This window comes from Butyrivibrio sp. (assembly GCF_015056685.1).
GTDB lineage: Bacteria > Bacillota > Clostridia > Lachnospirales > Lachnospiraceae > Butyrivibrio.
Genome location: NZ_SVFW01000003.1, coordinates 57,672 through 114,522 on the forward strand (window position 1 = coordinate 57,672; position 56,851 = coordinate 114,522).

At 42.2% G+C, this 56,851-nt stretch carries 41 protein-coding genes (1 of these 41 running past the window's edge); 5 read left to right on the top strand and 36 right to left on the bottom strand.

The window, feature by feature from the left end:
• Positions 1 to 453: the beginning of an alpha-glucuronidase family glycosyl hydrolase gene (locus E7303_RS01715; protein ID WP_292143563.1), read on the bottom strand. The gene continues 1,533 nt to the left of window position 1, outside the view; the window shows 453 of its 1,986 coding nt (coding positions 1-453); it begins with the start codon at positions 451 to 453; its stop codon lies off the left edge, out of view.
• 92 nt (positions 454 to 545) lie between these two features.
• Between E7303_RS01715 and E7303_RS01720 the strand changes: the two genes are divergently transcribed.
• On the top strand, positions 546 to 1,433 hold the full coding sequence (locus E7303_RS01720; protein ID WP_292143564.1) for an AraC family transcriptional regulator: 888 nt from the start codon (positions 546 to 548) through the stop codon (positions 1,431 to 1,433).
• 4 nt (positions 1,434 to 1,437) lie between these two features.
• Here E7303_RS01720 and E7303_RS01725 read toward each other — a convergent pair whose 3' ends face one another.
• The 12 genes from E7303_RS01725 to E7303_RS01780 form a co-directional block, all read right to left on the bottom strand.
• Positions 1,438 to 3,327: a sialate O-acetylesterase gene (locus E7303_RS01725; RefSeq protein ID WP_292143565.1), complete on the bottom strand. Its 1,890-nt coding sequence runs from the start codon at positions 3,325 to 3,327 to the stop codon at positions 1,438 to 1,440.
• Positions 3,328 to 3,474: 147 nt separating this feature from the next.
• Positions 3,475 to 5,223 carry an SGNH/GDSL hydrolase family protein gene (locus E7303_RS01730; RefSeq protein ID WP_292143566.1) on the bottom strand — a complete coding sequence of 583 codons (1,749 nt, stop codon included), beginning with the start codon at positions 5,221 to 5,223 and terminating at the stop codon, positions 3,475 to 3,477.
• Positions 5,198 to 6,688 (bottom strand): extracellular solute-binding protein, encoded by a 1,491-nt coding sequence (locus tag E7303_RS01735; protein ID WP_292143567.1) that lies wholly within the window; start codon positions 6,686 to 6,688, stop codon positions 5,198 to 5,200. Before E7303_RS01735 ends, E7303_RS01730 begins: the two co-directional genes overlap by 26 nt.
• Before the next feature lie 70 nt (positions 6,689 to 6,758).
• Positions 6,759 to 7,769: a carbohydrate ABC transporter permease gene (locus E7303_RS01740; protein ID WP_292143568.1), complete on the bottom strand. Its 1,011-nt coding sequence runs from the start codon at positions 7,767 to 7,769 to the stop codon at positions 6,759 to 6,761.
• Positions 7,762 to 8,670 (bottom strand): carbohydrate ABC transporter permease, encoded by a 909-nt coding sequence (locus E7303_RS01745; RefSeq protein WP_022772457.1) that lies wholly within the window; start codon positions 8,668 to 8,670, stop codon positions 7,762 to 7,764. Before E7303_RS01745 ends, E7303_RS01740 begins: the two co-directional genes overlap by 8 nt.
• 14 nt (positions 8,671 to 8,684) lie before the next feature.
• The gene (locus tag E7303_RS01750) at positions 8,685 to 11,282 is read right to left on the bottom strand and encodes a DUF5696 domain-containing protein (RefSeq protein WP_292143569.1); all 2,598 of its coding nucleotides are present in this window, start codon (positions 11,280 to 11,282) and stop codon (positions 8,685 to 8,687) included.
• 21 nt (positions 11,283 to 11,303) lie between these two features.
• Entirely contained in the window at positions 11,304 to 11,963 is a 660-nt protein-coding gene (locus E7303_RS01755; protein WP_074885443.1) for a Yip1 family protein, read from the bottom strand.
• 4 nt (positions 11,964 to 11,967) lie between these two features.
• Positions 11,968 to 13,482: a hypothetical protein gene (locus E7303_RS01760; RefSeq protein WP_292143570.1), complete on the bottom strand. Its 1,515-nt coding sequence runs from the start codon at positions 13,480 to 13,482 to the stop codon at positions 11,968 to 11,970.
• A gap of 19 nt (positions 13,483 to 13,501) precedes the next feature.
• The gene (locus tag E7303_RS01765; RefSeq protein WP_022772462.1) at positions 13,502 to 14,365 is read right to left on the bottom strand and encodes a carbohydrate ABC transporter permease; all 864 of its coding nucleotides are present in this window, start codon (positions 14,363 to 14,365) and stop codon (positions 13,502 to 13,504) included.
• 1 nt (position 14,366) lies between these two features.
• Positions 14,367 to 15,305, bottom strand: a complete 939-nt coding sequence (locus E7303_RS01770) for a carbohydrate ABC transporter permease (protein ID WP_022772464.1) — start codon at positions 15,303 to 15,305, stop codon at positions 14,367 to 14,369.
• Positions 15,306 to 15,331: 26 nt separating this feature from the next.
• Complete coding sequence (locus E7303_RS01775) at positions 15,332 to 18,280, bottom strand: extracellular solute-binding protein (protein WP_292143571.1); 2,949 nt, start codon at positions 18,278 to 18,280, stop codon at positions 15,332 to 15,334.
• A 26-nt stretch (positions 18,281 to 18,306) separates the two neighbouring features.
• The gene (locus E7303_RS01780; protein ID WP_292143572.1) at positions 18,307 to 19,758 is read right to left on the bottom strand and encodes an endo-1,4-beta-xylanase; all 1,452 of its coding nucleotides are present in this window, start codon (positions 19,756 to 19,758) and stop codon (positions 18,307 to 18,309) included.
• A gap of 324 nt (positions 19,759 to 20,082) precedes the next feature.
• Here E7303_RS01780 and E7303_RS01785 point away from each other — a divergent pair, with 324 nt between their 5' ends.
• Positions 20,083 to 21,039, top strand: coding sequence for a helix-turn-helix transcriptional regulator (locus E7303_RS01785; protein WP_292143573.1), 957 nt, complete (start codon positions 20,083 to 20,085; stop codon positions 21,037 to 21,039).
• A 202-nt stretch (positions 21,040 to 21,241) separates the two neighbouring features.
• Here the strand turns inward: E7303_RS01785 and E7303_RS01790 are convergent, their stop codons facing one another.
• Complete coding sequence (locus E7303_RS01790) at positions 21,242 to 22,690, bottom strand: glycoside hydrolase family 43 protein (RefSeq protein ID WP_292143574.1); 1,449 nt, start codon at positions 22,688 to 22,690, stop codon at positions 21,242 to 21,244.
• A gap of 374 nt (positions 22,691 to 23,064) precedes the next feature.
• Between E7303_RS01790 and E7303_RS17975 the strand changes: the two genes are divergently transcribed.
• Positions 23,065 to 25,827 carry a carboxylesterase family protein gene (locus E7303_RS17975; protein ID WP_330601600.1) on the top strand — a complete coding sequence of 921 codons (2,763 nt, stop codon included), beginning with the start codon at positions 23,065 to 23,067 and terminating at the stop codon, positions 25,825 to 25,827.
• Between the two features lie 17 nt (positions 25,828 to 25,844).
• Positions 25,845 to 27,161 carry a glycoside hydrolase family 5 protein gene (locus E7303_RS01805; RefSeq protein WP_292143575.1) on the top strand — a complete coding sequence of 439 codons (1,317 nt, stop codon included), beginning with the start codon at positions 25,845 to 25,847 and terminating at the stop codon, positions 27,159 to 27,161.
• Between the two features lie 49 nt (positions 27,162 to 27,210).
• Here E7303_RS01805 and E7303_RS01810 read toward each other — a convergent pair whose 3' ends face one another.
• The 19 genes from E7303_RS01810 to E7303_RS01900 form a co-directional block, all read right to left on the bottom strand.
• Entirely contained in the window at positions 27,211 to 27,978 is a 768-nt protein-coding gene (locus tag E7303_RS01810; RefSeq protein ID WP_292143576.1) for a nucleoside phosphorylase, read from the bottom strand.
• The gene (locus E7303_RS01815; RefSeq protein WP_022772474.1) at positions 27,975 to 28,541 is read right to left on the bottom strand and encodes a GNAT family N-acetyltransferase; all 567 of its coding nucleotides are present in this window, start codon (positions 28,539 to 28,541) and stop codon (positions 27,975 to 27,977) included. The genes E7303_RS01810 and E7303_RS01815 overlap by 4 nt, the downstream gene beginning before the upstream one ends.
• Positions 28,542 to 28,837: 296 nt before the next feature.
• Positions 28,838 to 29,704 carry an NAD-dependent epimerase/dehydratase family protein gene (locus E7303_RS01820; RefSeq protein ID WP_292143577.1) on the bottom strand — a complete coding sequence of 289 codons (867 nt, stop codon included), beginning with the start codon at positions 29,702 to 29,704 and terminating at the stop codon, positions 28,838 to 28,840.
• A gap of 1,025 nt (positions 29,705 to 30,729) precedes the next feature.
• Entirely contained in the window at positions 30,730 to 31,152 is a 423-nt protein-coding gene (atpC, locus tag E7303_RS01825) for an ATP synthase F1 subunit epsilon (protein ID WP_074885413.1), read from the bottom strand.
• A gap of 17 nt (positions 31,153 to 31,169) precedes the next feature.
• Positions 31,170 to 32,567 (bottom strand): F0F1 ATP synthase subunit beta, encoded by a 1,398-nt coding sequence (gene atpD / locus E7303_RS01830; protein ID WP_292143578.1) that lies wholly within the window; start codon positions 32,565 to 32,567, stop codon positions 31,170 to 31,172.
• Between the two features lie 119 nt (positions 32,568 to 32,686).
• The gene (atpG, locus tag E7303_RS01835; RefSeq protein ID WP_292143579.1) at positions 32,687 to 33,544 is read right to left on the bottom strand and encodes an ATP synthase F1 subunit gamma; all 858 of its coding nucleotides are present in this window, start codon (positions 33,542 to 33,544) and stop codon (positions 32,687 to 32,689) included.
• Between the two features lie 16 nt (positions 33,545 to 33,560).
• Entirely contained in the window at positions 33,561 to 35,081 is a 1,521-nt protein-coding gene (gene atpA, locus E7303_RS01840; RefSeq protein ID WP_292143580.1) for a F0F1 ATP synthase subunit alpha, read from the bottom strand.
• A 20-nt stretch (positions 35,082 to 35,101) separates the two neighbouring features.
• Positions 35,102 to 35,641, bottom strand: coding sequence for an ATP synthase F1 subunit delta (gene atpH, locus E7303_RS01845; protein ID WP_022772484.1), 540 nt, complete (start codon positions 35,639 to 35,641; stop codon positions 35,102 to 35,104).
• Positions 35,642 to 35,822: 181 nt separating this feature from the next.
• A complete protein-coding gene (gene atpF / locus E7303_RS01850) occupies positions 35,823 to 36,353 on the bottom strand; it encodes a F0F1 ATP synthase subunit B (protein ID WP_022772486.1) in 531 nt (176 codons plus the stop codon).
• Between the two features lie 28 nt (positions 36,354 to 36,381).
• Positions 36,382 to 36,663 (bottom strand): ATP synthase F0 subunit C, encoded by a 282-nt coding sequence (gene atpE, locus E7303_RS01855; RefSeq protein ID WP_022772487.1) that lies wholly within the window; start codon positions 36,661 to 36,663, stop codon positions 36,382 to 36,384.
• Between the two features lie 67 nt (positions 36,664 to 36,730).
• A complete protein-coding gene (locus E7303_RS01860) occupies positions 36,731 to 37,501 on the bottom strand; it encodes a F0F1 ATP synthase subunit A (protein ID WP_022772488.1) in 771 nt (256 codons plus the stop codon).
• Positions 37,502 to 37,511: 10 nt separating this feature from the next.
• Complete coding sequence (locus E7303_RS01865) at positions 37,512 to 37,922, bottom strand: ATP synthase subunit I (protein WP_292143581.1); 411 nt, start codon at positions 37,920 to 37,922, stop codon at positions 37,512 to 37,514.
• Between the two features lie 30 nt (positions 37,923 to 37,952).
• Complete coding sequence (locus tag E7303_RS01870) at positions 37,953 to 38,231, bottom strand: AtpZ/AtpI family protein (RefSeq protein WP_103869719.1); 279 nt, start codon at positions 38,229 to 38,231, stop codon at positions 37,953 to 37,955.
• A gap of 233 nt (positions 38,232 to 38,464) precedes the next feature.
• A complete protein-coding gene (locus E7303_RS01875) occupies positions 38,465 to 40,495 on the bottom strand; it encodes a methyl-accepting chemotaxis protein (protein WP_292143582.1) in 2,031 nt (676 codons plus the stop codon).
• A gap of 137 nt (positions 40,496 to 40,632) precedes the next feature.
• Complete coding sequence (locus E7303_RS01880; protein ID WP_292143583.1) at positions 40,633 to 42,222, bottom strand: ArnT family glycosyltransferase; 1,590 nt, start codon at positions 42,220 to 42,222, stop codon at positions 40,633 to 40,635.
• Positions 42,223 to 42,298: 76 nt separating this feature from the next.
• Positions 42,299 to 44,107: an aspartate--tRNA ligase gene (gene aspS, locus E7303_RS01885; RefSeq protein WP_292143584.1), complete on the bottom strand. Its 1,809-nt coding sequence runs from the start codon at positions 44,105 to 44,107 to the stop codon at positions 42,299 to 42,301.
• A 112-nt stretch (positions 44,108 to 44,219) separates the two neighbouring features.
• Positions 44,220 to 44,897, bottom strand: a complete 678-nt coding sequence (locus E7303_RS01890) for a hypothetical protein (protein WP_292143585.1) — start codon at positions 44,895 to 44,897, stop codon at positions 44,220 to 44,222.
• A 263-nt stretch (positions 44,898 to 45,160) separates the two neighbouring features.
• A complete protein-coding gene (gene nagE / locus E7303_RS01895) occupies positions 45,161 to 46,600 on the bottom strand; it encodes an N-acetylglucosamine-specific PTS transporter subunit IIBC (protein ID WP_292143586.1) in 1,440 nt (479 codons plus the stop codon).
• A 43-nt stretch (positions 46,601 to 46,643) separates the two neighbouring features.
• Positions 46,644 to 47,126: a PTS sugar transporter subunit IIA gene (locus E7303_RS01900; protein ID WP_022772499.1), complete on the bottom strand. Its 483-nt coding sequence runs from the start codon at positions 47,124 to 47,126 to the stop codon at positions 46,644 to 46,646.
• 228 nt (positions 47,127 to 47,354) lie between these two features.
• Between E7303_RS01900 and mgtE the strand changes: the two genes are divergently transcribed.
• Positions 47,355 to 48,719 (top strand): magnesium transporter, encoded by a 1,365-nt coding sequence (mgtE, locus tag E7303_RS01905; RefSeq protein WP_292143587.1) that lies wholly within the window; start codon positions 47,355 to 47,357, stop codon positions 48,717 to 48,719.
• Positions 48,720 to 48,799: 80 nt separating this feature from the next.
• Here the strand turns inward: mgtE and E7303_RS01910 are convergent, their stop codons facing one another.
• The 3 genes from E7303_RS01910 to E7303_RS01920 form a co-directional block, all read right to left on the bottom strand.
• A complete protein-coding gene (locus E7303_RS01910; protein WP_292143588.1) occupies positions 48,800 to 50,347 on the bottom strand; it encodes a glutamate synthase subunit beta in 1,548 nt (515 codons plus the stop codon).
• 32 nt (positions 50,348 to 50,379) lie between these two features.
• Positions 50,380 to 54,909, bottom strand: coding sequence for a glutamate synthase large subunit (gltB, locus tag E7303_RS01915; protein ID WP_292143589.1), 4,530 nt, complete (start codon positions 54,907 to 54,909; stop codon positions 50,380 to 50,382).
• Positions 54,910 to 54,937: 28 nt separating this feature from the next.
• The coding region (locus E7303_RS01920) for a glutamine synthetase III family protein (protein WP_292143590.1) at positions 54,938 to 56,851 on the bottom strand (1,914 nt) is incomplete at its 5' end.

Genomic DNA, 56,851 nt, shown 5'->3' on the forward strand with positions numbered 1-56,851 from the left:
GAAAGACTGTCCTGAGTAGCCTCTTTCAATGCTGCCATCCATATTGTCCCAGTGGTTCATCATACGAAGCGGGTTGGATGGAGTTTTTTCCACATTGATCTCAGAAAGCTTTTTTCCACAGGAAAGCTGTCTTAAAAGTTCAAAAGCTCCATATAATGCGCCGTTATCATCTGAGGCCAAAATGCTTACAGATGAGGAATCGCTCTCAAGCCTGAAACCTTCCTTTGCGATGGCATCCACTTTTTTAATAGTAAGAGCAATGTCAAAAGAGCCTGCGTTATCCACAACCTCATCTGATACAATTCCCTTTAATCCACTTTTGAGCTCACAAAGTGCACTCTTTATCACCTGTGAATCCTTGTTAAACCCTACCACTTCACAGCTAACAGTCTTGTTATCACTGCTTACATTCTTATAACCAAGCCAAAGCTGTGTCCATTCTTTATTCCCCATTTTAGTTATAATCCTTTCTCCTAAAAAATCTTCTTTTATGATAAAATATTCCACGTAATCTTGCAGTTTCCTAGATAAGGAGCGTAATTAACATGATAAGTGACATCAATGAACAGGCTCGTGAAGACATCTTTTATGACACACTAAAGGGTGTTCTTTTATATCACAACACGCTTTCGGAATATCCTCTGCACTGGCACAATGAAGTGGAACTTATTCTCATAGTTTCCGGAACGCTAAATATCAAATTTCACAATGATACCCAGTCCATGATTTGCTGCAATCCCGGAGACATTGTGCTTATCGCACCCGGAACCCTGCATGAATATCTCTCAGATACTCCAGGCGGTGAAAAACTGATTCTTCTTTTTGATATTGGTGGATATTCTCAGGTTTCATCACTTGTTCCTCTTCTTAAAACTCTTCCGCCTTATGTTCACATCAAGCAGAATGAGTATCCTCTTGAGAACGCCCGTCTTCAGAACTACTTTTGGGAAATAGACAGGCTTTATGGTGAAAGTGATGAGTTCCTTCATATATCTGTTTATTCACTGGTGACTCTAATTCTTGCCCAGATAGGAAGCATGCATCCCAACGATGTAACATCTGCTGTCGTAAATGATGACCCTCAGCGCAAGAACATCGACAAGCTTGTTTCCGTTACCAACTATATCGATTCCCACAGATCAGATGATCTTAGCGTTGAACAGCTTGCTGAGATTGCAGGCTTTTCCAAGTTCCACTTTGAAAGGCTCTTTAAGTCTTACATGGGAATCTCATGTTATCAGTACATTACCAAGCGCCGCGTGCTCATGGCCCAGGAACTTTTAGGTGACACGGATCTATCCGTTATGGACATTGCCATGCAGTCAGGATTCTTTAGTCTTTCAACCTTTAACAGAGTGTTCAAAGACACCAACGGCTGCTCACCTACTGAGTACCGCAAGCTCTACAGAGCAGGCGCGGACTTAAAATCATAAATAATTATTCTACCGTAATCTCAAATGGTGCAAGGGGCGTGCCTGTTTCATTTTCAATAAGGCCGCCGTGGTAAGTATTTTCACAGCACCATTTGAGTTTTATTTTTTTGCTGTCCTTATCTATCTTAACTAATACCTTATCTCCCAAAAGAGCTGCCTCTGCCTTTTGGGAAGTGCCTTCCTCATTCTCAATATAAAAATCAAGAAGCTCGCATCCTTTGCCTTCATCAGCAACTTTAAGCCCCGCAGTATGAGCTAGTTTTATCTCGGCATAAGCTTCATCATCTTCTGTGATAATCTTTGCACTCTCAATTTCAGGTCCTTTGTATTCTGCGCCGCAGCCGTATTTCATATAAGCTGCCCAGAGAGCCATTCTCTCTCCAATAGGCTCTTTTACCGTAGGATGAAGGTCATTGTCCTCTCCAAGTCCCAATGTCACGATAAGCCCAGTCATTGGAATATCCAGTATCCTATTCTGAACAAGTCTGAATCTTCCCCAATCATCCGTGCATGGGAGCTGGTCTATTACAAAGTTTGGAAGCTGAACCGCAATGAATGGAAGGTTCTCATCATTCCAAAGCTTTCTGTATCCAAGGACCATTCTCTTGGTAAGATCTGCGTAGTCCTCATCTCTCTCAACATTTGATTCACCCTGATACCAGACCACACCATCTATTGGATAGTTTTTGCAGGGAGCTGTCATTCCATTGAAAAGACCTGTCGCTTTCCAGTTAACAAAGTCTGTAGGCTGGATCTGTTCGCACTCTGCGGCAATCCTATATTTATAAGTACCATTCAGATAAACGGTTGCATCCTGATTAAAGATCTTTAGCTCTTTTTCCGGAGTAAATCTTCCAAGGCCGTTCTCCACACAAAGTCTTATAACTACTTCGTTGTCCTTTTCTCTTGTAAGTCCTTCAGGAATATCGTACTTACGTGGTGGATACTGATAAGCGGTCTCACCGACTTTTTGCCCGTTTACAAAAATAGTGTCGCTGTCTACCATTGTTCCCATAAAGAGCCTTGCTGATTTTCCCGCAAGTTCTTTTGGCAGATCAAATTTCTTTCTAAACCACACAGAGCCTATAAATCCGTCAAGCTCAGTTTCCTTGAAAAAACCCGGAACTTCAAAGGTTTTCCAGTCGCTGTCATCTGTATTTTCAAGCTGCCAGTTGTTCTTTATTCCTTCATCTTTCTGATAAAGAGAGTTTCTCCATGCGTCGCCGTTTGCAATATTTCTAGCAATCTGTCCGTCATAGAACTCTTTGTCTGCATATCTATCAGCCTCTTCCAAGAGCTCATCATAACCCTCAAGCATTTCTCTGCCCATCCAGCCAAAGATTCTTGATCCACCAAGGCTTGCATTGATTATTCCTACAGTCTGACCTGTAAGTTTTTGAAGATGCTTGGCAAAAAAGTACCCAACAGCGGAAAAATCCATTATTGTCTCGTGTTTTACTTCTTTCCAGCTGCCTGTGTGATGCTCCTCCAAAGGTCCACTATAAGAAGTTTCCTCAACAATCTTGAAAGTACGTATTCTGTTATTAACATCGTTTTTTACAACTTCAGGATACTGATCCTTACATCTTGTAAGGGGAAGTTCCATATTGGACTGACCTGAACACAGCCAGACAAGACCAAGCATTACATCCTTAACAACCTTTTTCTCGCCCTTATCATCACTTACTATAAGCTCGTAAGGTCCGCCACTCTCGCGGGCCGGCAGATACAGATTGAATCTTCCATTTGCATCCGTATCCCCACTAACCTGATCCTTCTCAAGTGTAGCTGTAACCTTTGTGCCGGGTTCATCCCAGCCCCATATATGAATACTTTTTCTTCTCTGAATAACTGCTCCGTCAGATAATAAACGCGGTAATCTAAGCGTAGACATAATCATAACCTTTCCCATTTATATTTATTTTGATTATACTTTGTGCACGCATTTTTTTACCTCATTATAAGTGCGAATAACTCCCCAGTTATTGCTTACAAAAAAAGTGCGTGCAGAGCTTTTTCCTCTACACGCACTTTTCTCATATTATCTTACAACTCCGAACCCCAGGATTGTAAACTTCTTATCGTTCATGCCGTCCGCCATCTTAATCTCGACTTTGTGCTGTCTGTTTTTCTCTTCATTGAAAAGAATCACGGCATTACAATGTGTCCATCCAACCTCTAACGGATTGACATCCTTTATCTTTTTTTCATCCACAAAAACCTGCGCGGTACCAAAGGATGCGTTTCCTGAATCCTTGAACACCAACAGCAGCTTACTGCAGTTAATGCTCATTACAAATGGTTCAGGATCTGAGCTTTTCCCATTATAAGCCCAGTTATTCGGAAATTCAGGTCGTGGAATGATCTCTTCATCCATTTCTACAAGCTGAATATCCTTATCAACATCGTCAAAAGAACCGGCGTCAAGTTTTGTTATCTTGTATTTCTTTTTAAGAGCCTCTAACTCTTTTTTATCAAGCAGTTCAACCTTTTCAAAGTCCCCACCTATTACCGGATGTGGAAGTTTATCATCTTCTTCATATGAAGTATCCCTTGATTCATTGACACTGTCGATCAGATTTATAAGACAGTCGCTCATTATCTGATGACCAAGATTACTTGGGTGATATACATCATAAAAGAACTGATTCTTGGATATAACCCTTCCATCTTCCGGAAGAAGCTTAAACTGCTCTGTTACTGCATCCAGGACACTCACCATAGGAAGATCGTATCTGATTCCTACGGGCCCCAATCTGTCCTGAAGATTCCAGTCAAAAGAAAATACTGCAAAAAGTAATACTACTGCTGGCTTCCATGGAAGTGCCAAGGCCTTTCTTACAAGGCTTTCATAGCAGACTCCCTTGGTCTCATCACCTTCATCATTTACAGCAAATTCAATGACTATAAGGTCGGGCTTCTCGGCGTAGTCCCTAAGGACATCCCTTTCAAATCTTATCATTCCAAGCTCTGAAGGAGTTCCTCCTACACCTGCCTTGATAAAGTTTACTTTCCCGCCTTTGATATATCTTTTCTGGAACTCATCTGCAAAAACTTTTGCATAGCATTTCTCATTTATTGGTATAGCTCCGGCTCCCTGTGTAATAGATCCTCCAATAAAAGAAAGAGTGACATTCTCACCACTTCCGGCCTTACTTAAAACTTTTTCAAGCCTTGCCGTGTTTCCTGCATGCAATAAGCTCTGTGAAATCATCTTTTTGTATCTCGAAGACTTAAAATCAACAAGCTGCTCCATTGGCTGAACAGGAGCAATAAAGCCCTGATTAAGATAGAATCTGACATCCGCAGCTGCCTGGATTCCTGAAGTTCCAAACTCAAATCTTATCTGCCCCACTTCTTTATCTGAAGCTTCCCATTCTATATCCTCAAGATTTATGACTGTCTCCATCCCATCCATGTAAAGCTCCTTTTTTATCTGGGTAGCTTTTTCTCCCGGATGTTCAGGATACATTTCAAGTACGAATTTCACCGGTTCTTTGGCATCGCGACCTGAAACACTGACACCTATGCTATGGACAACTGTCTTAAAGCCCTGAGCTGACTTAAGCAGCTCTAACATGTAGTCATCTTCGATGTTGCCTGATAATCTTGCAGCATCTATAAGTCTTCCACAGTCCATATAAAGAAACTGAACGCCCCGGCCATCAGGCTGAGGCGCTCCAAATATTTCTTTACCCTGCATTATGAAAAAGAAAGGTCTTTTCTTTGTAGGATCTTTGGGGGCCTTAGGACCCCCAACAGTTTTACTGAGCGTTTGCCTCGTCAACATAAGCTTTCCATGTGTCACGGATTGCTTCTACCTGCTCTGAAACAACTACGCCTGGTCCAATGTTCCATACAAAGTCTGAGCCAAGACTGAGGTTAGGAATCATTCCGTGGTAAGCAATTGTTCCCTTTTCTGTCATCATAGCGATTGTCTCATCAACTGCTCTCTCATCAAAGACACCATTTCTGGCTGTTGAAAGATATCCGTTGTAATCAAGGTACTCAGCTGAAGGAGCGTTTGTATAAAGGTTCCATGCAAATGCGATCTTCCAAGCCTTGTCTGCATCGTAACATGCTGGAATAGCAATTGGGTTGTTTGTCCAAACGTTGATGTAGTCGTCCATCTTAGGTCCCTTAGGGAACATAACGAATCCAACTTCATCCTGCATATCCTCAAGGAAGTTACCAGGTGTTGCGCAATACTCATCATCAACCATGAATGCTGCCATACCATTGATGAATGCTTCCTTGTAGTAATCCCACTCAGCGCCCTCTGGATCTGGCATGTCATAGTTTGTAAACATGTTTACTGTCCACTCAAGAGCTTCAAGTGTCTCAGGAGACTCAAGGTTATATACATACTTGCCGCTTGCATCCTTGTCGATGTATGATCCACCATTTGAGAATACAGCTGCTGTTGTCATGTTACCTTCGTTAAGTGTAAGGCCCCAAACATCTACAGTACCATCATTGTCCTTATCCTGCTGAACCTTCTGCATAAGTTCTTCGAACTTATCCCATGTCCATGTTCCGTCAGCCTGCATATCGTAAAGTGACTCAGGATCGATTCCGGCATCCTTAAGAAGTCTCTTGTTGAAATATACACCTGTACGAGCTTCTGAATATCCAGCGAACATAGCATAGATGCTGTTTCCTTTAGAATACTGCTCATGGAGCTTGTTTCTCTGGAACTTAATGTCATTGAAATCAAGGCAGTCAAGTGTCGAAAGGTCATACATAAGACCATTAGCCATAGCTGATGTGATAGCCGGGTCATCACGAAGTGTGAAGAGATAGTTCTCGTCGCCACCTGTTGTAGCATAATCTACGAAATCTGTAGGTGTTGAACCCCAGTCACCAAATGCCTGAGATTTGATAGTGAAGTTGTATGTCTCCTGAATCCAATCTCTGTACTCCTGAAGTGCTTCTTCATAATCGTTAGCTGGAGCTGCAGGCTCCTCTGATGACCACCAGTCACGAATGATGATTTCCATTCCGCCAAGGTCAATTGGGTTGCCGCTTGCATCTGTGATTACCTGATATGGATCATATTCATCAGATGGTGCTTCTGTAGCTTCGGCAGCTGCCTCTGTAGTAGCTTCTGCTGTAGCTGTTTCTGTGTTTGCTTCTGGCTGAGCAGAATCAGTTGTTGCAGGTGCTGCTTCCTGTGAGCCACAAGCTGCCATGCTAAAAAGCATAGCTGCCATTGTAATAACGGCTGTTGCTTTGTTTGTTAGAGACTTTCTCATACTCTAAAAATCCTCCTTTACCCCCTAAGGTAATATTATTGTTATCCAGACTTATTGTCCGGGTGGAACCTTACATCTTGATACCTGTACTACTGATACTCTCAACAAATGCTCTCTGTGCAAAAAGATAAAGAACAATGAGCGGAACGATGATCATAAGTGTTCCTGTTGCGAGAATACAGTTTGAATAAGCTATTGAAATTGTTGTTTTTACACCGTTTATTCTCTGAATATATGCTCCGAGACTATCCACAATTCTTGAAAGACCTGTACTTATAAGCTTTGTGTTTCCAAGGAACATTCTTGAATAAAATCCATCTGTCCACTGCCAAACAAAGGCGAAGAGGAAACATGATGTAAGAATTGGCTTTGCCTGTGGAAGCATGATCCTGATAAAAGTCTTAAATGTTCCGCAGCCATCTACATAAGCGGCTTCTTCCAGATCCCCAGGGATATTTCTGAAATACTGACGGATCATGTAAATATACAAACCGTTCTTAAGTCCCATGCATCCGGCGCTCATAAGATAATATGGGAGTTTTGAACCCCTCAGGTTAATAGTCTGACCTGTTATGAGCTGTGAAAGACCAAGTACATCAAAAAATCTGAAGTGCAGATGGAGTGAGCTGGCAATGGTCTGTGGCGGAATGAGGATAACAAGTATCACACATGCAAACCAGAATTTCTTTAATGGAAATTCAAATCTTGCGAACCCGTATCCAACCAGTGTGCACATTGCAATCTGAAGCGCTGCTATCGTAAGTGATATAAGAGTTGAATTAAAAAGCGCTTCTTTAAAACTTATAAGCTCTGCTGCCAGTCTGTAGTTAGCTGTTGTAAAGTGCTCAGGAATCGAGATAACAACCGGATTATAAAGATCCTGCTCTGTCATGAAGCTGACAGATATTTTATTCAGGATCGGCTGAATGATCATGAAGCACATTCCAAAAAGAAGAATGAATCTTACAATGCTTACAGCTCTCTCTCCTATTACTTTTCTAAGCAGATATCCTCCGGACTGTTTGTTCCTCTCCCAAAAGCTCTGCTTTGCGTAGGCACTATTTGTTTTTACATTAGTCATAGTAGTAAACCCTCTTAGAAATAAAGAATGATGTTATTCCCACAAATGCAAGTACCAGGATGAAATAGATCCATGACATTGCTGAAGCATTTCCATATTGCTGCTGCTCGATCATTACCTTCTGGATCTTTTCGATTACTCCGTTATCTGATCTCATGCAGAAATCAACAACTGTGTAGATCCAGTTAACAAGGAACAATGAGCTTATCATTGGGAATGTTATCTTCCACAAACTCTCCCATTTTGTACATCCTTCTATATCAGCGGCTTCATACATACTTGATGAGATTGTCTGAAGACCTGATAAAAAGATAATGATCTGAATTCCGGAAGCAAGTGCCACATCGTAAATGTTATCTATGACTTCAAATACCTGTTCAAAAGCTCTCACGCCCACGCCTGTTGTTCTAAGTATTGATTCAAGAGCTCCTGTAATACTCACACCCTCTGTTGTCTGTTCAATACTCTGTGCCAGATTTGCCATAAGCTGGTTGTTTGATTCAAGTCCTACGATCACGCCGGATGAAAGGATAACAGGTAAAAAGAATATTGCTCTTACCAGGGCTCTTCCTTTAAATTTCTGATTCAGTACAAGTGCCACAAAGAAGCTGAATACTATGATCGCCAGTGAGTAAACCATCATTCTTGAAAGTTCCTCCCACAAAAGCCTGTTGTATTCCGGATCAACCCTGAACGCAAATATGTAATTGGTAATTCCTGAAAATGTCTTTGTAACCTTTCCTGCTGACAGATCAACGTTACAAAAACTCATGTAACAGGATTCAAAAAGCGGTTTTATCATGAACAGCAAAAAACCAAGAATAAATGGTGATATGAAACAATATCCCGATATGGCTTTTCGCTTTTGTAATCCTGCCAGTTTATTTTTCTGCTTACTCATAAAGGATGCCTTCCTTATCTCTTAACGATATAGTCTCTTGCCGGTACTTTTACGCCTTCATCTGTAGTAAAGTCGCTATAACCGTAATTGACATATACTTGTGTTCCATCTGCATATTCTGTACATGAAACATCTGAATTTAAGTTCTTATGTCCAACCATTTCCTGATTGAATGTGTGTCCAAGTTCTGCATTGTATCTGTTGTAGATACCAAGCATCTTGTCTTTCCAGGAATCATATGTTGAACCATAGTAATCTGTGTACAGAGTTTTCTGAGTGGCAAAAGAGCTCTCTTCCATAAATGAGAAGCAAAGGCCTGCTCCATACTCAGCGCTATATAGAACTTCGTTTTCAGCATTACCGCAAATGTTTATTGGATTGCCTGTATAATCAACTCTTCCGTGAACTGCTATCTGGAAGAATGGAACACATTCATCAAGGATTGTGTATTCACTTCCTCTTAAATCCATCTCTGTAACCATGGAACAGAAAGGAATTGCATAATCGTTACCCATGTTTATCATGAGCTTTGATCCGCCATCTGCGTATCCTTTAAGCTGCTCAACCTGGAGATTCTTTACAGCTTCTCTGCTGTAGGTCTTCTTTCTGGAAAAGTCAGAAGAAAGATCCATTCCCAAGTCTTCAAAGCAGGCACCTGCGCCAAGACTGTTACTGCTCTTTACAAGTACATCTGACAATTTCTTTGAAAGATCTGTGTGAAGAAGGAAGTAGTTGTTATCTGTGTTTTCCCTCTGTGCATAAGTTACATGGCTGTAATTGTAAAGTTCAGCTCTTTCCTTACTTATGAATTTTGCTGCATCTCTAAAAGAGAAGAATCCATCAAGAAGGTTGCTGTCATATGCATACTCTGTTACACCGTTGAGGTAGACTTCAGCTCCTTTTTCATCAGCAGAGGCTATCATGTTCTTTAAGTCTTTTTTGCTTCCAAGATCAGAAATTGTTTTTGCTTTCTTAAGTATCTTTTGCTGAACACCGCCGTTACACCAGCCAAGCATTTTTACTTTCATGTTTGAAACGCCGTTTGCACTAAGGTCTTCAACTATATTTGCTGCATCTTTATAACTTGTGAGCTTAAGTGGTCTTGATACAGGAACACCCACAACCTGCTTAACCTTATCGATGGCTCCTACCATTTCAATAGCAACAGGAGTGCTTTCATCACTAACAAGGTCCATATATCCTGCGTACTTGTTCTGGAGATATTTACCATAGCACTTGGCCATGTCCACATAATCTCCTGAATTTACGAAGGTGTACCTCTGAGTCAGAGTCTCATCAGGTAACTCTTTTATGTATTCATAAATATCTGAGTTGGCGATATCGCCTACATCATATTTTTCTCTCTGACAGATACTGTATTTTGCATTTACGTAGTTGTAACTGTGGTTCTTTCCTGCAATGTCTGCCTGAATAGATGCGTATGGGCTTCCTTCCTCCAGGATGCAGATAAAAGAATCATTTCCTTCAGATACACCGTACACACCGTAATATGCTCTTGTGTTGTGTACTACAGCATCTCTTGAAAGGCACATATCCCAGCCATAAACGTTTGTGTAATAGCTGCTCTGTGAAGTCTTACCGTTGTTGAAGTTAATTGTTGCTCCGCCACCTTCAGGAACAAACATAAATCCTTTATCGTTTGGACCGCCTGCTCCAAAATACGGAAGAGGAGTTATTGTATAGATAGGTGTTTCTTTGTCGTACTCAAGGTCTTTAAGTGGAACTTCTACCACCAGATCTTTTCCCTCGAGCTTGTAAACTACGCTGACATTGAACACTGGGTTTTCTGAAGTCTTAACTGAAAGATCAAGCTCTTTGTCCGCAAGGTAATTCTCATATGTGTAACCAACTGCTGCAAACTTTTCTTCGATGGTTTTTTTCACGTTTTCTTTTGTTCCGCTTCTGAGAACGTAGATAACTTCATTTTCCATGCTTGGATAATTTGCTAAGAGCTCATCCTTGTTGTCCTTTGCCGTGAGCTTGTTGATGTCGTATTTCTTGTAATACTGCTTAACAAGATCGGCTTCTTTCTTGTCCATCTTTGAAAGCCAGTCATTCATCTCTGTTTCAGTGATAACCGGCGGTACCACATATTCTTTTTCTACATTACCAAGTGAGTAGTTGACTCTGATCTCATTGTCGCCCGGAACGATCTCGTATATTCCGTTGTTTGTGCTATAGCCAAAAGTGCTGTAGGTTGTCTCAAGTCCCTGTGTTATGGAATATGACATAACAAGTGGAGACTGAAGGAATGACTTCTGATCATCAAGAGCTGCCGTATCCTCTAAAACGTCAGCAGGATTTGAGCGCCATACTTTTCCGGAATCCTTAACCTCAAGTTCAAAGGCTGTTGTCAAAGGATCCATGGTTAGTTTCAGTTCACCGTTGTCTACTACAACAGGTGTGTCATTTCCCTCAAATGTATAGGGCTGAACCAGCTCTTTTTCTTCTACTGCAGGCTTGTAGTTAATAACAAATATGGCTGCAATAACTATGATCAAAGCCAGAATAATCGAGGGCAAATGCTTTACTATAGTTGTCAGGAATGAACCTATATATATTTTTATTGGTTTCTTATTTTCTGTCTTCAAATCCGTCACCTCTTGTTATTACTACATTCGGAACATCAATTCTTTTCCCAGGGAAATGAAATATGCAATTCCCTGAGCGACCATGCTAAAGAAGATCATCAGGATGAATATCATTACCAGCATTGCAAAAAGTGTTGCTACAACGAACAATAAGTTCTTTCCTGCAGAATACTCGTGGATCTGCCCCATTGCCGCTATTATCAAAAGAGCTGAATAAACTAATGATAATAAGCTTACAACCGAGTAGAATTCTGCTTCCTGAACCGTTACAAAATTACTGAATATCATGAGCGGAAACTGTATCAGGACATATGGAGTAAATGCGTAACATGTTGCCATGTAGACCTGTCCAAGTCTTCCTTTTCCGTCGAACAGTGTTGTAAGTCCCCAGTTTCCAAGTACCCAGAGCGTAAGCGGGAAAACTATACTTGCCAGATACATGAAGATATTTAAGTCTTCCCAGTAAACTTCCATAAACAGAAAGCTCGTATAGCGAAGCTTCAGTATTCTTATAAGAAGCGCAAGGGCAAGTATTGTATTCGCTGCTGCGTATGTACCTCTTTTTTCATGAGTAAGATCCCAGAATCCATCCAGAGGATGAGTCGTGCAGTAAAGTGCAAACTTGAGGGAATCTATATATTTTTCCTTTGGAGTAAGGTTTTCTCTAACATTTGCTATCATAGCTTCACCTGTTTTCTTCTACTTTGAATATGTCAGCATTATCAATCTGCCACTTGATACTCTTTATCTTTCCTATGGTAAGAGGCACAAGGAAAAGTATGAGGATAATTGCTACTATCCATCCGATATGAGCCTCAACCCACTCTTTTCTGTACTGTTTGTATGCCTTTGAGTAATTCTCTCTGTCATACTTAAGTTCGAAGTACTTCATGGCATCTTTGTACTGTTCCTGACGAAGAAGTGCTCTTCCGATTCCGATATAAGCAAGGTCGTAGTTACCGTTCTGGTCCATGACCTGCTGCCAGTAATCACTTGAAGCTTCGTAATTTCCCTTGTCAAACTCCTCTATTGCGCTGTACACAAGGTTTCCAAATTCAGTAGGAACAAAGGATGTTATCGAGCAGTCAAGGCTGTCTACAACATAAAGCTCATGGCCGATGTGCTCAATTGCTGATGGTCTTCTAAAGTATCCATCCATGTTACCGTTTCCACCGAAAGCAAATACCATTCTGCCCTGGTCATCATATGCAAAAAGTCTTCCTCTGTTTCTGTCCAGGCACACATAGATGTCATTGTCCATAACTGTTACATCTGTGAGGATTGAAGGTCCTTCATATCCACCGCCGGATCCAAGGTAAAGATCTCCGCCTATAAACCAGTTACCATTTGCAACCAAAATGTCATCTCCCATAAGATTCAGCTTTCGTACAGCTGCTTCAGCAGCTCTTGCCTGATCTTCTGTAAGCGCTCTTGTTGCATATATGAAGCCTTCATAATCCATGTAGATGTTTTCATACTCTGTAGGAACGAATGACTCAAGTTTTGCTCTCTGTTCCTGAGAAGCGAGCTTTTTCCATATATAGTCCGTCCAGTCAAAGCTAACCGGTGTGGCTCCAACAAATCCTGAGAAAGTGCCGTCATTTTCGTACTTCACAAGACCTTTGTTTATTCCGGATGCAATACAGTAAACTCTCTCTGCCGTATCAACTACCAGTTTATTTGGCTGAAAAACAAGGGCAGGATCAAGGGTATTATCTGTAGGTTTGATAAATTCCATCAGATAGTTGAAATCCTTATCAACCTTCAGTATCCTTGCATTTCCCTGATCTGCTATGAAGATATTTCCATCTTCTGAAACTGAGATATCAGTGGGATTGTTAAAGGTCGCAGGTCCTGATCCGCCTTTTATTGAATCTACAACTCTTACAACTTCAAGCTTCTCAGGTGATACTCTGTTCAGTTCTATGATCCTGTTGTTACCTGTATCACACAGATAAAGAGAATTGCCGACAGCAAACAGTCCCTGAGGATTTTTAAGTTTGACATCAAGTCCAAGCTCAGAAGATGTGAGTACTTTGCTGACAGAATACAGATCAGGACTCTCCTGAACGTCTCCCCAATAATCGTAGTTATATGTGTAGTGTTTCTCTTCTGCGCAGGCCGTAACAGGCTGTAAAAGCACAACTGATACACCAATGAATGCTGCTAAAGTTCTTATGAATAAATTCTTTTTACGCATATCGCCTTGACCTTTCGCTTTAATCTTTAAGACCTGAGCTAGCCATTGTCTCAAGGATCTGGCTCTCAGAGAATACAAAGATAATGATTGGAACGATCATAACAACAACAAGAACAGCTGCTCCCTGTCCTGTTCTTGCAATTCCTCCGCTCTGGATCTGCTGAAGGGCATATACAAGAGTTTTTCTTTCTTCTGAATAGATATATGTTGATGCCTTGTTGTTCCAAAGAGCCTGAACTGAGAATATAATAAGTGTCATCCACGCAGGCTTAACGTTTGGCATTACTATTCCTGAAAATACTTTCCACTCATTGGCACCGTCAATCTTGGCTGCTTCTATAAGTGATGTAGGAAGACCTTCCATGAACTGCTTCATAAGGAAAAGACCCATTGGTGAAGCGAAGGCCGGGATGATAATTGACCAGTAGGTATCGATCCATCCGAGTTTATTAAGTATCAGGTAGTTAGGAATCTGTGTTACCCAACCTGTGAACATCATGGCTACTGTTACAAGTTTGAAAAATGCCTTGTTTCCCGGGAAATCATATTTCGCAAGAACGAAAGCTCCCATTGAGGCAATGATAAGGTGCCCTGCTGTTCCAACAAATGTGATGAAAACTGTGTTGAACAGGTATCTTGTAAATGTGACCCAGGATTTTCCCATTGTTACAAACAAATCTGAGAAGTTATCAAGCGTAGGATGCTGAGGAAAAATTCTCGGTGGGAATTTAAAAAGTTCATCCAGAGGCTTAAGTGCACTGCTGACTGCGTATATGATCGGAAAAGCCATGACTATGGCAACAAGTACAAGGAAAACGTAAAGCGCTATATCTCCTGCAATTGATCTGTTCGGTTTTCTTTTCTTAATTAGCTTCTTGCTCATATCAAGTTCCAACTCTCCTTAAAAGACTCTGGATTGCCTTGTTGCAAAGTATCATCATAAGGAACAATATTGTTGCTATTGCGCAGGCATAACCCATTTCAAATCTTGAAAAACCATAGTCAAACAAATGAGTAACAATTGTACGTGCAGCATAATCTGTACTTGGATATCCACAAAGGGCCATGGTTACATCTGCGACACCAAAAGATGATGTGATTGACATAACTGCACCGAACATAAGCATTGGTTTCATGTTTGGAAGTGTGATATACCAAAGCTCCTGCCATCTGTTCTTTATTCCATCCATGTAGCCTGCTTCAAACTGGGCTCTGTCTACGCCCTGAAGTCCGGCTACGAATGAAAGGAATCCTGTTCCCAAACTCATCCAGAGGATAACCAGCATACATATTGGAAGCATGTAATGTGGATCAATAAGCCAAAGCTTAGGACCATCAATGATTCCCACACTCATCAGGAAAGCGTTTACGTATCCGTAAGCATCTCCTCTAAAGAACACTGAGAAGATAACATAACAGTTACCTGCAATTGATGGCGCATAGAACACGATTACCGCTATACTTCTGATCCATCTTGGAAGCTCATTTATAAGCCATGCAAACAGGAAAGAAAGAATGTAGCCCAAAGGCCCTGTTATCAGTGCTATCATCAGTGTGTTTTTTACACCTATCAGGAAGATATCATCCTGAAGCACAAGGCTTATGTAGTTCTGAAGTCCGATAAATCTCGGCGGTTCAAGGATGTTGTAATATGTGAAGCTGTAGTAGATTGATGCAACTACAGGGAACACATAGAACATAGTGAACAATATTGCATATGGAGCAAGAAAGAGATAACACATCTTGCGGTTTTTGGCCTTTTTAAGTGCCACTGTAAAATTATGCTTTCGAAGCTTTATATACTTCTGCAGATATTCCTTCATTGTCAGTTCTCCATCGGTCCTTGTTTTTATTCAACCGGCATACCAAACTCAATACGTTTCTTCTTGATCTCTTCGTCAATGAGAATCGAGTAATCGATGATTGTCTCTCTGGAATCAACCTTTTCGTTGATTACTTTTCTTATGGCATTTGAGATGTGTCTTCCTGTGAAATATCCACCCGGAACTTCTCTGATACCAACTGTGTTGTCCCACTGCTCGCTCAAAACTTTGATATCGTCAGCGCTCCAGGAAAGATTCTCAAATGCATCTCTGTTTGCTGTTGCATATCTTGCAGATGAACCAAGGAGTGCCTCGATCTCTCTACCGAATCTTACCTGTGTATCAGCATTTGCCCACCACTTCATGAATTCCCATGAATTCTGCCTGAGCTCTTCATCCTCTGTTGCGATCATCATTGTTGCACTTCCTGTGATGAAGTCTGATCTGTCGATATATTTTTTACCATTTGCATCTACTCTCTCGGTTCCCGGGATAAGTGTGAAATCCCAGAGGCCTCTTATTTCAGGAGCAGAAACCATAAGTGTGTTGTAGGTTGAATATGGTGCTACACCTATTGGCATTTCTCCTGCACGGAATCTGCTTACAAAGTCGTAGATAGTTGGGATTCCGTAGTCGTTAAAGTATCTTACGTAGTCATCGAATGCCTTTACTCCGGCTTCGGTATTAACCGTTGTCTTTGTTCCCGCCTCGTTGTACATGTCTCCGCCATACTGGTAAAGTAGTGAGAAGTACATCGAAAGGTCAGGCACATTTGACATGATCGATGTTGACGCTGCTGCAGCTCCGCTACTTCCTGCTGCTGTCGGGATACCGATTGAAAGGTTATTTCCCTGAATGGTCGGAAGCATCTCGATCAGTTCTTTCCATGTCTGCGGAGTCTCAAGACCAAGCTCTTCAAGTACATCTTTTCTGTAGAACATTACGTTGAAGCCCTGTGTCTCAGGAATACCGTAAATATGTCCGTCAAGTCTGTACTGTTCATATGAACTCTCTGAATAGTGAGATAAAACTTCTTCCCATCCATCAAACTGTGTTATATCCTCTGCTGCACCTCTGAGGGCGTAGTTTACAGGCTGATCGGCACCAACTGATAAAACTACGTTTGGTCCTCGTCCTGCAAGTACTGCATTAAGAAGTGCTCCGGGATCTACAATCTCTACGTTTACCTTTACTCCTGAATTTGGAGTAAAATCATCATCAACCATGGACTTAAGGATTGTTCCCTGGTCTCTACCTGTGAGTACCCAAACCTTAACTACTTTGTCGCTTGAGTTTTCATCATAAACATCACCAACTGAGTTGTAGTCCACAAAGAATGATGCGATAAAAGACTTTATCTCATGACCTGCTTTAGTAAAGAAGTTAGCCTTATCTTTTTTTACCTTTGCATCAGTTCCTGAAATCACCAGGTAATCCACATCAAGCTTTGTCTCACTCATCTTAAGAGACGCGGTACCAAGAGATGTTATATTGTCCTTGAATGTAACAAACTCTGTTGTGATCTTCTGAGGCTTTTCTATAAATCTTTCAAGCTGCTGCGCGATAGTCTGCGCTGTTGCGATGTTATCTGCTTTCTGTCCGGAGTAAGCAACCATATCATCGACGATCTTGTAAAGTCTTTTTGCTTCAAGATCCATGGCCTTCATAATTTCCGGATAAGTTGTATCAATGTGATAATCTCTGTACACATCAGGTCTTGCACCTGTGTATACCAGAATTCTTCTGTATATCTGATTCAGTCTGTAAGTTGAATCTTCCATTTCCTCAAGGATCGCACCCATGCCGCCAAGAGTTGCCTCAAGTCTTATGTTGTGTGCTCCTTTTGTAAGATAAAACTTATAAGGATTTCCATCTACATCTGAGAGTGTCATTGAGTCCCAGTCATTACTGTAGGCAAAAGAGATTTCTTCAAGTTCTTTAAATGGAATCTTTCCATCTATAAGGACACTTCTGTTTGATACAGAACCTCTTGCATAATTCTGTCTTGCCTTAACCGTGATGTTGTAATAACCATCTTCGGGAACTTCAAAATTCCACTCAATCCACTGTCCGGAAGCTCTCCAGGCCTCACCGCCAACGTAGTTAAGGACTGTTGTTGTAACACTGTTTGGAACTGTTGTAGGTGATGATCTGTCATATTTTGCATAAAGTGAAGATTCTGACCTTAATGTTGAATCCTCGCCCTGAACTACTTCAAGATAAGTTTTTGCAGCTTCTGTTCCTTCACTGCCCTGATTGCTTGCGATATACTGCTCGTAGCTCGGTGTTTCTTTTACTCCGCAAAGCTCAACCCTTGAAAGGACCATAGGTTCATTGTCTGCTACAAATGTCAGAGTGTTGTCACCTTTTTCAAAGTAGAAAACATAAGGCTCAGCTACGAATCCCATGTCATCTCTAAAGAATGCACTCTGCCAATCGAAGTACTCAACCTGCCTTGGACGGATCTCATTTCCCTGGTTATCTATCTTTTTCTCTCCACCGTCCATCCACATTCTGGTAAAAGAAATGTTTCTTGCATCTTCAAATGGAATCTCGCCGTTTACCAGTACAGTTCTTTCTGCAGGAACACCTCTTGACTCCGGAATGTAGTAGTCGATATCTATCTGGTACATTCCGGCTGTTGGAACATTTACGTTCCAGGTGATCTCTGAACCGGTTCCTGTGAAAACGCCATCTCTTGATGCAACTGATTCTTTGTACACCTCACCTGTTGACTGATAATCAAAAAGGCTAACTTCCACGTTTTCCTGTGGATAAGCATCTTTTGCATGTTCATTTATATATCCGGTGTAGGCACCAACTCTTTCCATGCCTTCTATTTCTTCGGTAAGATCGGCATCTGCATATTTGGCACTGAAGTCTTCGATCTTTCTGCTTGAAAGACCAATGCATATGCATACTATAACTGCCAGGATTCCCACAACTATTAAAACTTTTTTAAGTGTTTTGTTCATGTTTTTAGTCCCTATTTTTACAGTTATTATTCTTGAGCAAATACCCAGAAAGCCGGCTTAGGCTCGTAATTTCCATCAAAAAGCAATGGACATTGTTTTTGCTCTTTATTGCTTCCACCGCCTACATTTGATCTGAACTGAAGCCATGAAAGCGTATCTATTGTTCCCCAGAAAGTCATGCCTGTTATGTTTACGCCTGAGTTCTTGGCGGATTGAAGAGCATAATACATGAGGTTGTAGATCTTTCTCTGCTTCTCATACTCTTCTTCCATCGCTTCAGGGCTTCCATCATAACCATCTGTAGCTCTTAAATCCCACTCTGTAACCTGAACTACTCCTACGACTTTTCCGTAAGCCTTTATTGATGTTTCCATCTCAGCTGCTGAAGGACCTTCCATACTGTAATGTCCCTGCATTCCCATGGCTGAAATCCTTGTTCCTTCACCGGGAGCTCCTTCATTTTCCTTTATTTTCTCAAGGAGTTTGATGATTCCTTCTCTCTTTTTTGCATCGCATTCGTTGTAGTCGTTGTAGTAAAGCTCAAGGTCTGCAGGTGCATATTTGTTGGCATATTTAAAAGCATTTATTATGAAGTCTTCATTCTGATATACATGCCACCAGCTTGAATTGCCGCCGTGTCTGTCTTCCAAAAGGTCTTCTTCAGGTCTTTCAGTATCAGTCCTGTAAGTTCCTGTCGAATCTGATACAGCTTCATTTACAACATCCCATCCGTAGAAAAGATCTTTATATGGACTGCCGTCGCCTGTGAAGTGTGTAAGGACTTCTCTTATGTACCACTCAAGTCTCTTGTCCATTTCTTCGGCTGTCACATAATCTTTTGTCTTGTCGTAGTCAACATGGAAGAACCACTCCGGTGTCTGCGAATGCCACAAAAGAACATGGCCTCTTACCTTTATCTGTCTGTCAGGATTTGCTTCATTCCATTTAAGTATCTTGTTCAGGATCTTTTCAGGATTCGTGTAATTAAGAACGGGAACTGTAATTGTTTCGCCGTTTAGTTCTGCCTCTTTTGTTCCTGGGCATTTACTTACGCTGTATCCGAAAAGTGAATCGGGTTTTAATTCATTTCCGAGGGTAACTGCATTAAAGTGAGTTGTTACCAGATCCCAAAGTTTTGAGTCCCAGGGCTCTTTTCCGGTTATCGCGCATCCGATCCTGCAGCCCATTTTTTTCTCCACTGCGTCACGAAGCGCCGGAATTTCTTTTACCACATCTTGCTGCTCTGCTGTGCTCATCGCTGTACTTCCTTCTATATTCGTATCTTCTTTTGCAGATGCTTCTGTATTTGATACTTCTTGTGCCTTTGCTTCCGCACCTGACTCTGTATTTGATTCTATGTTGGATTCTATGCCGGATTCTGCTGAAGATGCAGCTGTACTGCTCACGCTGCCGCAGGCCGATGTTGACATCATTACGGCTGCCAGAGCCATCACTGCCAGATACTTCCCCTTTACCATCAACTTTCCTCCCCGCTTTCTAGTAATCACTTTTTGCTAAAACATATTAAAGTTGACAATGTATAGCATATAGGCTACAGGCCTGACTCGCTTACCAGTTGTTGCCAGACGACATTCAGATATTGCGATTAGGTGGCAGAAATTGCCCTTTGTTTTTTGTGCATTTTTCACAATTGGCATAGGGATGTTCTAGAATGTATTATCTAATATGAGCAGAAAAGAATAGAGAATAGCAATTTTTGAGAAGTTTTACTAATCATAAGATGTTATCATAATTTATGAATTATTCGTAAAATAGTATCTGAAATAAGAGAGGTTACAGCTATGCCACCTAGGAAAGACCCGGCCGTTAAGCTTGAATATTATCAACAGAATACCGATTACAAAACACGAGTAATGGTCAACAATGTTGAAAAACAGATTTTCCCAAAAGATAGTGCGCTTCGTATTTGGTACAACGAACTTTCATGTGACTATTCATCTCATTGGCACAATGCTTTGGAAATCATCTCTCCTATTGAGAATTATTATGATGTTGAGATTGATGGCGTTTCACACCATGTAATGCCCGGCGAGATCATTATCGTTCCTCCAAGGAAATCTCACGCTCTTCATGCACCCAAGACAGGATGCAGATATGTATGCCTTTTTGACATTGACTTTTTTTCATCACTTCGAGGCTACACAAGCCTTATGCAGCTACTTCAGGAATGCATTCACATCACACCTGAAAACTATGCTCCTATATACAACGAAATATATGACAGCTTTTCAATGATCTGGCAGGAATACTTCCAGAAAACAGAGTTCTATGAGTTCTCAATCTACTCACACCTCTTCCAGATAATGACAATGCTTTCAAGATATCATCTCAGCAAGATCAATCTCTTTACTGAGAGCACTCCGGTTAAGAGGAATGAGTATTTTGAAAAGCTCAACTCTGTCATCGACTATATTGATAACAATTATGTATATGATATTACCCTTGAAGATGCTGCTGCCCTCAGCGGTTTTTCAAAGTTCCATTTTTCAAGGCTCTTCAAGGAATACATGAATTGCACTTTCTATGACTACCTGATAAATCAGAGGATCAAGGCCACAGAAGTTCTTTTAACCGATGACCGTCTCTCAATTACAGACATTGCGCTGCAGGCAGGCTTTTCAAGTATTTCTACCTTTAACAGGACCTTCAAGCAAAAGAAGGGCTGTACTCCTGGCGAATACCGTGCCCTCTATTCCGGTGGCCTCGGCCGAGAACGCGGAGATGTGCGAGCTAAATAAGTTGTAGGATTGTGTATTTTTACTCACTACTCGTTGTCGTGATTTACTAAAATTCAAAAACAGATAAATGTCTCCTTTCATGCTTATTCAAAACAGTCGACATTTATCTGTTTTTTCATTTTGTAAATCATCTCCGCCTGCGTAAGATTCGTAAAAATACACAATCCATACTATCTATCTCTGCATTATCAGATTCGCATTCTTATCTTGTAAATTCCCATGAGTAAACCTGATATCCTTCACCTTCAAAAACGAAGAAAACGTCATGCTTACCCTTTATTGTATCGTCAAATGTCATATGCATTGTCTCAGGCTCTTTTGTATTAAGATCTACACATATTGTTCCAATAGCATCAGATGCAGGAGTGTCTAATTTGACATAAATCTTACCAGTTCCGTTGCCTAGAGCTTTAATATCAAGCGCAGCAGCGCCGCCATTTCCAAACTCAACTCCTGAAAGGCTTGTCCATGATCCGTCCTGGATTCCTGTAAGGATCATCTCTCCTGAGCCATACTTTTTAGCAACATCGCCATACTGTGTAGTCTTGATATCAGCGCAGTTGCTCATGGTTACTGCAGGAATTTCTTTATATGGATCAAAGGCTTTTGTCTGGTCAACACCATGTCTTGTGCCTATGCTGGCTGTTGGCTCAAGGTCTCCGCCCAGCATCAGGCTGTCGATATTTGTGCTTCTGTATCCCTGAAGGATTCCCATTTCTTTTTCCAGAATTCTTGAATGGTATGTGATATACCAATGTCCGTCAAATTCAAACATGCAGTGATGGTTGTTTCCACCCTGACCAAAGAACACCTGAGGATTCTTAAGAACGGCGTGGGCCGGTTCAAAAGGTCCCATAGGAGAATCTGACTTCATTGTCACTATTTCTCCCTGTGAGAAGCCAAGTTCAGACTCTGCTCCCTGTGGCACATCAAAGTTAGAACAATATGAATAGTAGTAAACTCCGCCAATTTTGTTTATTCCTGAATCCTCAAACAGATATGGCACATTCTCGATTGGTTTTGGATCACCATCAATACTAATCATATCTTTTCCAAGTTTTGCTACTCTTGCTGTTCCCGGATTTGAAGCTTTTTCCTTACAAGGAACTCCACCGCCAAAATAGATATAGGCTTCTCCGTCATCGTCCATAAGTACAGCAGGATCAAAGAGCCATGTAACCTCAGCACATGTTGGAGTCTCCCTTGAAATAAGCGGGCCGCCAATTGGATCAGTAAATGGTCCAACCGGGCTGTCTGCTGTAAGTACAGCGATTCCGTTTCCATTATTTGCGAAGTATAAAAAGAACTTATCCTTGCCATCTATTGTTTTGTAAGCTGCTGCCGGTGCCCATGAATTAGCTCCCCAGGATGCTGCTCCATTTGTTCCTGCTGCATAAACTGTTCCGTGATCTGTCCAGTTTACAAGGTCGTCTGAAGACACTACATTTATAGTGTTTATGTTGCCATAAGTATTCTCTTTTACTGTTCCATCAGCATTGTAAGAGAATTTATCACCTGTCATGTAGATATAGACACGGTCTTTATATACAAGTGCATAAGGATCGGCACCAAATCTCTGAACCATAATAGGATTGTGTTCTGTAATCTTCTTGTAACTCTTCATAATCTCCACTCTATCTAAAACTTCCATTGAAATTTCCCCCGCCATCTCAGCATTCGCAAAAGATGGCCTCTCTCCCTCATAATTTCCGCAACCTCCAAGTAGCAACAGGGCTAAAGCCATGATAATTAGGTGTATAAGAGGATTCCCGGTTTTTATCGATTTAAACCAATGCATAGCCCTGCCCCATTGCTTCTTTAGAGTTTGTCAAAAGAAAATATAGCGAATTTAACATGTTCAAAACCACCAAAAAGTTGCTGATTTTGTTTCAGTAATTGCGGAAAGCCTCAATTTAGCAAGCTTTACGCAGTGTGTAGCAATATTTGATTGGAAGGCCAGGCTGAAAAAATAGAAAATTACGGTAGGGTATAAACATTATTATTATGTATTGGGGAGATTATAAAATGCTTAGAAAAACACGCGTAGAAAACGGGCTTGTTAATGGCCTTCCGGGCAATGACCCGAGGGTAACTGTTTACCGAGGCATTCCTTTTGCTGAAGCACCAATTGGTGAAAATCGTTTCAGGGCTCCACAACCTTGCAAAGACTGGGAGGAGCCACTTGATGCCTTTGAATTTGGCCCTATATCATATCAGGACACTCCAGGAACCGGAGATGGACTCTACGACAGAGAATGGCATGTAGATCCTGACATCGTCAAGTCCGAGGACTGCCTGTATTTAAATATCTGGACACCAGCAAAAAGAGCTGATGAGAAGCTTCCTGTTTTAGTATGGTACTACGGCGGCGGTTTTCAGTGGGGATACACCGCTGAAATGGAATTTAACGGAGAAGCTCTTGCAAAAAAAGGAATCGTTGTTGTCAGCATAGCCTACAGACTTGGATGCTTTGGTTTTTTGGCTCACAAGGAGATAACAAAAGAAAATCCTGATGCACCTGCAAACTTTGGTCTTCTTGACCAGAAGGCAGGCCTTCACTGGGTTAGCAGAAATATTTCTTCTTTTGGCGGAGATCCTTCAAAGATCACAATAGCAGGTCAGTCTGCCGGCGGATCAAGCGTTATGCACCAGCTCACTCACGATGGTAACCGTAACATTATTAAGGGCGCTGCCATTTTTAGCGGGATTATCAGACATGTAAATGCAGAAGATGATATATTCAGGCCCCTTAATCTTGAACAAGCCGAGGACCTTGGCGAGAAATTCTTTGAATCTCTCGGCGTAAAAGACCTTGAAGAAGCAAGGAAACTCTCTTCCAAGGAACTTCTTGATGGCTATAACAAATTTATCAAAGACCATCCCAGAATGTATCCAATTGTGGATGGCAAGTTCTGCACAGGAGATCCTGTTGAAAGATTTGTAAAAAGAGATTGCGCAGACGTTCCTGTTATCTCAGGAAACACTGCAGATGAATTTACAATAGACGGTATCAGTATGGTTGAGTCTTCTGTAAAGAGCGCATTTACTGATGCGAATAAAAATGACGAGAATCAGAAGTTCTACTACTACAGATTCAATCCTGATATCCCTGGCGATGGACACAAGGGTGATGCTTATCCCGGAACCTTCCATTCATGCGATCTGTGGTTCTTTTTCGACACACTTGGAATGTGCCACAGACCTTACAAGGGAAGACATTTTGATCTGGCAGACCAGATGAGCAGCTATTTTGCAAACTTTGTAAAGACAGGTAACCCGAATGCAGAAGGTCTTCCTGTTTGGGAGCCTTATAAGACCTCATCTCCTCACGAGATGGAGTTTCTTGGCAGAGGCGCTACGCCAAAACTTGAGGGCGGTATAAGACAGAACAGCCGCAATCAGGCAGTAAATCCTTATCTTCCTTCATGGGAATATATCCCGGACGGCGAGCCTTACGTATTTGGCGACAGAGTTTACGTATATGGATCACACGATCTGTATCAGGGCGAAACCTTCTGCCTCGGCGATTACGTATGCTGGTCAGCACCTGTAAAAGACCTTGGCAACTGGAAATACGAAGGCGTGATCTATCCAAAGACAGCTGATCCACTTAACACTGACGGACATATGTGCCTGTACGCACCTGACGTCACAGTGGGTCCTGATGGAAGATATTATCTCTACTACGTCCTTGATAAAGTTTGCGTTGTATCTGTTGCTGTAAGTGACACACCTGCAGGACCTTTTGAGTTCTACGGATACGTGCACTATGAAGATGGAACCAGACTTGGTGACAAAAAAGGCGATGAGCCGCAGTTTGATCCGGGTGTATTAACTGAAGGGGATGAGACATATCTTTTCACAGGCTTCTGCGGACAAGGCGATAAGTCAAGACATGGCGCTATGCTCACTGTTCTTGATAAGGACATGCTTACCATTAAAAAAGCTCCCGATTTTATTGCTCCCGGCAATTGCTACAGCGAAGGTACAGGCTTTGAAAAGCACGCTTTCTTCGAGGCGCCTTCTATCAGAAAGCATGATGACACCTACTATTTTGTTTACTCTTCAGAGGTAATGCACGAGCTCTGCTATGCTACTTCAAAGAGCATCTATGGACCATACACCTACGGCGGTGTTATCGTAAGTAACTGTGATCTTCATATCAACAGCTATAAAAAGGCTGACGAAGCTACAGCTTATGGTGCCAACAACCACGGAAGCATTGTGGAGATTGACGGTGATTGGTATATCTTTTACCACAGACATACAAACGGAACCTGGTTCAGCAGACAGGGCTGTGCTGAAAAGATTCATTTTGAAAGTGACGGGTCCATCAAGCAGGTTGAGATCACTTCCTGCGGACTTAACGGCGGACCGCTCTCTGATATTGGTGAATATCCATCATATATTGCTTGTAACATATTCACTAATGACCATAAAATATATGTTGAAGCAAACGCCCCAAGAGTTGTACAGGAAGGCGGCGGCAACACACCAAACAATGGCTACATCAAGGATATCGTCGATGGCACAACCATTGGATTTAAGTATTTTGAGTTAAAGGATGCAACAGGTCTTCGCATTAAGACCCGAGCATATTTTAACGGTATATTTGAAGTAATGACAGCTCTGGATAGTGAGCCTATATGCAGCATCGGCGCTCATGGTTCAAATATCTGGACAGCTTTCGAAAGCTCTTTTGCCAAGGTAAGCGGAACATACCCTATTTACCTTACTTACAAGGGCACAGGAAATTGCTCACTTGCTTCAATAGAAATTTTACATTAATTTACAAGGAGTTTGTTATGAAAAGAAAGAAATTATTGACCCTGCCTCTTATCCTGGCTCTTTTGACAGGATGCGGGGCACCTGCTGCACAGCCTGCTTCCGGAAATGCAGGTAGTGCAGCTGCCAGCAATGGTGCGGAAACTGCCACTGAGCAGGCATCAGAAGAATCCTCAGCTGCAGCGGCATCTACTACTGAAGCAAGTGCAAATGCGGCAAACGACGCTTCTGCAGAGGCAAGCAGTGAATCAACAGCCGACGATGTAACTGCAAAACCAGAACCGGCAAAGGACAAATACGATATGCGAGATATCACACCTACAGATCTTGTTGCAGAGATGAAAACCGGATGGAACCTGGGAAACACATTCGATTCCTTCGGAACATCAGGAGCTGAGGCCGAGACCTATTGGGGCAATCCAAAGACAACAAAAGAAATGATCGACGCAGTTAACGAAAAAGGCTTTGACTGCATAAGAATCCCTGTGACATGGGCTGACCATTTAGGCGCAGCACCTGACTATACCATCGATGAAGCCTGGTTTGACAGAGTTGAAGAAGTCGTAAACTACGCCCTGGATGACAATATGTACGTTATCATTAACTCTCACCACGAAGAGGAGTGGAGAATCCCTGATAATGCCCACATCGATGCCGTAGACGAAGAAGTAAAAGCTATCTGGGTTCAGATTGCAAACAGATTTGAAAAATACGGCGACCACCTTATTTTCGAAGGCCTTAACGAACCCCGAGTAAAAGGCGGCACAAATGAATGGAACGGCGGAACAGGTGAAGGCAGAAAGTGCCTGGACAGACTTAATCAGACTTTTGTAGATGCTGTTCGCTCAACAGGCGGCAACAATGAAAAGAGACTTGTACTTATTACAAGTTTTGCATCATCCCATGTTATTCCTACTATTGGAAGCATGAAGATTCCTGAAGATGATCACCTTGCTGTTTCAATCCACGCATATACACCTTATGACTTTACTTACTCTGCATCAGGCAATTCCTATGACACATGGGACGGTTCCCACAAGGGAGATATTGCTGGTGTAATGCAGGATCTTCAGAGAATCTTTGGAGCTAAAGGTATCCCGGTACTCCTTACAGAGTATGGCGCCGAAGACAAAAATGGAAACTCTAAAGAAGTTTGCAACTGGGTTACAGAATATCTTACAAGAGCCAAAAAGGCTGGCATCCCATGCTTTTGGTGGGACAATGGTCTCTTCGAATCAGGCAATGAGCACTTCGCTATCTTCAACAGAAACGACTGCTCCTGGTACAGAGAAGACGTTGCGGACGCCATAATGGCTGTATACAACGAAGAAAAATAAATGGACCATTGGAATGGACCATGGGACGGGGTTAGCGGTCCATGGTCCATTACTTATATTCTCTCAGGATATCCAGTCCCAATAGCAGTGCTTTTTCATGTGAATCCATTCCAAAATCTCTTGCATCGTACTCATGGACATTTGCAAGTGAATCGGCTGTGAACAGGAATTGCCCGAAGCTTGCGCCTCGCTTTCTGCAGCATGCTGCAAGAGCAGAGCACTCCATCTCTACTACGGAACAGCCTTCATCCAATCGGTACTTCACCATGTCTTTTGTCTCTCTGAAAAAGCCATCCGTAGTCCAGGTTGTGCATGTTTTAAAAGGAAGTCCGTGCTTCGCAAAAGCTTTCTCGATAACACCCTTTGGTTCTTCATCAAGCTCAATGTACCTTGAAGGCGGAAGATAATGATAAGATGTTCCCTCTGCCCTAAGTGCCTTGGTTGGGACAAGAAAAGCATTTTCCGGTATCTTAGCCAGTACTCCGCAGGACCCTACTGCTATTACCTTTTTACAGCCGCAGCTTACCAGAGTATCCAGGACCTGTGTTGACGACGCTGCACCTATAGGAGATTGCACAAGGCAGATATCTTCATTTTCTTCGTGAAGCACATATATCTGGATATTGTGAGATACTGTAATCAGCTCTTTTACCACTTCAGCATTATTCTCCCTGGCATACCTATGGACCACATCTCCAAGGAAAGCAAACAGACACTTTTCAGGTAATACTACTTCTTCCAAGTCATGATCTGGGGCGATGACCTCCGGTGAAAAATCGTCATATTCCAGTATTGGTATCTCGTTTTTTATAATCATGCGTTTCCTCCTGTCTCAAATATGTTCGCCATGATGATCTCATCTCTGTAGGTTCCGTCCTTTAGCTTGAAAGCTCTTGGATTCATCCCGTATTCCTTGAATCCCATCTTTTTGTACATATGCCTGGCTCTGTCATTGTCAGAGAAAACTCCCAACTCTACCTGCTCAAAGCCATTTGCTTTCGCCTGCTCAAGCGCGGTCTTCATCATGAAACTTCCAAGTCCCATTCCTGTGTACATCAGGCGAATAGACATCCCAAGATATGCACGGTGAAGATATTTTACATGTGGCCTAATGAGTGTTATTCCCAAATCTCCAATCAACTCATCGCCGAGATAAGCACTTACCATGAAGTCTCTGTCACTTTCTGCAATACTTCCAAGTATCTCTTTGATTCTCTCAAGATTGAATGGACCATCTTCAGGTTCCCTCGCCATAAAATGCGTCTCAGCTGAAACTGCCTCCCTGTGAAGTTTTACCTTCATTGCATCCTCAGGACCTGCACTCTTTATAGTTACCTCTCGTCCATCAGGTAAAAGAAATTTCTGCTCTTTTATTCTCATAGCCACCTCCATAAGGTTTTATATTTTTTGAAATAAAATAAGCCCCATCAAACTATCGCTTGATGAGGCCCTGTATACTATATCAGTTTGTAAGGCACTATCTATGCCTTACAAATAATCTTATCCTCATCACACATATCAAAAACAGACCCCTGAATCACATTCACGGATGTCAAATTGACTATATTCATTGTGACGAGATTAAGTCTTATCATATTGTCTCTCTTTCTGAAAAATTATTAGTTGTTAGTATAATTGACAGAAAACTTAATGTCAACCGTTTTGTTGTTACGAAATTATTTTAATGTTATCGTCTTACCGTCAATCAAAGGATACAACCAGTCATTAAGCTCAAGGAATCTATAACCGGCTGATTCAGCCTTTTGAGTATTAAAACTGAGTGTATCTTCAAGACCATTATATGGGGCTTCATCCCCCTGACTACTTATCACAGCGCTTTTGCCGAGACGTTTCTCTATATGCTCAATGATATCTGAAATCTTAACGGTTTCTTTTGAGCAGCCGTTTATCGGGCCTGATACAAAATGATCTGCCAGATATGCGATGAAGTCACCGGCATCTTTTTCATATATGAATGCCATCTCCTTATCAAGGTCATCAACATTCATCGGCTTTTGATCTCTTATGTGCTCTATATAGAAATCCAATCTTCCGGTGTAATCATTCTCACCCATAACAATCGGATATCTGACAAAAGAAATATTGGCCGGGTCCATATACTCAAATACTGCTCTTTCTGCCTGCCTCTTTGACTCTCCATAGTTCTGTATCCTATCAATCCAATGAAGTTCATATTCTTCAGCTTTAAATTCATCTTCCACAATCTCAGCATGATCTTTAAAATAAACAGAGCATGTAGACATCTGTATGTATCTGTCACAGCTTACGTTTTCCAAAAGCGCCTTTACATCATTGGAACTGTAGGCAATTTTATCTATTATCAAATCAAAATGTTGTCCATCCAAAGCGGCTTTGACACTTGCCCCATCCGTCCTATCCATAACAACATAGTCTACAGAACCTTCAAAAATCGGTTTTGAATTGCCTCTTGTTGCAAGCGTGATTTCATGGCCGTTTTTGAGCAATGTATTGACCATAGGTATCCCAAAATATCTCGTTCCACCAACAACAAGTATCCTCATATAATTCTCCTTCAGCATTTGCTAATATAATGTTCATTTTATCAAAAATTCTGAAGAACTCTACAATAGCAATTTTATCTTAAATAGCATAAGCTGCATAGGATTACACCTTTAAATATTGAAGATTATCATTGAATGAGTTTTACCTAAAGCATAATGCTCTCTCTTTGTATATGCGTAAGTTGTTGGATATTAGGCAGGATGATTCTATGTATAAAATTAAGAAATTAGTGATTGATTGGCAAGCACCTGCGGTGTGGCTGTAATCTAATGCCTCAGGCTCTGAATCCAGGAACAGTAGTGGTGGCTTTTTTCACTTCCTGAAAATTTGCCGATGGATGTGTTAACTTGAAAAAATAGCTATATGCCCGGAACGACATTTTTGTCTATGAAAATTCCGATACTTCTGGCAGATGTACGGATAAGAATGCTGATAAAGCGTCATCTTATCCGTAAAATCGGTCAGTATAAGCTTCATTTCCCGCGTGGCATACGGATAAGACAGCATACATCGTGCAATCTTATCCGTAAAATGAAAGATCATTGAGCAAAAAATAACCATATTGTACGGATAAAAATAAAGAATGGTGCTGGAATTATCCGTATGACGGGATGAAAAGGAGAAAATCTATAAGCAATGAGTGGACTTCAAAAAACAATATATGCCCAAAAACTTTCCAATGTGAGCACGCTTGCATTGGAAAGCTTCGGCCATACATCCTTGAAACTAGCCGTCCCTACTGTTCTCGGATTTGGAGCCTGAGGCACTTATACCCAGCCACACCGCAAGGTGCTTGCCATTGACGGGTTCTGAGGAAAACGCTACAATGCTGAATCCGACGGTGAGATAAGATCTACTGTTCCCATCATCCTCACCGTCGGCAGAGTCTGCAGGGCGTTTTCCTCAGGCTCAGTCAATGGTGGCGTACGAAGCCAATTACTTACGCTTATACAAAACGCAAGTATTTTTGCCTTAGCATATAACTTAAAAGCCGCCAGAGGCTAAGCTCTGACGGCTTTAGATATTAGTTATATTTACTTTCCTGTCCGGAGGAACCGATTCTTACGAGAGCTCTGTAGAGCTTGGCTTCTGCACGGATACGTGTTTCTTTATCAAGCTGCTGATTCTTAAGAGTTTCTTCAGCTTTTGCCTTGGCAGCTTTAGCACGATCTACATCGATGTCTTCGCTCCACTCCCACGTAGTAGGAAGAACTCTGACTTCTCCGTTCATAACCGAAAGCATTCCACCGATACAGGCAGCCTTTCTTTCCTGGCCGTCGTCCATGGTCACTTTGGCAGTTCCCATACCAATAGCAGTACAGTAGTTGGTGTGGCGGGCAAGAATCTCCACATCACCATCTATTGTACGGAGCAGTATTTTCTGAACTTCACCTTCAAATTCCAGACCATCCAGGGACACAACCTGTAAATGATAAGAAGTGGACATAGGTTACTCCTTTGCTATTACTTGTTAGCTTTTGCTTTCTCGAAGACTTCATCAATAGTTCCTACAAGAAGGAATGCACTCTCAGGAAGATCATCGCACTCGCCATCAAGGATCATCTTAAAGCCTCTGATTGTCTCTTTGAGAGGAACGTATTTTCCAGGAAGACCTGTGAACTGCTCAGCAACTGAGAAGCTCTGTGACAGGAAGTTCTGAACCTTACGAGCTCTGTAAACAGTAAGCTTATCCTCTTCTGAAAGCTCATCCATACCCATGATAGCAATGATATCCTGAAGTTCACGATATCTCTGAAGCACCTGCTGAACTCCCTTAGCTACTTCATAGTGCTCTTTTCCTACGATATCAGGAGAAAGAATACGGCTTGTTGAATCAAGAGGATCTACAGCCGGGTAAATACCCTTAGATGCAATATCTCTTGAAAGAACGGTTGTAGCATCAAGGTGTGTGAATGTTGTAGCAGGAGCAGGATCAGTAAGGTCATCGGCAGGCACGTATACGGCCTGAACTGATGTGATTGAACCCTTCTTTGTAGATGTGATACGCTCCTGAAGAGCACCCATTTCTGTAGCCAGTGTAGGCTGATAACCTACGGCTGAAGGCATACGTCCAAGAAGCGCTGAAACCTCTGAACCAGCCTGTGTGAAACGGAAGATATTATCAATGAATAAAAGCACATCCTGATTTTTTACATCACGGAAATACTCAGCCATTGTAAGTCCGGAAAGACCAACTCTCATTCTGGCTCCCGGTGGCTCATTCATCTGTCCATAAACCAGGGCAGTTTTGTCAATAACTCCACTTTCCTTCATTTCTCCATAAAGGTCATTACCTTCACGAGTACGCTCACCAACACCGGTAAATACTGAAATACCACCGTGTGCCTTAGCAACATTATTGATAAGCTCCATGATAAGTACGGTCTTACCTACTCCGGCACCACCGAACAAACCAATCTTACCACCCTTAGCATAAGGGCAAATAAGGTCAACGACCTTAATACCTGTCTCAAAGATTTCTGTAGCAGGAACCTGATCCTCATAAGCAGGAGCCGGACGATGGATTGCCCATCTCTCTACTCCTTCAGGTGCAGGCTGATTATCTACAGGTTCTCCAAGAAGGTTGAAAATTCTTCCTAAGCACTTGTCACCAACCGGTACAGTGATTGGGCTTCCTGTGTCTACAGCATCAACGCCACGAACAAGTCCGTCTGTTGAGCTCATGGCTACGCAACGAACTACGTCATCGCCGACCTGCTGCGCAACTTCTGCAACAAGTTTGCGATCTCCAATCATAATTTCTATGGCATTGTGAAGATCAGGAAGTTCACCCTCTTTGAAGCGGATGTCAAGTACAGGACCTGTAACCTGAATTACCTTTCCAACATGATTTTCACTCATTGTTAAACTCCTTAAAGTATTGTTTTGTTAATTCCAGAATCTGCGGATGTTCTGCTCTCGTGCTTTGCACTCGCCAGAACAAGCTTCACACTAAGCTCGATTATCATCTCGCTAGGTGATTAGCTTTCCGCTCCAGCAACAATCTCAGTAATTTCCTGAGTAATGCTTGCCTGACGGGCTCTGTTATAGTAGAGGCTCAAGTTATCGATCATCTCTTCTGCATTGTCTGTAGCTGCTTCCATAGCTGTTCTACGAGCAGCAAGCTCAGATGCATAAGAAATATTGATACTTGAATATAATATTCCTGCCAGATACTCTGGAACAATCTCATTGAACACTGTCTCACTGTCAGGTTCATATAGTATCAGGTCTTTTGCCTTTCCATCTTTTTCCAGGTTTTCAGATTTCAAATCTGAAAGAGGAAGAAGCGATGTGGATGTAGGTACCTGAGATAGCATGGACACGAAGTTTGTGTAGCACAGGAAGACGTGTCCGAAGCCATCGCCACCATATGATCCGCAGATAAGCTTTGCTACCTGGAAACAGTCTGAAATGTTTACCTTGGCAACTTCGGCGTATTCCTCTGTGAGGATAGGCACATTTCTATGCTTAAAGAACTCCACAGATTTTTTACCGATAGGGAGAACTGTTACATTGCTCTTGTCCTTGATCTCAGCTTCAACAAATTTAAACAGGTTGGAGTTGTAGCCGCCTGCAAGACCTCTGTCTCCGGCAATTACAACATACAGCCATCTGTCATTTCCACTCTTGGTGTAGATTGAACGGAAATCATTGTTTCCGTTGGCTATATCTGTAAGTGTTGCAAGAATTGTCTCAAGATAAGGTTTCGAATTATCAGCTCTCTCTTTAGCTTTACGAAGCTTTGAAGCTGCAACCAGCTGCATTGCTTTCGTTATCTGCATTGTGCTCTGGACGCTTTTTATTCGGAGTTTAACAGCTTTCATTGATCCAGCCATTTAGTTTTCCTCCTGATTATTTTCTCTTTAAAAAGTTTTCAGTATAAGCGTTCAGTGTCTCTTTAAGCTTTGCTTCTGTTTCACCCTCAAGCTTTCCTGTCTCACGGATCTCACGCATAGCTGCGATTCCGGTAGGATTGCTATCAAGGAATTCATAAAGTCCGGCTTCATATTCTGCAACATCAGAAGCAGCAACCTTGATAAGGATATTGTTGACAACAGCATAAAGAATAGCTACCTGCTTTTCTACAGGAACAGGCTGATTCTTGTCCTGCTTAAGAACTTCAACAATACGTTCACCTTGAGCAAGACGTGCCTTGGTATCCTCATCTAGATCTGAACCGAACTGAGCGAAACTCTGAAGTTCACGGTACTGTGAATATACAAGTTTAAGTGTACCGGCAACCTTCTTCATAGCCTTGATCTGAGCATTACCACCAACTCGGGATACTGAAATACCAGGGTTAACCGCTGGCATGATTCCTGAGTGGAAAAGCTCTGTCTCAAGGAATATCTGTCCATCTGTGATGGAGATAACATTTGTAGGAATGTATGCTGATACATCACCTGCCTGTGTCTCGATGATAGGAAGGGCTGTAAGTGAACCTCCTCCATTTTCTTCTGAGAGTTTGGCAGCTCTTTCAAGAAGTCTTGAATGCAGATAGAAAACGTCTCCAGGATAAGCTTCACGTCCCGGTGGTCTTCTGATCAGCAAGGAGAGTGCACGGTAAGCTACGGCATGCTTGGACAAGTCGTCGTAGATACAAAGCACGTGTTTTCCTTTATACATGAAGTACTCACCCATAGCACAGCCTGTGTATGGTGAAATGTACTGCAGTGGGCTTGGTTCTGAAGCTGTAGCTGCTACAACGATTGTGTAGTCCATAGCTCCGCCCTTTTTAAGGTCTTCAACAAGAGCTGTTACTGTTGAACGTTTCTGTCCGATAGCAACATAAATACAGATAACATCCTTGCCCTTCTGGTTAAGGATTGTATCGATGGCAATTGTTGTCTTACCTGTCTGTCTATCGCCAATGATAAGCTCACGCTGACCTCTACCGATAGGGATCATTGAATCGATAGCCTTAATACCAGTCTGGAGAGGCTCCTTAACCGGCTGTCTGTCAATGATACCAGGAGCTGGTGATTCAACTGGTCTGAATTCTGTTGTTTCGATTGGGCCTGCTCCGTCGATTGGCTGACCAATGGCGTTAACAACACGTCCAATCATTTTTTCTCCTACAGGAACAGATACGACTCTTCCTGTACGCTTAACGGTCTGTCCTTCGCTGATTCCTACATCCTCGCCGAACAAAACCGCAGATACTACTGTTTCCTCGAGGTTCTGAGCCATTCCGAATGTACCATTCTCAAACTCCAAAAGCTCACCGGACATACAGTTCAAAAGTCCGCTTACACGTGCGATACCATCACCAACTGTAAGAACTGTACCAGTCTCATTCTGGATAATTGCATTCTGATAATTCTTTATCTGGCTTCGAATGACCTCGGATATTTTTTCTGGTTTTAGTTCCATATCATCCTCCGATATATTTTTTAGATGACTGTCTCATCGACTCTTCTGCGAAGCTCGGATAACCTTCCCTTTACTGTTCCGTCAAAGAGCTGTCCCTCAAGATCTACTCTCACGCCGCCAAGAACGCTGCTATCAACCTTCTGTCGTAGCAATACTTTCTTGCCGCTTATGTTCTCAAGTTTGGCCTTGAGAAGTGAAAGCTGAGAATCATCTAAGGCTACTGCCGTGGTAACAAGGGCATCAGCGATGCCGTGTTCCTCGTTGTAGCATCTTCTGTATCTCTTTTGACATGCAGAAAACTCTCTTAGGATTCCCTTCTCAATGAGAATCTTGATGAAGTTTAAAAGGTACTCCTGGCAACCATCACCAAGTGCCTGGTCAACCAGCTGAAGCCTTTCCTTCTTTGGGACTGAGGGTTCCGAGAGGAGTGTTACATAATCCGGATTCTCTTTGAAGATTCCGTTTATTACCTCCATTTCGCCCAATATTTCATCCGATAGGTTTGATTCCGCTGCCAGATCATATAGGCTCTGCCCATAAAGATCTCCAGCTTTACTCATAGTTTCTCCTTCGTCGAAACTCTGATTCGCATGCCATTAAATTTGCCTTCGGCAAGGGCATGCTCACCCTTGTTTCATTTTCTTACGCCCTCAGCAGCAAGTGCTTTCGGGCTGATTCTAATTTTTCTCCTTATTACGCCCTCAGCAGCAAGTGCTTTCGGGCTGTTTCCTGTCTCTTAATTTATGCTCCAACTTGATTGATGAACTCATCAATAAGTTTCTTATGATCGGCTTCGTTGATCTCTTTTTCAACAACTTTGCCTGCAATATCCATTGCAAGTGAGCCAATCTCGTCTTTGGCCTCGTTGACCGCCTTTTTCCTTTCCTGCTCAATATCAGCAGCCGCCCTGGCTTTGATGCCTGCTGCCTCTTCCTGTGCCTCTTTTACAAGGGCATCAGCTTTGCTCTGCGCCTCTTTCTGTGCGTCAGATACAATCTTTGCAGCCTCAGCATGAGCGCTGGTCAGGCTATCTTCGTATTGATCTTTAAGAGAATCGGCTTCTTCCTTGGCCTCTCTAGCTTCCCTGATCGTCTTATCAGCAAGATTTTTTCTCTTTTCAAGAATGTCATTGATAGGCTTGAAAAGAAACTTCTTTATCAGGAACATCTGAATGAACAAGTTGATTATCGTTGCGATAAATGTCCAGGGAACCAATGTAACCAGCTCCTGCGTGTTTTCCGCAGAAAGCATCATTAGAGCCTGTAATTGCATATATATTCTCCTTTTAAAAAATTAGAGATTAGTTTAAGTATCCCATGAACATTCCAGGTGCAACGAAGATAAGAAGAAGACCTGTAACGAAACCGTAAATACCGGTTGTCTCTGCAACGGCACAACCAAGAAGCATAGTACTTGTTACATCGCCCTTACACTCAGGCTGACGTCCAATAGCTTCAAGAGCCTTAGAAACAGCAGTTCCTTCACCAATACCAGGTCCGATACCAGCTATCAGTGCACATCCAGCACCAATACCGCATCCTGCAAGTGCAATACCTTTTGCTAAAATCTGAAAATCACCCATGTTTTTTGCCTCCTAAAATATGGTTTTTAGTTTAATAAATGATTCAATATTTGGTTTTAAATTTTGCTTAGCCTTCTTCTGCCGCATTGGCGATGTACATGACGGTCAGCATACAGAAGATAAATGCCTGCATGCATCCTGAGAACCAGTCAAAATATACGCCTGTAATTGCCGGAATACCTACGCTAAGAATTGGTATGTTGGATAAGAAATTGCCAACAACTCCGGGGATGAGTCCAAACAATGCTGCGGACGCAAGACCCAAAGCCCAATAGATAAGTCCGTCGATTACTACGCCTGAAAGGATATTTCCAAAGTGACGGCAAGCCATACTAACCGGTGTAGCAAGCTCTGACAAGATGTTAAATGGTGTCATAACTGCTATAGGTGTTGTGAATCCCTTTAAGTATCCGCCAACTCCATTGGTCTTGATCTTAGTAGCTGTGATCATGATGAAAACAACTACAGCCCAACCGGCTTCTGTCGATAAGTCTGCTGTAGGACTACGCAGTCCCACAAGGCTGATAAGATTTGATATTACACTTGTGGCAAAAAGAGCTGACACAAATGGTATCAATTTATCGAACTTATTGCCTCCAGTATTGTTACGGACAAAATTATTGCCCATTTCCACAAGCATTTCTGCAAATGCCTGTCGTTTGGAAATATTCTCAATACGTAGGTCTCTTGTGAGGAAGATACACAATCCTGTGATAATTATCATTACAAGCCAGCTGACGATCAGCGTCTCTGTAATATTGAAGTCACCAAGAATCGGAATTCCTGTGTGGATCGTATAGTATATCTTCGGTCCAACGACTGAGAAATCATTACTCATATCTTCGCCTTCAACCTCCTTTCCCCGCAGACAAGATCCCGCGTAGTTTGATTATGATGCTCGGGATGAAAAGCGGTGCAATTCCTGACACCAGGTTGAATACCGGCAAAACAATAGCAAGTATCACCCACAGGAACTGGAGCATGGTCCTATATCTATAGCTTACGCTCATAGTCCTTCTTGCTCTCTCTTCATCCGTTATTGATGCAACTTTTTGCACTGATACAGCCATCCAGAAAAAATTACCAACGGCCACTATAAAGCCGCCTATTCCACCTAAGATGACCTTTATGTCAAATGGTGCCCAATCCGGAACAACCATGTGCAAAACATAAAACACTACATATATCACAAGAACCCCAACTGCTGTTCCTGCTGCAATTATCCCCGTTTCTTTCTTTACAGCATCCTGTAATTTCATACTTTCCTTTGTCTCCTGTCGAATTAAATATCAGAAGTGTTTATTAAAATAGACTTCTGTACTGGATTTTTCTTTTTTCTTTTTCTCTTCCCTGTGAATCACTGCCAGATAAACTTTATAGGCAGTTGTCATAGATCCTCCCAGGCCCAATATGAACCCCGGTATATAAACCCAAGCCCCGACCGAAAGTCTGGTGCATAGAAGATAACAGATGAATAAACACATAAGTAGTGGCATAAGGAGTGATAGGCCAAGTTGTCCGACCATAGCAAATTGACTTAATATTTCTGACATTCGCTTTGCCTGCATTTTGGGGCTTTACTCCTTTCGTTGTTGTCGCAAAACCGTTTATTGAGCATAAAATAAACAGTATAACAAGTTAATAATACACTTTTTGCCTATAATTCTCAACCTTGTTGGACAATTTGTGCGACTTTTCTATCTTTATAAAAAATAGACCGAAGTCCGCTATAATTCTGTGAATTCTCGGACTCCGGTCATAATATTTATAAATATTTTATCAAAATTTCGGTTATTGTTCTTTAAATTTTAAACTGGTTGATGAGCCCTTCGATTGCATCTGATGAGTCAGATACCGCAGCAGCACTGCTATCAACGCCTTTGGAGTTAACAGCCACCTGCTCAGCACTTGTAGCAAGTGTAGTAGCTGTAGCGCTGACTTCCTGAGTACTTGCTGACTGCTCTTCTGAAATTGCTGCCATAGAAGTTGCAATCTCATCAACATTTCCTACTTTAGCAATCATATCGCCAACAATGTCGCTTGCTTCGTCAAGACTTCTGAAGATTTCTTCAAATGTAGACCCTGCTGTTGTAACAGCCTCCATGTTGGAGTTGATTTCTTCCATATTTGTCTTGGACTTATCTGACAGATCCTGAATCTGTGATGTGATATCTTTAATGATTTCTGCAATTTGTGTAGTTGATTCAGCACTATTATTGGCAAGCTGTCCAATCTCTGTAGCAACAACAGCAAAGCCTTTTCCTGCTTCTCCGGCTCTTGCTGCCTCGATTGAAGCGTTGAGTGAAAGGAGGTTAGTCTGTTCAGCGATTGAAGTTATCATTTCTATGATAGAGTTGATCTTATTAGCAGATTCTCCTACATCTCCAACAACTCTGTTCATATCTTCCATAGAAGATGAGATATTTGTCATTCCTGTCTGGACAGCTTCCATATCTCGCTGTCCTTCTTTTGCCTTTGTTACCAGGCTGTCCATTGTATCCTGAGTCTGATGGCTCTTGTCAGTAAGGTTACTTACTTCCTGCGCAAGTGTTGTTGCCTGATTAGCAAGCTCTGTAACAGCGTCCGCCATATCGTCCATAGCACCCTGAATCTGCTGCATTGCCTTACTCTGTTCATCTGCCTGCTCATTTAAGTCGCTGGATGCATTCTTGGAGTTAGTTGCTTCTGAAGCCAACTTACCCGTAACATTTTTAAGTTCCGCCAAAGTATCTCGCATCTGGTTGACATAGTTGAACATGTTGTTGTTCATTACGCCAATTTCATTTTCGTTTTCTCCGCCTTTTTGGATATCAACAGTAAAGTCTCCATTTGCGATTCTTGTAATGTTGTCTGTAAGGCTGCTTACCGGCTTTGTTATCATCTTATTGATGATAATGTACATTATTACACCCATAGCTATTATCATTATCAGGGCTATAATAACTGTTATTGCTATAAATCTATAAAGAGATGCCAAAACATCAGATACTTTAGTAAAGGATACAAGATACCAGGTTGTTCCTGTTACGTTATTGAATGCAACGTAGTAATCTGCGCCGTCTGTTCCATGAATTGTCTTTATTTCACTAGTTCCACCTGCAGATACAATCTGCGCAACTTCCTGTATAAAAGAATCATTTGGATACTCAGATACATCTTTTCCTATCTGGTCTTCTGCAGGAGATGCGATCATTGTAGTTCCTGAAAACATCATTGTTGAACCTGTTCCAAGAGGCTTAAACGCACTTGTCTCACTTGAAACATCGTTAAGGAACACATCTGATGAAATTACGCCGGATCTTCCATCTTTCAGAGTGATTTTTCTTGATATGGCCGCTACCATCTCACCTGTACTAAGGTCAACTGAAGGAGGATTCAATGTCATTGTGCTGTTAGCACTACCATATGTATACCATTCTCTTGCTGTAGGGTCATATCCTGCATCGGGAACCCATCCGGATATATCAATATAATCTTTATTGGAAAGTCCAATATAGAAACCTGTGTATGTCTCAGTAAACTGTGACTGCGTGTACTGATAGGCATCAATTAGTTCCTGATCATTTTCAAAAGTGTTATTCTGCACGCTGTCTGCAATTCCATCAAAATAAACTTTAATACTCTCAATTGTCCCGCTAATCTCAGCAGCATTAGCTCTTGCTTCCTGAGCAAGTCCATTTGTAGCCTGCTGCTCAATTACCCCTTTTGCCTGTATTGCAATAAATACTGTAACAATTGCAATGGCTGCCATCACCATAGGCAACATCACAAGCAAAAGCTGAGCACTAATACTTTTTCCTTGTCTTTTTGCTTTCTTACTATTATCTGACATGTTCGCCTCCTTAAAAAAATGTCACAATAATAGTATAGTCCACAATAATTAACGAAATATAAATTAAATGTATATTTAATATTAAATATGCAACATTAAAAAAAGCGCCAAACTATGCACGTTTGACGCTTGTATTATTATTCAAAAATATATACTTTATATGGGCCAAAATCATACTCGATAAACCCCAGTTTAATTAGAGCATTTATCTCGCTTTCCTCTGGAAGATACATCACGTAATTGCAGGACACATCATATGGCTCCGGGGCCCAAAAACTGTATTTTACCCCATCTCCATTGTTGCCATATTTATTGTGATCGTATTCATATGGAGATATTTCTTTTGCCCAAAGGTAATAAATATAGGCTTCATTGGCTCCACCCACATATGTAAGCCTTGATTTTACGTTTTCCGGCTGGTCATCAAGGAAGTTATATACATCTGTCGGGTCTTCTGCAAAAAGTCTTTGTGGGTAAACTGTATCTGCATATTTATTGAAATAAAAATCTACAAACTGCACACCATTTATCAGATAGAGTACCAAAAGGCAGATTGCAAGGGCAGTTGACGCAAACTTCTGCCTGTTTCTGTCAAAAAGAAATTCAACAGTCGCTACAATAAAGAAGGCCAGACCAAAAAACGCGCTATTTATCCTGTATGTGGTAACCCCTTGTATGAACAGTCCAAAAAGAAGCACAGAAAAAGTGTAGATAAGGATAACACTTTCAAATCTTATCTTCTTTTCGCGAACACTTTTTACAAGCCTTGTCAGAGTATATAGCCCACCAAAAGCGATAATCGGAAGCGAGAACATATAAAGGGCTCCAAACTGAGGAAATGAATCAAAATCAGTGTTGTCCGCCCTGAAGAGACTATCAAAGGTCCATCTAAGGTTTGGCTTAACCTGGTCAAAGACGATGTCATCAAGTCTGTAATTTAAGACTATCGGAATTGTCATGGGTCCTATGTGTATCGCAGGAAGTCCATATATATTCACAACCTGAAGAAGTATCTGTGGAATGGCAAAGATAATAACCGGGATCGTAAAGGCTATCATTGAGCTTATAGCGACTTTTTTTCTAATGGCGATAAGGTAGATTATCAAGAATAAGTAAAATAAAGGAAGAACCACATCGCTGAGGGCATAGGAATAAAAGGTTATTCCTGTTACTGTCCCAAGAAGAACAAAGCAGGTCTTTTTCCCATAGTTCTCGTCTCTAAGACAATACTCCAAGACATTGAGCATTATAACGCTTAGCCCCAGCATAAGATTGCAATCAAGAGCTATGCGCCCGGCCTGCGTAAAATAAGGGATTGTCAGGTATATAAACAGATATATGATACTGGCTCTTTTACCTGAAACTATGCGAACGAGGCGCCAGCCAAAGATTCCGGCAAGCATTGAAAAAATGACCGATGGGAGTCGTAGCATAAGCGGTGTAAATCCGCCTAAAAGAATAAACGGAACTGTGAGATAACAATATAATGCGCTCTGTCCGCCGCCATAATTGCTTAAGTACATGGGAAAACTGTTAAGATATCTGTCCACGCCAAAGTGAGCTATGCACCAGGAATCATACCCCATGCCTATCTCATCAACGTGGAGGCCTCGTGGTATATCACTAAGTTTATATAATCTCAAGATAAGCGCAAGAACCAGCATTACTACAGAAACAACTGTATAGAAATATTTTGAATCTTTTATTTTTCGAAGATTTAGAATCATTGCTCCCCCAAAAAGTATAGTGTAAAAAAGCACTATCACCATTATATCAGTGACAGTGCTTTTATTCATCATATTATCAAGCTTCGTCTTCTGTCTTTGTAACAGCAATATGGAGCTCTTCAAGCTGCTTGTCTGTAACGTATCCTGGAGCGCCCATCATAATATCCTGTGCATTCTTGTTCATAGGGAAAGGAATGATCTCACGGATTGAATCCTCACCTGCAAGAAGCATTACCATACGGTCTACACCGGGAGCAATTCCTGCGTGTGGCGGTGCGCCATAGCAGAATGCGTTGTACATAGCAGGGAACTTAGCCTTAACATCCTCCTCGCCAAGTCTTACCATCTCGAAGGCCTTGATCATGATCTCAGGATCGTGGTTACGAACAGCACCTGATGAAAGCTCTACACCATTACATACAAGGTCATACTGATCAGCAGTGATTGAAAGAGGATCTATCTCACCTCTCTCTGCCTTAAGAAGTGTCTCAAGTCCACCTGAAGGCATTGAGAATGGGTTGTGACAGAACTCAAGCTCGCCTGACTCCTCACCGATCTCATACATAGGGAAGTCTACGATCCAGCAGAATGCATACTGCTCTTTGTCCATATGTCCAGGTACTGCAGCACCGAATGTCTTAACAATAACACCGGCTGTCTTCTGAGCTGCACCAAGCTTTCCGCTTGAAAGGACTACGAGATCGCCAGCCTTAAGTGAAAGAGCTGAAACAACTGCATCCTTAATAGGTGCAACAAATTTGGAGATACCACCAACAAGCTCTCCGTTCTCATCCATTCTGAACCAGTAAGCCTTATTGCCTGACTGAACTTCTACATCTGCGATTGTCTTGTCGATGAACTTTCTGCTTTCCTTGAAATCAGAAATAACTACAGCTTTGATTCTTACGTTTGTATCGCTGCCGTCCTCAGCCTTTGTTGCAAAAGGTCCGAAACCGCAATCAGCAAGGCTTTCTGTAACGTCATCAACTGTGAGATCTATACGAAGATCAGGCTTGTCTGAACCATATTTTTCCATAGCCTCAAGATATGGAATTCTCATAAATGGAGCGCCTGATGCACGATTGTATGTACCGTATTTTGCAAAGATAGGAGGAAGAACATCCTCAAGCACTGCAAATACGTCTTCCTGAGAAGCAAAAGCCATCTCCATATCAAGCTGGTAGAACTCTCCCGGGCTTCTGTCTCCTCTTGCATCCTCATCTCTAAAGCAAGGTGCAATCTGGAAATAGCGGTCAAATCCCGCTGTCATGAGGAGCTGTTTGAACTGCTGTGGAGCCTGTGGAAGTGCATAGAACTTACCGGGATGCTTTCTTGCAGGTACAAGGTAATCTCTTGCTCCCTCAGGAGATGATGCTGTAAGGATAGGAGTTGTGATCTCCAAAAATCCGTGCTCTGTCATAGCCTGACGAAGAGCTGCAACAACATTGCATCTGAGAATAATATTCTTTTTAACTTCAGGATTTCTAAGATCAAGATATCTGTATTTAAGTCTTGCTGTCTCATCTGCTTCTCTTGAGTGGTTGATCTCAAATGGAAGCTCGTTATAACGGCAACGTCCAAGAACAGTAATGTTTTCAGGAACAACTTCTATGTCTCCTGTTGCCTGTTTAGGGTTCTTAGAACTTCTCTCTCTTACTACACCCTTTACTGAAATAGTTGATTCCTTGTTGATGGCCTTGGCTGTCTTAACCATCTCCTCTGTCTCAAGGACGATCTGTGTTGTGCCATAGAAGTCTCTTAAAACTACAAAGCCAAGTCCGCTTCCAACTTCACGCATGTTCTCGAGCCAGCCAACAAGAGTAACGCTCTCGCCGACATTTTCCATGCGCAGCTCGCCACAGTTATGTGTACGTGATTGCATCATACTTAAATACTCCATTTCATATTTTATATCAAAAAAAATCGTGCGTAGGTTGGTAAAAAACCAATACTACGCACAACATTTTAGACTATCATTGTAAATGTTTCAAGAGCTTTTATTTCACCTTGTTTCCACCCCATTCAACTACTGTAAATCCGCTTCTATCAGCCCCCTCAATATACTGAGGATTGATCTTCACAAATTTATCTGTCGGATACCACGCCATAAATACTCTTATAACTGTATCCGGTTCAGGAGAAACTGAGAGTTTTGCTCCATTTTGGTAAGCATCCGTCTGGAAGCTGATCATATTGTATTCGTTACCCTCCATCATAGGTAACCAGAAATCCATAAATTCTGATGTCTCTGCGTCGTTAAGTCCCAAAGCGTGAAGTTTTTCATCAAGGAAAGCACTTGTATCCGCTCCTGCTACACAGAACCCTGAGAAGAAATCATAGGAGAAGTTTGGATCTCCCTCCCAGAAAAGGTAATCATACTGCTGTCCTTCAAAGGTTATCTTTCCATCAGTGTTAGCAGTAACATTCCAGGTATTCTCTGCATTAAACTCAGGGATCAGATCAACGAGATTTCCATCATAATCAAGACTTACGGAGATCTCTGTGTTATCTTCCGTAGGGTACAAATAGATCACAGGCTTAAGATCGCGCCCTGCTATGCATTTATCACTTGGTTTCTGGGGGACATTGGCGACATTGGCAACAAAAGCTGTTACTCCCACTCCTAACATTAATACGCCAGCTAGAAACATACCCACAATACTTTTCTTACCCATAGAAAGTACCTCCATTTCGTACTAATATTATAATTCTTTTTTTGGAGTTATTAAACGGTTTTTTGCGCGAATTTATCGTATTTTTTCAAATTTTATCAATTGTTTTCAGGTGTAAAAAATGCCACCACAACATAGCCTTAGAACATGGTTTTGTGGCACAAGATATTGATTTGTAAAAAGTATGAGTCTATTACAATCTGGCAATAAAAAAGACTGCGAAAAAATGATCTCTCATTTTTCGCAGTCCCTTCTAAAGCATATTTTTACATCATTTTCTTTATTTCATCGAATACAAACTGAACCTTAGGTCCAACGATAACCTGAACAGTTGACTTGGATGGACGTACAACTCCGGCAACTCCGGCTTTTTTGATAGTCTTTTCATCAACCTGAGTATAATCATTAACTTCTACACGAACTCTTGTAGCACAGTAATCATATTCCTTGATGTTCTCTTTTCCGCCAAGGCCTTCCAGTATGAACTTAGCCATTGTGGTGAAATCATCATTTGAAAGCTCGATCTTGTTTTCTTCTTCCTCGTCATCCTCACGGCCCGGTGTCTTAAGGTCGAATTTAACGATGACAATACGGAATACAACGTAGTAAATTACTGCAAACACAAGTCCTACAGGAAGAAGGAGCCAAGGATTAACTGCCATAGGTGCCTTAAAGCTCAGGAACCAGTCAACGAAACCTGCTGAGAAATTGAAACCAATTCTAAAAGGAAGCATTGCACACACGATAGCTGAGATACCTGTGAGAACTGCATGTACAAGGTAAAGTCCCGGAGCCATGAACATAAATGCAAACTCAAGGGGTTCTGTAATTCCTGTAAAGAATGAAGCAAGAGCACCTGCAAGGAGAAGAGATGCAGCTGTCTTCTTTTTGCTGTCTTTTGCTGTATGATACATAGCAAGAGCTCCGGCAGGAAGGCCGAACATCATAACAGGGAAGAAGCCTGTCATGTACTGTCCTGTAACGCCCTTAACTGCGCCATCAGCTCCTGACCAGAAAAGTCCAAGGTCATTGATTCCTGCTGTATCAAACCAGAATACAGCATTGAGGGCATGGTGAAGTCCCAGAGGAATAAGTGCACGGTTAAGCATTGCATAGATACCTGCTCCGACAGGGCCAAGTCCTAAAATAGCTTTTCCGAAAGCAACAAGAGCACCGAAGATAATTGGCCATATAAAGTAAAGGATAACAGCACACACAATAGAAGCTGCGGCAGTTACAATTGCAACACATCTTTTTCCACTAAAGAATGCGAGCCAATCCGGAAGCTTGGTGTCTTTGTATCTGTTGTAGCAGCTTGAACCAATAACACCGGCCAGGATACCGATAAAGGCATTGCTGATCTTGCCAAAGGCTGCTGGTACTTCAGATGCATCCACGCCTCTGTACATGGCAACCGCGCCTGTACTCAGCAAAGTGGTGATCATAAGAAATGAAACAAGACCTGCAAGAGCACTTGTTCCATCGTGATCTTTCGCCATACCTACAGATACACCGATGGCAAAAAGAATAGGAATCTGGTCGATAATAGCAGATGCTGCCTTGATGAAAAATGCTGCAACAACGCTGTTAGCGCCCCAACCAGTTGGATCGATCCAATAGCCGATACCATAAAGAATACCTGCTGCCGGTAAAACAGCTACTGGAAGCATCAGGGATTTCCCGATCTTTTGTAAATACTTCATCATACTTTTGTTCCTCCTTATATTATTGTAATTTTCATTACAATGGTCACTGAGTCAAAAGAATTACTGTGTCCCCTGCGGATACGGCTCCGCTCTTCTTTTCGATTTTTGAAAACTTTCCTGAATTAGAAATGATGACAGGCGTAACAGTATCGAACCCCGCATTCTTAACGCCCTCAAGATCTACTTCGACGATCAGATCGCCTTTTTTCACATCATCGCCCTGTTTGGCATGAATTGTATAGTGTTCACCGTTTAATTTAACAGTATCAATTCCTATATGTACAAGTATCTCGGCACCGTCCTTGGTAGTCATAGCATATGCATGACCCGTTGGGAAAAGAGCCATAAGTTTCCCATCTGCCGGTGCATAAAATTTTCCTTCAGAAGGCTGAATGGCTACCCCTTTTCCAATCATTTCCTGTGCAAAGGTAGGATCACTAACTGTCTCTATCGGCACCAATTCACCATTTACCGGTGATGATACTTCTATGTCATTTCCTTTAAACAACTTATCAAAAAGCCCCATACAGCACCTCCAATGTTACTATTAATATAACGCTAAACCGATAAAAATTCCATTGAAAAACTTTATTTATTTTTAATATAAATTGTGTTACATTAAACTCGGTATTAAATCTCGTATGAAAGGTGGTGGTTTTTATGAAGTCTGATTCACATATATGCAGTAGTGATTCTGCTCCCGGTCGAAGTACCAATTTAACCACCATTAACAAATTCATAGGAGATTATTATCATGGAATTACAAGAAGAAAAAACAATCGCTGAAATCTTGCAGGAGCTTCTTGAATCCAGACAGTATACTAAGCTTCGCCAGACTATCTCTGAGATGAACACGGTAGATATCGCTACTGCTATGGGAGAGATGGAAAACGAGGATTCTCTTAAAATGTTCAGAATTCTCCCAAAAGACATGGCTGCAGATGTATTCGCTGATCTGGAATTGGATGCTCAGCAATATATTATCCGATCACTATCTGATCGTGAAGCTTCCAACATTATTGACAATCTGATGGCCGATGATGCTACTGACCTGCTTGAGGAAATGCCCGCAAACGTAGTTAAGCGTATTTTGGCCAATGCAAGCCCTGAGACCAGAGCTGATATCAATCACCTTCTTCAGTATCCTGAGGATTCTGCCGGTAGTATCATGACTGTGGAGTATGTAGATCTCCGCGAAGACATGACTGTAGCAGACGCCATTGAAAGGATCAGGAAAAAAGGCGTAGATTCAGAGACCATCAATATTTGCTATGTAGTTACCAGGCAAAAGGTACTGGTTGGTACTGTTGCACTTAGATATCTGCTCATAATGAAGCCTGATGAAATAATCGGCGACATCATGAACACCAACGTCATCAGCATCAACACCATGACTGACCAGGAGGAAGCTGCAAGAGTTTTCCAGAAATACGGATTCACTGCTATGCCTGTAGTTGATAATGAGAGCCGCATGGTCGGTATCATCACTATCGATGACGTAGTAGACATCCTTGAAGAAGAGGCAACAGAGGATATCGAAAAGATGGCAGCTATCGTGCCATCCGACAAGCCATATCCCAAGGTTGGTATTTTTGAAACCTACAGAAGCAGAATACCCTGGCTCTTGTTTTTGATGATAAGCGCTACATTCACAGGCGCCATCATCACAGGATTTGAAGATGCACTGTCAGCTTTCGTTGTACTAACCGCATATATTCCAATGCTTATGGACACAGGCGGAAATGCTGGTTCACAGGCAAGCGTTTCCATTATCCGTGGACTTTCACTTAAAGAAATAGAGTTTGAAGATATCTTTGTGATCATCTGGAAAGAGATAAGAGTTGCTGCTCTGTGCGGACTTACACTGGCAGGCGCAAACTTCGTAAAGCTTATCTTCCTTGACAGATTATCTATCACAGTTGCCGCAGTAATCTGCGTGACACTTTTGATAGTAGTTCTTATTGCAAAGATGGTTGGCTGCTGCCTTCCTATGCTTGCCTCAAAACTTGGATTTGACCCGGCTGTAATGGCAAGCCCGTTTATCACAACAATTGTTGATGCCCTTTCACTTTTGGTTTATTTCAACATCGCCACAAGGGCACTTCATCTGACAATATAAAAACGTTCCAAAAATCAAAATAATAAGCCTTGTTTTCTTTCATGTTTAATCAGAAAACAAGGCTTTTGTTTTATATCAGTTCATAGATTTGTATATCCCATGAGGTACTCATCTACTTCTTTTGCACAGGCTCTGCCCTCGGCAATTGCCCATACTACCAGGGATTGGCCTCGGTGCATATCTCCTGCAGAAAAGAGCTTTGTATTTGGAATATGATAGCCATCATCAGCTGTTACTACTGTTCCGCGCGGGCTCCTCTTTAAAGAGAACGCATCTGCAGAGTAGTCTTCACATCCAATAAATCCGGCTGCGATAAGTAAAAGGTCGCACTTAAGTGTCTTTTCTGAACCGGGTACTTCTACAAGTTTTCCGTCTTTAAAAGACACTTTCACTGTTTCAAGCTGTTTGATATTTCCTTTTTTGTCAGTGACCACATTTTTTACCGTGGTTTCGAAAACCCTCGGATCACTACCATATACATAAATAGCTTCTTCATGACCATAGTCGGTCTTAAGGGTCTTTGGCCACTCAGGCCATGGGTTATTTGCAGCCCTTTCAACCGGAGGCTTTGGCATCATTTCCAGTGCTGTTACGGATTTTGCTCCCATTCTGACAACTGTTCCGATGCAGTCATTGCCGGTGTCACCTCCGCCGACTATGACCACATTTTTTCCGTGAGCATCAATATAACCGCCTTGCTTTGTGAGAGATTCTACAGTTCTGTCTTCACTCTTTAAAAGAGCTTTTGTTGTCTTTGTCAGGAAATCTACTGCAAAGTAAACGCCCTGCACTTTGTCCGGGTCTGCTGCTGGAAGTGGCCTTGGCTTTTTGGCACCGCAGCATAAAACTACGGCATCAAACTTATCAAGCATATCTTTGGATGACCATGTTTTATCCGCACTTTTTGTGGCACCGGATGCGCTATCTTTTTTACAGGAAATATCTCCGGCTCCAATATTCACTCCTGTATGGAATACTACTCCCTCTTCTTCCATGAGCTTTCTTCTGCGCTTTATGACTTTTTTATCGAGCTTCATGTTAGGGATTCCATACATCAGAAGCCCCCCAACTTCATCTTCTCTCTCAAAAACCTCTACAGTATGACCTCTGTGATTAAGCTCATCTGCTACTGCAAGGCCTGACGGGCCGGCTCCTATAACTGCCACTTTTTTTCCGCTTCTGATTGCAGGAACAACAGGCTTTATATATCCTTTTGAAAAAGCTGTTTCCACAAGATAGAGTTCGTTATCATGCACTGTTACTGAATCACCATTCTGTCCACACATGCAAGCCTTCTCACAAAGGGCTGGGCATACACGGCCGGTAAACTCGGGGAAATTGCTGGTTTTATAGAGTCTGTCAAAGGCGTGTTTTTCATGACCCTTATAAATTTCATCATTCCACTCAGGGATAAGGTTATGAAGTGGGCACCCTGTTACCATTCCCCCAAGGTTCATTGCAGACTGGCAAAAAGGCACTCCACAGTTCATGCACCTGGCCGCCTGCTCCCTTCTTGGCTGTGTATCAAGAGGTGTATGAAATTCTTCAAAATTCTTTATTCTTTCTTCAGGTGGTACATCACCGTTATTTGTTCTTTTGTATTCAAGAAATCCCGTATCTTTTCCCATAATTCCTATAATCTCCTATTTAAAGTCCCACTTTATGCAAGTTCCTTAAAGGCTTCAAGAACGGCATGGTCATGGTCTATTCCCTGTTCCTCAAACTTTCCGATTGATGTTATCATCTTTTGGTAGTCGTTTGGAACTATCTTTTTGAAATCAGGAATATATGCTTCAAAGTTATCCAGTATTTCTTTTGCAAACTCAGAGTTTGTTTCTTTTTCGTAATCCTCAAGAATACTCTTAAGCTCTGCGATGTCATACTTCTCGGTTAGTTCATAAAGAGATGCCATATCCTTGTTCATGCGAAGATATAATGTGTGTTCTTTGTCCAGTACGTAAGCAATTCCGCCGCTCATACCTGCAGCAAAGTTCTTACCTGTCATTCCAAGGATCACTGCTCGGCCGCCTGTCATATATTCAAGTCCGTGATCACCGCAGCCTTCTGCTACTGCCACTGCACCTGAATTTCTAACGCAGAACCTCTCACCGGCAACACCGCATACATAGGCCTTTCCTGCTGTTGCACCATAAAGAGCCACGTTTCCGACGATAATATTCTCATGAGCTTTATAAGTTGCTTTCTCAGAAGGTCTTACGATGACTTTTCCTCCCGACAGGCCTTTTCCGAATCCGTCGTTGGCATCACCGTAGAGCTTTAAGGTCACGCCCTTTGGAACAAACGCGCCAAAAGACTGTCCGCCACCTCCAAAAGCTTCAACATAAACTGAATCGTCACTTAAGGTATTTCCAAAGTCTCTTGTAACCCTGCTGCCAAGGAGTGTTCCAAAACTTCTGTCAGTACTTGATACCTCCACTTTCATTGTTATCTGTGATGCAGTCTTTGACTTTTCAAGGCTCTTCCTGTTCTTCTCATACTCAGGAATAAGAACTCTTGAATCCAAAGTTTTCTCAAGTTCAAAGTTATAGACATCCTTTGGATCAAAATGATTGTCTTTTCGCTCCGCAAAGGCCTTATCAAGAATCCTGCTAAGGTCTGCTGCCTCTTTTCTCCTCTTGATGTCAGGGTCTTTGCCATCATAGCTTCTGACCTTTAAGCAATCCGTGCGTCCTACCATTTCCTCTATAGTCCTAAAGCCAAGGACGCTCATGATCTCACGGAGCTGTCTTGCAACAAAGAGCATAAAGTTCATGACATGCTCAGGTTTTCCCTTAAATCTTTTTCTGAGTTCTTCGTTCTGGGTAGCAATTCCCACAGGACATGTGTCTTTTGAGCAGACTCTCATCATCATGCAGCCCATGCATACAAGTGGCGCTGTGGCAAAGCCAAATTCCTCTGCACCAAGAAGTGCTGCGATTGCAACGTCTCTTCCTGTCATGAGCTTTCCGTCGGTCTCAAGCACTACTCTGCTTCTTAAGCCATTGGCCAAAAGAGACTGATGTGCTTCGCTTACTCCAAGCTCCCAAGGGAGTCCTGCATGATGGACAGAAGATGAAGGAGCTGCGCCTGTTCCGCCGTCATAGCCGGATACCAGGATTACCTGTGCTCCAGCTTTGGCAACGCCGGAAGCAATAGTTCCAACGCCTGCTTCTGATACAAGTTTTACAGAAATTCTAGCGTTGTCATTGGCATTTTTAAGGTCATAAATGAGCTGTGCCAGATCCTCAATTGAATAAATGTCATGATGAGGTGGAGGGGAAATAAGTGCCACTCCCGGCGTTGAAAATCTGGTGCTTGCAACCCACGGATACACTTTTTTACCGGGAAGATGTCCACCTTCTCCCGGCTTTGCGCCCTGGGCCATTTTTATCTGGATTTCTTTTGCACTCAAAAGATACTGGCTGGTAACGCCAAATCTTCCGGAGGCCACCTGCTTAACAGCGCTGTTGCGCTCAGTGCCAAAACGCTCCACATCTTCGCCGCCTTCACCGGTGTTGGATTTACCCCCAAGTCTGTTCATGGCTGTAGCAAGAGTCTCGTGAGCTTCCTTTGAAAGGGAGCCGTAGGACATGGCTCCTGTCTGGAATCTTTTTACTATCTGCTCTTCGCTCTCAACTTCATCAAGTGGCACAGGCTCTTTTGCCGGAACAAATGAAAGAAGAGCCCTTAAAGTATGAGGTCTGTCCTCGTCGTCGACCATCTGAGTGTATTCCTTAAAGCGCTCGTAATCTCCCTCTCTTACTGCTCTCTGGAGTGTTACGATGGTCTTTGGGCTATACATGTGGTCTTCTTTGTCTTCACCACTTCTAAGGGAGTGGAAGCCTATAGAATCAAGTGTCGTATCGCTCGGAAGTCCCAGCGGATCGAAGGCTTTATTGTGCCTTGATTCTACATCCTCGCCAATTTCTGCGATTCCAATACCGCCAACACGGCTCGTTGTTCCGGTAAAATACTTGTCAACAAACTCTTTTGACAGGCCTATAGCTTCAAATATTCTTGCAGACTGATATGACTGGAGTGTTGAGATTCCCATCTTTGCAGCGATCTTCACAACGCCGCCAAGGAGGGCTTTATTATAATCTGCAATAGCAGTGTGATAGTCTTTATCAAGTATTCCAATATCAATGAGCTCAGCTATGCACTCCTGGGCAAGGTAAGGATGGATAGCTCTCGCACCAAAGCCAAGGAGAGTCGCAATCTGATGAACATCTCTTGGTTCTCCGCTCTCAAGTATGAGAGAAACCGCTGTGCGCTGCTTGGTCCTTACAAGGTGCTGCTCCACTGATGAAACAGCAAGAAGTGATGGAATTGGCATGTGGTTTTCATCTACGCCTCTGTCTGAGAGAATGATGATGTTAACGCCATCTGCCACAGCTCTGTCAACGGAGACATCAAGCTGCTCAAGAGCTCTTTCCATTGGTGTGTTCTTATAGTACAAAAGAGATATCTTTTTTACCTTAAATCCAGGCTGATCAAGGGCCTCGATCTTCATGAGGTCAACACCTGTCAGGATCGGATTATTGACTTCAAGGACTCTGCAGTTATCACTTTTTTCTTTTAACAGATTTCCATCAGAACCAATATAAACCGTAGTATCTGTGACCACTTTTTCCCTAAGTGAGTCGATAGGCGGATTGGTTACCTGGGCAAAGAGCTGCTTAAAATAGCAAAAAAGCGGCTGGTGGTGCTGGGAAAGCATAGCCAGTGGGATATCCGTTCCCATTGAAACTGTTGGCTCTATGCCATTCATGGCCATCGGCATGATCTGATTTTTTACATCTTCATAGGAATAACCGAAAACCTTATAAAGCTTATCTCTCATCACCTGGGAGTGGGTCGGGATCTTTCTGTTGGGAATCGATAGTTTACCCAGATGAAGCAGGTGGCGGTCAAGCCACTCGCCGTAGAGTTTTGCCTTTGAGTATTTATCTTTGCACTCTTCATCTGAGATGATGCGCCCGGCCTTGGTATCGACGAGAAGCATATGCCCGGGGGACAGGCGTGATTTTTTCACAATGCTCTCTTCAGGGATGTCGAGCACTCCCACTTCTGATGAGAGGATAAGCCTATTGTCATTCGTCACATAGTATCTGGATGGACGCAGTCCATTTCTGTCGAGGGTTGCACCAAACACCTCCCCATCGGTGAAAAGAACTGCTGCAGGGCCATCCCATGGTTCCATCATTGTTGCATAGTAATGGTAAAAGTCTTTTCTGTCCTGAGCCATGAAGTCGTTGTGCTTCCAGGGTTCAGGGATTGTGAGCATCATCGCAAGGGGAAGGTCCATACCGTTCATGTACAAAAATTCAAGGGTATTATCAAGCATGGCGGAATCTGATCCTGAGGAAGCGATAACAGGATATACTTTTCCAAGCTCTTCGCCAAACATATCGGAAGACATGGTCTCCTCACGGGCCAGCATTCTGTCGCTGTTACCTCTGATAGTATTGATCTCACCATTATGTGCGATCATCCTGTATGGATGAGCACGCTGCCAGGAAGGAGTTGTATTAGTAGAGAAGCGGCTGTGAACCATGGCGATTGCTGTAACGTATTCAGGTGATAAAAGGTCTTCGTAGAAATTGCGCAACTGCCCTACCAAAAACATTCCTTTATACACAATGGTTCTGGATGAAAAAGAACAAATATAGGTATCCTCAGAGGATTTCTCATACTCTCTTCTAAGGCAATAGAGCTTTCTGTCAAAGGGAATTCCAGTTTCTACATCCGAGGGTCTTTCAATAAAGCACTGCTCAATATGTGGCATGCAGTTTATTGCAACTTCTCCCAGAATTTCAGGGTGGACAGGTACTTCTCTCCATCCGATAACCCTAAGATTTTCCTTCTGTGCAATAACTTCAAGCATGCGCTTTGCAAACATACGCTTCATGGAGTCCTGGGGAAAAAAGAACATTCCTATTCCATAATCTCCGGCATTTTTAAGTGTTATTCCCTGCTTCTTTGCTTCTTTTGAAAAGAACTTGTGAGAAATCTGAAGAAGTATTCCAACTCCATCGCCTACTTTGCCTGTGGCGTCTTTTCCGGCTCTGTGTTCAAGTTTTTCGACGATAGAAAGGGCATCGTCCAAAACTTTATTATCCGGGTTTCCATCTATATTGATAACTGCTCCGATGCCGCAGGCATCTCTTTCATTCATCCATGGTTCCATGTGGGCTTCCTTCCTTTTTTGATCAAATTTACCTTAATGAGAAAAGCATCTGTCCGTATGTTGGGTAACTAAGATATTTGTCAGGGATAAGTGCCTCGGCCTGATCTGCGTATTTTCTTAGTTCATCCATGTCAGCAAGGACTGTGCTCTGATAGAATGCTGCAGTTTCAAGTGGCTCAGTCTTACCTTCAGCAGTCTTTGTATCATTATCCAGTTTTGCAAGAGCATCGCACATTCTTGAAGAAGCCTCATCAAGCTTTTCAAGTAAACCACATTCAAGTTTACAGCTGGCGCTGGCAATAACACTCTTCTTCTGAGCCACTTCTTTGCTGAGGTCTTTTTCGTAAGCAACGATGCCTTCTGTAAGGTCTTTTCTTACCATCTCCTGCATGGTGAGAGACTCGATGTGAACTGACTTTGAGTAATTCTCAAGAAGGATCTCGTATCTTGAATGGATCTCTTCTTTTGTGAAGATGCCGTGCTTTGTGAAAAGCTCAATTGACTCATCTGAAATCCAGTATGGCATTGCATCAGGAAGTGATTTAAGGTTTGGAAGACCTCTTTTTGCTGCCTCTTTTACCCATTCCTCTGTATATCCGTTTCCGTTGAAAAGAACTCTCTTGTGAGCTACAAGTGTCTCTTTGAGAACTTCTGCTATCTTTGCTTTAAGTTCTTCGCCCTTGAAAGGAGCAAGCTTTTCATAAAGCTTTGCAACTTCTTCTGCAACTGCTGTGTTGAGGACGATGTTGGCATTTGCTACAGAAACTGATGAACCGGGCATACGGAACTCAAACTTGTTTCCTGTGAAAGCAAATGGTGATGTTCTGTTTCTGTCTGTGTTATCTTTTGTAAAGTGTGGAAGGACTGTTGCCCCCATTGCCATCTGAACTTTGCCTGCACTCTGGTATGCACTTCCTTCTTCTACTGCCTTAAGTACTTCTGCCAGCTCATCACCAACGAAGATTGAGATGATTGCTGGGGGTGCCTCATTTCCACCAAGCCTGTGATCGTTTCCTGCAGATGCAACAGAAAGTCTGAGGATTGGTGCATACTCATCAACAGCTGCAATTACAGCCATAAGGAATACAAGGAAAGGAGTGTTCTCTCCGGGATTTTTGCCCGGATCAAGAAGGTTTATTCCTGTATCTGTGCAAACAGACCAGTTGTTGTGCTTACCTGAACCATTGATTCCTTCAAATGGCTTCTCATGCAAAAGACAAGCGTAATTGTGCTTGTCAGCAACTTTTTTCATAACTTCCATTGTGAGCTGGTTGTGATCAACAGCGATGTTTGCTGTCTCAAATACAGGTGCGAGCTCATGCTGTGAAGGAGCAACTTCGTTGTGCTTGGTCTTTGCAGGGATTCCAAGTTTCCAAAGTTCTTCATCAAGGTCGTGCATGTATGCTGATACTTTTGGCTTGATAACGCCAAAGTAGTGATCTTCCATCTCCTGCCCCTTTGTAGCAGGAGCACCGATAAGAGTTCTTCCTGTGAAAAGAAGGTCTTTTCTCTTTTTGTAATAATCTTTATCAATAAGGAAATATTCCTGTTCTGAACCGATTGTTGTATTTACTCTGTTTACATCCTCATAGCCTAAGAGATGAAGGAGTTTTACAGCCTCATCCGACAGAGCTTCCATTGATCTTAAAAGAGGTGTCTTTTTATCAAGAGCTTCACCGCCGTAGGAGCAAAATGCTGTAGGAATGTAAAGTGATCCGTCTTTGATAAATGCAGGTGATGATGGATCCCATGCTGTATAACCTCTTGCCTCAAATGTTGCACGAAGTCCTCCTGATGGGAAGCTTGATGCATCAGGTTCGCCCTTTACAAGCTCTTTTCCTGAAAACTCCATAATGACTCTTCCGTCATCTGTTGGAGAAATAAAGCTGTCATGCTTCTCTGCTGTGAGACCTGTCATAGGCTGGAACCAGTGTGTAAAATG

Coding starts and splice junctions, on each gene's coding strand:
- E7303_RS01720 (WP_292143564.1), top strand. CDS start 546: ATGATAAGTGACATCAATGAACAGGCTCGTGAAGACATCTTTTATGAC.
- E7303_RS01725 (WP_292143565.1), bottom strand. CDS start 3,327: ATGTCTACGCTTAGATTACCGCGTTTATTATCTGACGGAGCAGTTATT.
- E7303_RS01730 (WP_292143566.1), bottom strand. CDS start 5,223: ATGTTGACGAGGCAAACGCTCAGTAAAACTGTTGGGGGTCCTAAGGCC.
- E7303_RS01735 (WP_292143567.1), bottom strand. CDS start 6,688: ATGAGAAAGTCTCTAACAAACAAAGCAACAGCCGTTATTACAATGGCA.
- E7303_RS01740 (WP_292143568.1), bottom strand. CDS start 7,769: ATGACTAATGTAAAAACAAATAGTGCCTACGCAAAGCAGAGCTTTTGG.
- E7303_RS01745 (WP_022772457.1), bottom strand. CDS start 8,670: ATGAGTAAGCAGAAAAATAAACTGGCAGGATTACAAAAGCGAAAAGCC.
- E7303_RS01755 (WP_074885443.1), bottom strand. CDS start 11,963: ATGATAGCAAATGTTAGAGAAAACCTTACTCCAAAGGAAAAATATATA.
- E7303_RS01760 (WP_292143570.1), bottom strand. CDS start 13,482: ATGCGTAAAAAGAATTTATTCATAAGAACTTTAGCAGCATTCATTGGT.
- E7303_RS01765 (WP_022772462.1), bottom strand. CDS start 14,365: ATGAGCAAGAAGCTAATTAAGAAAAGAAAACCGAACAGATCAATTGCA.
- E7303_RS01770 (WP_022772464.1), bottom strand. CDS start 15,305: ATGAAGGAATATCTGCAGAAGTATATAAAGCTTCGAAAGCATAATTTT.
- E7303_RS01775 (WP_292143571.1), bottom strand. CDS start 18,280: ATGAACAAAACACTTAAAAAAGTTTTAATAGTTGTGGGAATCCTGGCA.
- E7303_RS01780 (WP_292143572.1), bottom strand. CDS start 19,758: ATGGTAAAGGGGAAGTATCTGGCAGTGATGGCTCTGGCAGCCGTAATG.
- E7303_RS01785 (WP_292143573.1), top strand. CDS start 20,083: ATGCCACCTAGGAAAGACCCGGCCGTTAAGCTTGAATATTATCAACAG.
- E7303_RS01790 (WP_292143574.1), bottom strand. CDS start 22,690: ATGGAAGTTTTAGATAGAGTGGAGATTATGAAGAGTTACAAGAAGATT.
- E7303_RS17975 (WP_330601600.1), top strand. CDS start 23,065: ATGCTTAGAAAAACACGCGTAGAAAACGGGCTTGTTAATGGCCTTCCG.
- E7303_RS01805 (WP_292143575.1), top strand. CDS start 25,845: ATGAAAAGAAAGAAATTATTGACCCTGCCTCTTATCCTGGCTCTTTTG.
- E7303_RS01810 (WP_292143576.1), bottom strand. CDS start 27,978: ATGATTATAAAAAACGAGATACCAATACTGGAATATGACGATTTTTCA.
- E7303_RS01815 (WP_022772474.1), bottom strand. CDS start 28,541: ATGAGAATAAAAGAGCAGAAATTTCTTTTACCTGATGGACGAGAGGTA.
- E7303_RS01820 (WP_292143577.1), bottom strand. CDS start 29,704: ATGAGGATACTTGTTGTTGGTGGAACGAGATATTTTGGGATACCTATG.
- atpC (WP_074885413.1), bottom strand. CDS start 31,152: ATGTCCACTTCTTATCATTTACAGGTTGTGTCCCTGGATGGTCTGGAA.
- atpD (WP_292143578.1), bottom strand. CDS start 32,567: ATGAGTGAAAATCATGTTGGAAAGGTAATTCAGGTTACAGGTCCTGTA.
- atpG (WP_292143579.1), bottom strand. CDS start 33,544: ATGGCTGGATCAATGAAAGCTGTTAAACTCCGAATAAAAAGCGTCCAG.
- atpA (WP_292143580.1), bottom strand. CDS start 35,081: ATGGAACTAAAACCAGAAAAAATATCCGAGGTCATTCGAAGCCAGATA.
- atpH (WP_022772484.1), bottom strand. CDS start 35,641: ATGAGTAAAGCTGGAGATCTTTATGGGCAGAGCCTATATGATCTGGCA.
- atpF (WP_022772486.1), bottom strand. CDS start 36,353: ATGCAATTACAGGCTCTAATGATGCTTTCTGCGGAAAACACGCAGGAG.
- atpE (WP_022772487.1), bottom strand. CDS start 36,663: ATGGGTGATTTTCAGATTTTAGCAAAAGGTATTGCACTTGCAGGATGC.
- E7303_RS01860 (WP_022772488.1), bottom strand. CDS start 37,501: ATGAGTAATGATTTCTCAGTCGTTGGACCGAAGATATACTATACGATC.
- E7303_RS01865 (WP_292143581.1), bottom strand. CDS start 37,922: ATGAAATTACAGGATGCTGTAAAGAAAGAAACGGGGATAATTGCAGCA.
- E7303_RS01870 (WP_103869719.1), bottom strand. CDS start 38,231: ATGCAGGCAAAGCGAATGTCAGAAATATTAAGTCAATTTGCTATGGTC.
- E7303_RS01875 (WP_292143582.1), bottom strand. CDS start 40,495: ATGTCAGATAATAGTAAGAAAGCAAAAAGACAAGGAAAAAGTATTAGT.
- E7303_RS01880 (WP_292143583.1), bottom strand. CDS start 42,222: ATGATTCTAAATCTTCGAAAAATAAAAGATTCAAAATATTTCTATACA.
- aspS (WP_292143584.1), bottom strand. CDS start 44,107: ATGATGCAATCACGTACACATAACTGTGGCGAGCTGCGCATGGAAAAT.
- E7303_RS01890 (WP_292143585.1), bottom strand. CDS start 44,897: ATGGGTAAGAAAAGTATTGTGGGTATGTTTCTAGCTGGCGTATTAATG.
- nagE (WP_292143586.1), bottom strand. CDS start 46,600: ATGATGAAGTATTTACAAAAGATCGGGAAATCCCTGATGCTTCCAGTA.
- E7303_RS01900 (WP_022772499.1), bottom strand. CDS start 47,126: ATGGGGCTTTTTGATAAGTTGTTTAAAGGAAATGACATAGAAGTATCA.
- mgtE (WP_292143587.1), top strand. CDS start 47,355: ATGGAATTACAAGAAGAAAAAACAATCGCTGAAATCTTGCAGGAGCTT.
- E7303_RS01910 (WP_292143588.1), bottom strand. CDS start 50,347: ATGGGAAAAGATACGGGATTTCTTGAATACAAAAGAACAAATAACGGT.
- gltB (WP_292143589.1), bottom strand. CDS start 54,909: ATGGAACCATGGATGAATGAAAGAGATGCCTGCGGCATCGGAGCAGTT.